This is a genomic window from Burkholderia sp. PU8-34, from assembly GCF_053427725.1.
On sequence record NZ_JBSAXC010000016.1, the window covers coordinates 113,382 to 156,510 of the forward strand.

The window sequence follows — 43,129 nt, forward strand, 5'->3', positions numbered from 1 at the left end:
GATCGTGCGCGAAGCCGGCAAGTCGCTGCCGAATGCGATCGCGGAAATTCGCGAAGCAGTCGACTTCCTGCGCTACTACGCCGCGCAGATCCGCGACGAATTCTCGAACGACACGCACCGTCCGCTGGGCCCGGTCGTCTGCATCAGCCCGTGGAACTTCCCGCTCGCGATCTTCATGGGCCAGGTGGCAGCCGCGCTGGCGGCCGGCAACACGGTGCTCGCGAAGCCGGCCGAACAGACGCCGCTGATCGCGGCTCAAGCCGTGCGCATCCTGCGCGAGGCCGGCGTGCCGGCCGGTGCGGTGCAACTGCTGCCGGGCACCGGCGAGACGGTCGGTGCGGCGCTGGTGGCCGACGCGCGCACCCGCGCGGTGATGTTCACCGGCTCGACCGAAGTCGCGCGCCTGATCAACAAGACGCTGTCGGCACGCCTCGACCCGGACGGCAAGCCGATTCCGCTGATCGCCGAGACGGGCGGCCAGAATGCGATGATCGTCGATTCGTCGGCGCTCGCGGAGCAGGTCGTCGCGGACGTGATGCAGTCGTCGTTCGACTCGGCCGGTCAACGATGTTCGGCGCTGCGCGTTCTGTGTCTGCAGGACGATGTTGCCGACCGCACGCTGACGATGCTGAAGGGTGCGATGCAGGAACTCGCGCTCGGCAACCCCGATCGCCTGTCGACGGACGTCGGCCCGGTGATCGACAGTGAAGCGAAGCAGACGATCGATACGCACGTCGCGACGATGAAGGACAAGGGCAACGCGGTCACGCAGCTGACGGCGCCGGACGCATGCGCGCACGGCACGTTCGTGCCGCCGACGCTGATCGAGATCGGCAGCATCGACGAACTGAAGCGCGAGGTGTTCGGCCCCGTGCTGCACGTCGTGCGGTATCGCCGCAGCGCGCTGGACAAGCTGCTCGAGCAAATCCGCTCGACCGGCTATGGCCTGACGCTCGGCATCCACACGCGGATCGACGAGACGATCGCGCACGTGATCGACCGCGCGCACGTCGGCAACATCTACGTGAACCGCAACGTGATCGGCGCGGTGGTCGGCGTGCAGCCGTTCGGCGGCGAAGGTCTGTCGGGCACGGGCCCGAAGGCTGGCGGCGCGCTGTACCTGCAGCGCCTGCTCGCGACGCGTCCGTCCGGCCTGCCGCGCTCGCTCGCGGACATGCTGGTCGCGGACGACGTGGCCGAAGGCGACAAGCATGACCGTCCGGCGGCCGCGCTGACGGCGCTGCGCGACTGGCTGATCGAGCAGCGCGAGCCCGCGCAGGCGGCACGCTGCGACGGCTACCTCGCGCAGGTGCCGGCGGGCGCGACCGCGGTGCTGACGGGCCCGACGGGCGAGCGAAACACGTATACACTCGGCCCGCGCGGCACGGTGCTGTGCGTCGCGGCGACGCCGAGCGGCGCGCGTGCGCAGTTCGCGGCGGTGCTCGCCACCGGCAACCGTGCACTGTTTGCCGGCGCGGCGGGCGAGGCGCTCGTCGCCGCGCTGCCGGCGGCGCTGAAGGCGCATGCGGGCGTGCGCAAGCAGGCCGATGCGGCGTTCGACGCGGTGCTGTTCGAAGGCGACAGCGACGAGCTGCAGACGCTGGTGAAGGAAGTCGCGCAGCGGCCGGGCCCGATCGTGTCGGTGCAGGGCGTGTCGGCAGGCGCGTTCGAGCACGGCGATGCGGAAGACTACGCGCTCGAGCGTCTGCTGACCGAGCGCTCGGTCAGCGTGAACACCGCGGCGGCGGGCGGCAATGCGAATTTGATGACGATCGGCTGACCATCCCTGCCGTTCGGATCAATAGAAAGGAAGCGGCTAGGCGATCCCGAAGCCGCTCCATTTACCCTGGTACCTAGGAGATGCTATGCAACACACGATGAAAAAGCTGGCAGGCGCGACCTTCGTCGCAGTCATGTCGCTTGCGGGGACGGCCCATGCGGATGACGTGAAGATCGGCTACGCCGGGCCGATGACGGGTGCGCAGGCGCACTACGGCAAGGACATGCAGAACGGCATCGTGCTCGCGATCGAAGACTTCAACGCGACGAAGCCGTCGATCGGCGGCAAGCCGGTCAAGTTCGTGCTCGACACGCAGGACGACCAGGCCGACCCGCGCACGGGCACGACGGTTGCTCAGAAGCTCGTCGACGACGGTATCAAGGGCATGCTCGGCCACTTCAACTCGGGCACGACGATCCCGGCCTCGCGCATTTACGCTAACGCAGGCATTCCGCAGATCGCGATGGCGACCGCGCCGGAATACACGCAGCAGGGCTACAAGACGACCTTCCGCATGATGACGTCCGACACGCAGCAGGGCTCGGTGGCGGGCACGTTCGCGTCGAAGGATCTCGGCATGAAGAAGATCGCGATCGTCGACGACCGCACGGCCTACGGCCAGGGTCTTGCCGACCAGTTCGAGAAGGCCGCGAAGGCCGGCGGCGCGACGATCGTCGACCGCGAGTTCACGAACGACAAGGCGGTGGACTTCAAGGCGATCCTGACCAAGCTGAAGGCGGCGCAGCCGGATCTCGTGTACTACGGCGGCGCGGATTCGCAGGCAGCGCCGATGGTCAAGCAGATGAAGGCGCTCGGCTTCAAGGCACCGCTGATGAGCGGCGAAATGGTGAAGACGCCGACGTTCCTGAAGATCGCGGGTGACGCGGCTGACGGCACGATCGCGTCGCTCGCCGGCCTGCCGCTCGACGAGATGCCCGGCGGCAAGTCGTACGCCGACAAGTACAAGAAGCGCTTCGGCGAAGACGTGCAGACCTACTCGCCGTATTCGTACGACGGCGCGATGGCGCTGTTCAACGCGATGAAGAAGGCGAACTCGACCGATCCGGCGAAGTACCTGCCGATGCTCGCGAAGACCGACATGGCGGGCGTCACGTCGACGCACGTCGCGTACGACGCGAAGGGCGACCTGAAGAACGGCGGCATCACGATGTACAAGGTCGAGAAGGGCGAGTGGAAGCCGCTGAAGAGCATCGGCGGCAAGTAAATACTGCGAGGGCGGGCGGCGGTGATCGTTGCCCGGCCGATCGCTCGAAAGCCACCGGGCTGCGAGGTCCGGTGGCTTTTTCTTTGTCCGGCCTGATGCCGCACGTCGCACGCACCCCGCACGCACCCCGCACGCGTCACGCCTCACGCGCGGCCGCCGCGCCTGCGCAGCAGGAACTTCTGCAGCTTGCCGGTCGGCGTGCGCGGCAACGCGTCCGCGAACACGACTTCGCGCGGCACCTTGTACGCGGCGAGCCGCGCGCCGCAGAACGCGCGCAGTGCGTCTGCATCGCGCGCCGCGCCTGAGCGCACGACGACGTGCGCGACCACCGTCTCGCCCCAGTCCGGATGCGGGACGCCGACGACCGCCGCCTCGATGACGTCCGGATGCGCGCTCAGCACATCCTCGACTTCCTTCGAATAGACGTTCTCGCCGCCGGTGACGATCATGTCCTTCAGACGGTCGACGAGGAACAGGTAGCCATCCTGATCGATGCGCGCAACGTCGCCGGTGCGGTACCAGCCGCCCGGCGCGAACGCGGCACGCGTCGCGGCCGGATCGTCGAGGTAGCCGAGCATCATGCTGTCGGCCTTCAGCCAGATCTCGCCGGTGTCGCCGGGCTGCGCGTCGCCGCCGTCCGTGCGCACGACGCGCAGGTCGACGCCGGGGGCGCCGCTGCGTCCGATCGAGCCCGCCTTCGCGGTCTGCTCGCCCGGATACAGTGCGGTGCCGCTCGGGCCCGTTTCGGTCATTCCGTACACCTGATAGAACGCGTCTCGGTACGCGTGCGCAAGCCGCTCGGCCTGCGCGGCGCCGATCGGCCCGCCGCCGTAGATCCACGCGCGCACGCTCGTCAGGTCGAATGCGGCAAAGCCTTCGATCGTATCGAGCGGCAGCGTGTACGACACCGGTGCCCCGAAATACAGCGTGATGCGCTCGCGTTCGACCGCTTGCAGGAAGCGCAGCGGATGGTATTCGCGCAGCAGCACGACAGTGCCGCCGACGTACAGCGTGCCGCCGAACCAGTTGTTGAGCGGCGACGAATGCCAGATCGGCATCGCCATCAGCGTGCGCTCGTCGTGCGTGATCGACAGCGCGACGGCGGCCTGCATCGCCGCGAGCGTCACCGTGCGATGGCTGTGCACGCAGCCTTTCGGGCGGCCGGTCGTGCCGGACGTGTAGAGGATCTGCGCAACGTCGTCGTCGGCGGGTTCGATGCCGGCGATGCCGTCCAGCGTCGCGAGCATCTTGTCGAAGCACGGCAGCCCGTCGAGCGCGCCTTCGGTCGACAGGCGCCGCGCCGGATACGCAACGCGTTCGAGCACGCCGGCGAGCGAGGCATCGAACAGGATCACCTTGCTGCGGCTGTGCTCGAGCACGTAGTCGACTTCCGGCGCCTGCAGCTTGTGGTTGACCGGCACGAACGCCGCGCCGAGCCGCCATGCGCCGAACAGCGCGTCGACGAACGCGGGCGTGTTGAAGCACATTGCGGCGACGCGGTCGCCGGCCGCCACGCCGAGTGCACTCAGCACGGCCGCCGCGCGGTGCGAACGGTCGCGCGCCTGGGCATACGTGATCGTCGCGCCGTCGTGGCGCAGGAACGGTTTGTCGGGCGTGGCGCGCGCGGCGCGGTCGAGGGCGGCGACGAGGTTCATCTGAGGCTCCGGGGCGAAGGGCGGCGGGCAGCGGGTGAGGCAGCGCCGTCAGGCCGGATACGCGCGCTGCAGCAGCGCGGCGATATCGACGCCGCGCGGATCGAAGCCGCCGGCGATGCGGCCCCACGCCGGCTCGGCGAGCCGCGTCGCGATGAACGCGTCGGCCACCGCGGCGGGCGCGTCGCGGCGCAGCAGGCACGCCTGCGCGGCGAGCACGAGGCGCTGCGCGAACAGGCGGCCGGACGCCTCGAGCGTGTCGGGCGGCGCGGCGAGCATCGCGCGCAGCGTGTCGAGCGCCGCGCGCAGACGCGGCTCCCCGGCGGCCATGTCGTTCAGTTCGCCGAGCAGCGCGGCGGCGGCGTCCGGCTCGCGCGACATCGCGCGCAGCACGTCGATGCACATCACGTTGCCGGAGCCTTCCCAGATCGAATTGACGGGCGCCTCGCGGAACAGCCGCGAGATCGGGCCGTCGTCGACGTAGCCGTTGCCGCCGAACACTTCCATCACTTCGCCGGTGAGCTCGACCGCGCGCTTGCAGACCCAGAATTTCGCGGCGGGCGTGACGATCCGCTTCCACGCTTGTTCGATCGGCGTATCGCCGCGTTCGAACGCGGTCGCGAGCCGCATCGCGAGCGCGAGCGCTGCTTCGCTTTCGAGCGCGAGATCGGCGAGCACCGTGCGCATCAGCGGCTGCTCGGCAAGCGCACGGCCGAATGCGTGGCGCTGCCGCGTGTACGCGATCGCCTGCACGACGCCATGGCGCAGCATCGCCGCGCTGCCGAGCACGCAGTTCAGGCGCGTGTAGGTTGCCATCTCGATGATGGTCGGAATCCCGCGGCCTTCGTCGCCGAGCATGATGCCCCACGCGTCGCCGAGCTCGATCTCGCTGCTCGAGTTGCTGCGGTTGCCGACCTTGTTCTTCAGGCGCTGGATCTCGACCGCGTTCTTCGTGCCGTCGGGCAGCCAGCGCGGCACATAGAAGCACGACGGGCTGCCGGTGTCGGTGCGCGCGACGACGAGATGCGCGTCGCACATCGGCGCCGAGAAGAACCACTTGTGGCCGCGCAGCAGATATTCGCCGCCGCGGCCGCCCGCGCCGACCGGCGTCGCGAGCGTCGTGTTCGCGCGCACGTCGGAGCCGCCCTGTTTCTCGGTCATCCCCATCCCGAACCAGACCGAGCGCTTTTGCGCGATCGGCACGTCGCGCGGGTCGTAGACGTCGCTGTAGAGCTTGTCGCGCAGCAGGTCCCACAGTGCGGGCTCCTTCTGCAGCACGGGGATCGCGGCCTGCGTCATCGTCGCCGGGCACAGCGTGCCGGCTTCGATCTGGCCGTGCAGGTAGAAGCCGGCGGCAGTCGCGGCCCAGCGGCCGGGCCGCGTGTCGCGGAACGCGAGCGACACGAAGCCTTCCTCGCGGTACATGCCGAGCAGCGTGTGCCACGCCGGGTGAAAGTCGACGCGGTCGATGCGCCGGCCGCGCCGGTCGAACGCGTTCAGCTCCGGCGGATGACGGTTCGCGTCTTCGGCGAGCTGCGCGGTGTCGGCGCTGCCGAGCCGCGCGCCGTATGCGTCGAGCTGCGGCACGGCCCAGTCGGCACCGGCGCGCGCCAGCGCGTCGCGCAGCGCGGCGTCGGTCGCAAAGAGGTTATAGTCGACCAGTTCGTCGAACTGGTTCGCGACTGCGTGCGTCGGTCCCGTCATCGATTTGTCTCCAGTGTTGGCCTGAGTTGGCGCTTTGGCGCTTGATGAGGTCCGATGTTTCGCGGTCGGCCTGGGTTGATCAGGTCTCATGCTTCGCGGTCGGCCTGGGTTGGCGCTTCGGCGCTTGATCAGGTCTCATGCTTCGCGGTCGGCCTGAGTTGGCGCTTCAGCGCTTGCTCAGGTCCGATGCTTCGCGGTCCGCCTGGGTTAGTGCTTCAGCACTCAGGCAGGCCCATGCATCGTAGGCGACCGGAGTTGACGCTTCGCCGCTTGCGCCGGCCCCGTGCAAATCTCGTCATGTCCTCATTTTCAGAGTAGCAAATATGCCGCCGCGACATGTTCAGGTTCCGGCGCCGCCCGGCCGCCCGGCGGCGCAACCCCGGCCCGCGTTGCGCCGCCGGCCGCGCCAGCCGCGCGCGCAGGCGACGTCCGACGCGCTGCAACAGGCATTTGTTCAGCTTTGGCTCGAGCGCGGCTACGCGAAGGCGACGATCCGCGAGATCGCGGCCGTCGCGGGCGTGAGCGTCGGCACGTTCTACGAGTATTTCGGCGACAAGCAGAGCCTCGCGGCCCTGTGCATCCACCGTCGCGTGCAGGCGCTGGCCGACCGGCTGCGCGCAGCCGCGCACGCGCTGCGCGGCGCGCCGCGCGCGGAGGTCGCCGCCGCGCTCGTCGATCTGCAGGTCGATGTTGTGCAGGCGGACTCGGCGCTGTGGAGCGGGCTCTTCGCGCTCGAGCGGCAGGTGTCGCCGCTTGCTGCGTACCGGCGGCATTACGACGGTTACGTCGCGTTGTGGCGGGATGCGCTGGCCGGAGCCGCCGATCCGCCGCCGGCGGCGCGGCTCGACGCGCTCGCGCGGATGGCGCATGCGGCTTGCTACGGGTGGATCTCGCAGTCGCTGCTGACGCTCGGGCCCGCGCTCGATGCGCACGCGTTGCGCGGCGAGCTGCAGGCGGTGCTGCGCGCGTATCTGGCGGCGGTGCCGGCGGTATCGGGCGAATAAGGGCGAAAAGATCGAAAAGATCGAAAAGATCGAAAAGATCGAAAAGATCGAAAAGATCGAAAAGATCGAAAAGATCGAAAAGATCGAAAAGATCGAAAAGATCGAAAAGAGCGGGACGAGCGGGACGAGCGGGACGAGCCGGCGCGCACCGGCGCACGATGTGCGTGAATTCGTCCGCCGCATGCCGTGGCCGCCAAACGCCGTGAACTCATGGCTCTATCGGTGACGAGCCATGAGCAGAATGCATGGCTGCCATGACGAAGTTTCGATTGTCCGTCGATATTGGATCGGGCTAAATCCTCCTCAACAGCCGGGCCGCACGATCGCGCCCGCCAATCAGGCATCAAGCAAGGAGGAGTCATGCGAAGCGCCACCGCGCCCCGTTCGAAGCTGCCCGACGTCGGGACCACGATCTTTACCGTGATCGGCCAGCTCGCCGCGCAGCACGATGCGCTGAACCTGTCGCAGGGCGCGCCCAATTTCGCGCCGGATCCGGCGCTCGTCGAAGGCGTGGCGCGTGCGATGCGCGACGGGCATAACCAGTACGCGCCGATGGCCGGCGTCGCGCAGTTGCGCGACCGGCTCGCCGAGAAGACCGAAGCGCTGTACGGCACGCGCTACGACCCGGCGACCGAGGTCACGGTAATCGCGAGCGCAAGCGAAGGACTCTATGCGGCGATCAGCGCGCTCGTGCATCCGGGCGACGAGGTGATCTACTTCGAACCGTCGTTCGACAGCTACGCGCCGATCGTGCGGATGCAGGGCGCGACACCCGTGGCGATCAAGCTGTCGCCCGAGCATTTCCGCGTCGACTGGGACGAGGTCGCCGCCGCGATCACCCCGCGTACGCGGATGATCATCGTCAACACGCCGCACAACCCGACCGCCACCGTGTTCTCCGCCGACGATCTCGCGCGGCTCGCGCAGCTCACGCGCGACACCGACATCGTGGTCCTGTCGGACGAGGTCTACGAGCACGTGGTGTTCGACGGCGCGCAGCACCAGAGCATGGCGCGCAGCCGCGAACTCGCCGAACGCAGCGTGATCGTGTCGTCGTTCGGCAAGTCGTTCCACGTGACCGGCTGGCGTGTCGGCTATTGCCTCGCACCGGCCGAGCTGATGGACGAGATCCGCAAGGTGCACCAGTTCATGGTGTTTTCGGCCGATACGCCGATGCAGATCGCGTTCGCCGACATCCTCGCGCAGCCCGACAGCTATCTCGGCCTGTCGGCGTTCTACCAGGCGAAGCGCGACCTGCTCGCGCGCGAGCTTGCCGATTCGCGCTTCGAGCTGCTGCCGAGCGAGGGCTCGTTCTTCATGCTCGCGCGCTTCCGGCATTTCTCCGACGAGCGCGACAGCGATTTCGTGCTGCGCCTGATCCGCGACGCGCGCGTCGCGACGATTCCGCTGTCGGCGTTCTACGCCGACGGCACCGATGCCGGCGTGATCCGGCTCAGCTTCTCGAAGGACGACGCGACGCTGATCGAAGGCGCGCGCCGCTTGCGCACGGTCTGAGCGGGATGCCGGCGGCCGCCGGCGCACGAAGACCCACGCTTCAGGTTTTGCATGGGACCGAACCAGGCGCGCAAGCGCAAGTTCGATAGACAGGAGATCACGATGAAACTGAAACACCTGAAACTCTGGCTCGCGCTCGCCTGCGCGCTCGGCTCCGGCGCGGCGCTCGCCGACGCGCAGCAGACGCTGCGTTTCGGCCTCGAGGCGCAGTATCCGCCGTTCGAATCGAAGGCGCCGAACGGCGACCTGCAAGGCTTCGACGTCGACGTCGGCAACGCGGTCTGCAAGGCCGCGCAGCTGTCGTGCAAGTGGGTCGAAACGTCGTTCGACGGGCTGATCCCGGCGCTGAAGGGCCGCAAGTTCGACGCGATCAATTCGGCAATGAACGCGACCGAGCAGCGCCGCCAGGCGATCGATTTCACGACGATCATCTATCGCGTGCCCACGCAGCTGATCGCGCACAACGGCAGCGGCCTGCTGCCGACGCCGGAATCGCTGAAGGGCAAGCGCGTCGGCGTGCTGCAGGCGTCGATCCAGGAAACCTACGCGAAGGCGCACTGGGAGCCGGCGGGTGTCGCGATCGTCGCGTACCAGGACCAGAACCAGGCATATGCGGATCTCGTGTCGGGGCGTCTCGACGCAACGCTGGTGCTGGCGCCGGCCGGCCAGCGCGGCTTCCTGACGCGTCCGGACGGCAAGGATTTCGCGTTCGTCGGCCAGCCGGTGCGCGACGACAGGATCCTCGGCAGCGGCATCGCGTTCGGGCTACGCAAGGGCGACGACGCGCTGAAGGCGAAGCTGAACGCGGCGATCGAAAAGCTGAAGGCGGACGGCACGGTGAAGTCGCTCGGCCAGAAGTATTTCGGCAACATCGACATCTCGACGCAGTAACGGCCGGGGGCGCGCCGCGATGACGAACGCTGGCGATGCGCGGGTGCTCGCAGGACGTCATGTACCTCGTCATGCGCGCCGCGCGGCCGTTCTCGTCGCAACCCCAAATTTAAAAAATTCATTCCACGGGAATGCCCGAAATCGCCCGCATGGCCGCGTCGCTCGTCGCTTGTTTGGCTCGGCCAAACGGCGCTCCCCAGGGACAGCTTCCAGTTCTTCTCACCCAGCTCCAAAGCCATATACAGTCGCCGAGCTACCGTCGTATCCTGCCCTTGAAGGGTCGTGTCGGGCGCATCCATTTGCGTGCTCCTTTCGAGAAACGAGTCTTCGAATCCTCGTTTTACTCCTGGGGGCTTACTTCCACGGCTCTTCCATAGTATCTAGCCGTCGACCCAGCTCAGCGCGCCGATCTTCAGGTGCTCGACCACGCTGCGCACCCAGCCGAGTTCGGCATCGAGCAGCACGAGCGCGTGCTCGTTCTGCAGCAGGAACAGCCGCGACACCTGTCTGGCCTGCGCGGCGTTGCGCAGCGCTTCGAGACGCTCGCGCTCGGCCTCGAGCGCGGTGATGCGACGCTCGAGCAGATGGCGGGCATCGTCGGCATCGAGCAGCGGCAGGAACGCGAGCCCGGCGCCGAACGTCGGGAATTCACGGGCCGGCTCGGCGAGCAGCGCATGCAGCCAGGCACCCCCTGCGGCGCGCCCCGCATCGGTCAGCGCGTAAAGCGTGCGTTCCGGAAATGCGCCGTCGCGCTCGGTGTCGTGCACGGCGATCAGGCCGTCGCGCAGCAGCCGGTCGATCGTCTGATACAGGCTCGTGCGCTGCCGCACGTTCACGACTTCGTCGTGGCCGCGCGACTTCAATTGCTGCAGCATCCCGTACGGATGCATCGGGGCTTCGGTGAGCGTCGCGAGGATCGCGAGTGCCAGGGGCGATGGGCGATTCATGAATATGAATAGTCAGCGTATATCTAGTAAATATATGACTAGTTTATGCGTGACTATCTTATTCGACAAGGCTCTCAGCCGAGGTGCGTACGTTTCGCGGCCGGCGCGACCGTCTCCATCGTCGCGAGTCCGTGCACGATCCCGCAATCCTCGACCGAGTGTTCGCCGACGCATTGGCGGCGCAGTTCGGTCAGCTGGTCGCGCAGATGCGTGAGTTCCGCAAGGCGCGCATCGACGTGGCCGATGTGCTCGTCGAGCAGCGAGTTGATCGAATCACAGCGGTCGCCGGGCGTATCGGTGAGCCGCAGCAGCGCGCGGATTTCGTCGTGCGCCATGTCGAGCGCGCGGCAGTTGCGAATGAAGCGCAGCCGTTCGACGTGCGTTTCCGTGTAGTTCCGGTAGTTCGCATCGGTGCGCTCCGCATCGGGCATCAGGCCCTCTTTCTCGTAGAAGCGGATCGTCTCGGGCGTGCAGCGCGCCGCTTTGGCGAGTTCGCCGATCTTCATACCTTTCTCCCGATCAATGCTTGACCTTGTAGTGACTTCAGGGTGTTAACTCTACACCGTCTAGCCATTCAGGAGGTTGCGATGACCGACGCCCAGCGTCCCCACGACGAACGACACCGCACTGACGGTGCCATCGCTGCATGCTGCGCCAATACGCACGACGCATGCGACGTGGCTGCCGCCGACGCGGCGCCGGAGGCCGGCGGGGCCGTGCACGGCGGGCAAGCCGCCGCGCGGGCGACGCAACCGCAAGCCTGCGGTCACGACCACGCACATGAGCATCACGCCGAGGCCGAGCACGACGACGGCCGCGCGCCTCGCCACAGCCATGCGCGCACGGATGGCCACGGTCATGACCATGCTCCCGCTTGCAGCCATGATCACGGCCACGATCATGCGCACGGCCACGGCCACGGCCACGGCCACGGCCATGACCATGACCACGGACATGATCATGGACATGACCACGATCATGCGCACGACCACGACCACGCCGCCGGCGACTGCTGCGCGCCCGCGGCGCTAACGCTCGCGCCACTGCCCGCGTCGCAGGCCACCGCTTCAGGCCACGTGCGTTCAGCGTTCCGGATCATGCAGATGGACTGCCCGACCGAGGAAACGCTGATCCGCAAGAAGCTCGGCGGCATGCGCGAGGTCGCGACGCTCGAATTCAACCTGATGCAGCGGATGCTGACCGTCGAGCACGCACCGGGCGCGCAGGCGGCGATTGCCGGCGCGATCCGCGCGCTCGGCATGACGCCCGAGGCCGCATCGGCCGGCGCACCGGCGACGTCCGCCGAACCCGCGCCGGCGAAACCGTGGTGGCCGCTCGCGCTGGCGGGCGCCGCGGCGCTCGCGTCGGAAGCGGCGAGCTGGCTCGGCCAGCCGTCGTGGCTTGTCGCCGCGCTTGCCCTCGCGGCGGTGCTCGCGTGCGGGATCACCACGTACAAGAAAGGCTGGATCGCGCTGCGCAACGGCAACCTGAACATCAACGCGCTGATGAGCATCGCGGTGACGGGCGCGATGGCGATCGGCCAGTGGCCCGAAGCGGCGATGGTGATGGTGCTGTTCACGATCGCCGAACTGATCGAGGCGAAGTCGCTCGACCGTGCGCGCAACGCGATCCAGGGGCTGATGCGGCTCGCACCCGACACGGCGACCGTCCAGCAGGCCGACGGCGCGTGGCGCACGATCGAGGCTGCCCGCGTGGCACTCGGCGCGGTCGTGCGCGTGAAGCCGGGCGAGCGGATCGGCCTCGACGGCGAAGTCGTTGCGGGCCGCTCGACCGTGAACCAGGCGCCGATCACCGGCGAAAGCCTGCCCGTCGAGAAGACGGCCGGCGACACCGTGTTCGCCGGCACGATCAACGAGTCCGGCTCGTTCGACTACCGGGTCACCGCAGTCGCGGCGAACACGACGCTCGCGCGCATCATCCACGCAGTCGAGGAGGCGCAGGGCGCGAAGGCGCCGACACAGCGCTTCGTCGACCAGTTCGCGCGCGTCTACACGCCGATCGTGTTCGCGATCGCGCTGCTCGTCGCGGCGGTGCCGCCGATCGTGATGGGCGGCGCGTGGCACGAATGGATCTACCGCGCGCTCGTGCTGCTGGTGATCGCGTGCCCGTGCGCGCTCGTGATCTCGACGCCGGTGACGATCGTGTCGGGGCTCGCCGCGGCGGCGCGGCGCGGGATTCTCGTGAAAGGCGGCGTCTATCTGGAAGAAGGCCGCAAGCTTGTGTGGCTCGCGCTCGACAAGACCGGCACGATCACGCACGGCAAGCCGGTGCAGACCGATTTCGTGCTGCGTGCGGCCGATGCCGACGCCGTGCGTGTCCGGCACCTCGCCGCGAGTCTCGCCGCGCGTTCGGATCACCCCGTGTCGCAGGCAATTGCGGCAGCGGCCCGCTCGGCGGACGCCGCACCGTTCGCCGACGTACAGGACTTCGAAGCATTGCTCGGGCGCGGCGTGCGCGGCACGATCGATGGCGCGGGCTACTGGCTCGGCAACCACCGGCTCGTCGAAGAGCTCGAGCGCTGCTCGCCGGAGCTCGAAGCGCAGCTCGACGCGCTCGAGCGGCAGGGCAAGACCGTCGTGATGCTGATCGACGACGTGCGCGTGCTCGGCGTGTTCGCGGTGGCCGACACGATCAAGGACACGAGCCGCGCGGCGATCGCCGAACTGCATGCGCTCGGCATCCGCACTGCGATGCTGACGGGCGACAACCCGCACACCGCGCAGGCGATCGCGCAGCAGGCCGGCATCGACGACGCGCGCGGCAACCAGCTTCCCGAGGACAAGCTGGCGGCAGTCGAGGAGCTGGCTGCCGGCGCGGGCGCGGTCGGGATGGTCGGCGACGGGATCAACGACGCACCGGCGCTCGCGCGCGCCGACATCGGCTTCGCGATGGGCGCGATGGGCACCGACACCGCGATCGAGACGGCCGACGTCGCGCTGATGGACGACGACCTGCGCAAGATTCCCGCGTTCGTGCGGCTGTCGCGCGCGACGCACCGCGTGCTGGTGCAGAACATCGGCTTCGCGCTCGGCGTGAAGCTCGTGTTCCTCGGCCTGACGGTCGCGGGGTTCGGCACGATGTGGATGGCGGTGTTTGCGGACGCGGGCGCGAGCCTGATCGTCGTCGGTAACGGGTTGCGGCTGCTGTCGTCCGCAGGGGTGTTCGGCGGCGCGCCGGCGAAACGCTGAGGAGCGCGCGCTTCTGCGCTCAGTGCGGCGCAGCGCGGCAAGGCCTGCAACCGTTGCCACTCGGCGCTGGCCGCCGACGCGCGCTTCTGTCCGGCGTGCGGCACGCAGGCCGCCTAGCGGCCTGTTCCCGCAATACGGCCGGCAACGCACGTTCCCCTGATCTTGAAAATTCATTCGTGGGGGCAGGCCTTCGGGGCTGACCGCCAGAAGGGCCCGTTATCAGCGTGAACAGGCCCTGGCGGTCACGCTCGCCGGCAACGGGCGCGCGCCCGGCTGGCACCGGTTCATTCCGAGACCGGCGCGCTGAAGCACGGGTCAGCGCAGCGGCAGGTAGATCTCGGTGCGCAGCTCGGCCGGCGCCGCATCCATCGGCGTATTCAGGTACAGCTCGAATGGCGGCGCGTCGGCGGCTTCGCGGCCCGAGTGACGCAGCCAGTCGCCGTACAGCCACTGATAAGCCGCCTTCAGGTCCGCGTACGGCCCCGTGTGCAGCAGCACCGCATATTCGCCGCCCGGCACCGTCACGCGCTCGACGGGCGGTGCCGGTTCCACGTCTGGCGCACCGTCGGCCGGCACGAAGTAGCGGATAGATGGGCCGGCAGGCGCGAGCGAAGCGGATCGCGTCGCGCATCCGGCAAGGCGTTTCTGTTTCTTCTTTGATCGGCAGATCCGGGCAAGATCGACGCCAAGTTAGCACGATGCGCGTTGAAATATCGCGCTGACTTGCGTAGTCGCCAGGCCGAACCGACCCCCATTTAATTTTGAAATAAGGTTCCGACCTCGTCCGTCAGTGTCTAAAGTTAAAGACGGTGAAATCGGAGGAAGTCGTCATTTTTCTGAGTTAAGTTGCACGAGCGGGATAGCGCGTCATTTCGAAGTACGCAGGTAGTTCGTCGATCTTCAATCGCAACGCCACGTTTTCGGGAGAGAAGAAATGGATGCATCCAGCTTCATCACAACGCTGCAGACCACGCTAGGGGGGTACCTGCCGAAGATTGCCGGCGCGATCGGCATCCTGGTGATCGGCTGGCTGATCGCCGTGACGGTGCGGGCCGGCACGCTGCGCCTCCTCGGTGCGCTGAAGGTCGATCAGCGCATCACCGAAAGCACGGGACAAGGCGCGTATGTCGAGCGGATCATCGCCGGCGGCCTGTTCTGGCTCGTGCTGCTCGTTACCGCGGTGGGCATCTTCAACGTGCTCAACCTGTATGCGGTGTCCAATCCGTTCTCGCTGCTCGTCACCCATATCGTCAACTACCTGCCGAACCTGATCGGCGGCGGGGCGCTCACGCTGATCGCGTGGCTGATCGCGTCACTGTTGCGCAGCCTCTCGAACCGCGCGCTGAAAGCGTGCAAGATCGACGACAAGCTGACCGAAAGCGCGGGCATGCAGCCGATGAGCGGCTATCTCGGCGACGTGCTGTTCTGGCTCGTGATCCTGATGTTCCTGCCGGCGATCCTGTCCGCGTTCTCGCTGTCGGGCCTGCTGTCGCCGGTGCAGGGGATGATCGACAAGCTGCTCGCGATCGTGCCGAACGTGTTCGCGGCGGCGGTGATCGGCGTCGTCGGCTGGATCGTCGCGCGCGTGCTGCGCGGGCTCGTCACCAACCTGTTGATCGCTGCGGGCGCGGACAAGCTGACGGAGCGCGTCGACACCCCGACGCCGGTACGCGTGTCGAGCTTCGTCGGCACCGTCGTCTATGTGTTCGTGTTCGTGCCGACGCTGATCTCCGCACTCGACGCGCTGAAGATCGACGCGATTTCGGGCCCCGCGACCAACATGCTGAACCAGTTCCTCGGCGCGGTGCCGGACATCGTCGCGGCGCTCGTGATCGTGCTCGTCACGTTCTATTTCGCGCGCTTCGTCGCCGCGCTCGCGCAGAAGCTGCTGGTCGCGGCGGGCGTCGACGGTCTGCCGAAGGTGCTCGGCGTCGAGCCCGTGTTCACGGGCATGCTGCAGCCGTCCGTGCTGGTGGCGAGGCTGATCGTGTTCTTCGCGATGCTGTTCGCGGCGGTCGAGGCCGCGAACCGGCTCGGCTTCTCGCAGGTGCGCGACGTCGTCACGCTGTTCATCGAATTCGGCGGCCACGTGCTGATGGGCGGCGTGATCCTCGTGATCGGCTTCTGGCTCGCGGGCTTGGCGCGCCGCGTGATCCAGCAGGCGGACAGCGAGCACAGCGTGCTGTTCGCGCGCATCGCGCAGTTCGCGATCCTCGGCCTCGTGTTCGCCATGGGGCTGCGCGCGATGGGTATCGCGAACGAGATCGTCCAGCTCGCGTTCGGCCTCGTGCTCGGCGCGATCGCGGTGGCGGTCGCGCTGTCGTTCGGCCTCGGCGGTCGCGAGGCGGCCGGCAAGCTGCTCGACCGCTGGTTCAACCAGCGCGGCGGCGGGCAGTAACGCGCATGCGCCCGGCCGCCGCGCCGGGCGCGCGCGGTGGGCTCGCGGTGCGCGTGTTATGCGTGCAGCCGCGCCGATTCCCCGCCGATTTTCTGCCGATTTTCTGCCGATTCCCCGTGCGGCAACGCTTCGCGCATTGGCGCACGTCTGCTGCACGTGCCTGTTACACAGGTGCATTACCGTCAGCGAAATGACAGCACGGACCTTTGCCGAATTTCGATAACACCGCAATTAATGACTCACTAGCATCGATTCTCAGTCGTGCAGACCTGCCCAGGCGCAACCGCCCTCGCGGTGCGCCAGACGGGCGGGAGGTTGTGCGCCCTACAGGAGAAACCGATGAAAGCAGAGTCGAATGGCCGGCCCGCCGCCGGCGCCAGGCCGTCCGGCCAGCCCGCGCTGCAGCAGACGCTCGGGACCTGGCAGTTGTGGGGTATCGCGGTCGGCCTTGTGATTTCCGGCGAGTACTTCGGCTGGAGCTACGGCTGGGCGAGTGCGGGCACGCTGGGCTTCGTGATCACCGCGCTGTTCGTCGCGGCGATGTACACGACCTTCATCTTCAGCTTCACCGAGCTGACCACGTCGATTCCGCACGCCGGCGGCCCGTTCGCGTACGCGCGCCGCGCGTTCGGCCCGACGGGCGGCTATCTCGCCGGCGCCGCGACGCTCGTCGAGTTCGTGTTCGCGCCGCCCGCGATCGCGCTCGCGATCGGCGCGTACCTGCACGTGCAGTTTCCGGGGCTCGAACCCAAGCACGCGGCAATGGGCGCGTATCTGGTGTTCATGGCGCTGAACATCGTCGGCGTGCAGATCGCCGCGACCTTCGAGCTCGTCGTCACGCTGCTCGCGATCTTCGAGCTGCTGGTGTTCATGGGCGTCGTGTCGCCGGGCTTCGCGTGGAGCAACTTCGTGAAGGGCGGCTGGGCCGGTGCCGATCATTTCAGCGTCGGCGCGTTCCACGGGATGTTCGCGGCGATTCCGTTCGCGATCTGGTTCTTCCTCGCGATCGAAGGCGTCGCGATGGCGGCCGAGGAAGCGAAGAACCCGAAGCGCTCGATCCCGATCGCGTATGTCGCGGGCATCCTGACCCTCGTCGCGCTCGCGGTCGGCGTGATGGTGTTCGCCGGCGGCGCGGGCGACTGGACCAAGCTCGCGAACATCAACGATCCGCTGCCGCAGGCGATGAAGTACATCGTCGGCGCGAACAGCGGCTGGATGCACATGCTCGTGTGGCTCGGCCTGTTCGGCCTCGTCGCGTCGTTCCACGGGATCATCCTCGGTTATTCGCGCCAGATCTTCGCGCTGGCCCGCGAAGGCTACCTGCCGGAGTGGCTCGGCAAGGTGCACCCGCGCTTCAAGACCCCGCATCGCGCGATCCTCGCGGGCGGCGTGGTCGGCATCGCGGCGATCTATAGCGACGAACTGATCCAGTTCGGCGGCCAGACACTGACCGCCAATATCGTGACGATGTCGGTGTTCGGCGCGATCGTGATGTATATCGTCAGCATGGCCTCGCTGTTCAAGCTGCGCCGCGCGCAGCCGAACCTGGCCCGCCCGTTCCGCGCGCCGCTGTATCCGTTCTTCCCGGCATTCGCGATCGTGGCCGCGATCGTTTGCCTCGGTACGATGGTGTACTTCAACGGGCTCGTTGCGGTGGTGTTCGTCGTGTTCCTCGCGCTCGGCTACGCGTACTTCCTCGCGACCCGCGCGCAGCGCGAGGGCGCGCCGGGCGACGCGCTGCTCGAGGAATGAAGGTGAAGGGCCGCTGACAGGTCATTGACGGTCACTGAGGCGGCATCCGGCGCGCCCGCTGCAGCGGCGCGCCGACGGTTTTGGCAAGGAGACTCGCAGAATGTCCTATACGGAGACGATCGGTCCGCGCACGTACCGCTTCGCGGACCTGAAGACGCTGCTCGCGAAGGCGAGCCCGCTGCGCTCCGGCGACCAGCTCGCCGGCGTCGCGGCGGCGAGCGAGGAGGAGCGCGTCGCCGCGAAGATCGCGCTCGCGGGCGTGCCGCTCAAGGCATTCCTGAACGAAGCGGTGATTCCCTACGAAAGCGACGAGGTCACGCGCCTCATCGTCGACGACCACGATGCGCAGGCCTTCGCGGAGATCTCGCACCTGACGGTGGGCGACTTCCGCAACTGGCTGCTGTCGCCCGCGGCGGACGGCGCCGCACTCGAGCGGATCGCGCCGGGCCTCACGCCGGAAATGGTCGCGGCCGTGTCGAAGCTGATGCGCAACCAGGACCTGATCGCGGCCGCGCGCAAGCGCTGCGTCGTCACGCGCTTTCGCAATACGGTCGGGCTGCCGGGGCGGATGTCGGTGCGGCTGCAGCCGAACCATCCGACCGACGACGTGAAGGGCATCGCCGCATCGATGCTCGACGGGCTGATGTACGGCTGCGGCGACGCGATGATCGGCATCAACCCGGCAACCGACAGCCTCGCGGCGATCGTGAAGCTGCTCGCGATGATCGACGGATTCCGCGAACGCTACCGCGTGCCGACGCAGTCGTGCGTGCTCACGCACGTGACGAACACGATCGCGGCCGTCGAGAAGGGCGCGCCGGTCGATCTCGTGTTCCAGTCGATCGCGGGCACCGAGAAGGCGAACGCCAGCTTCGGGATCTCGCTCGCGCTGCTCGGCGAGGCGCGCGAGGCGGCGCTGTCGCTGAAGCGCGGCACCGTCGGCAACAACCTGATGTACTTCGAGACGGGGCAGGGCAGCGCGCTGTCCGCGAACGCGCACCATGGCGTCGACCAGCAGACCTGCGAGGTGCGCGCGTATGCGGTCGCGCGCAAGTTCGAGCCGTTCCTCGTGAACACGGTGGTCGGGTTCATCGGGCCCGAATACCTGTACGACGGAAAGCAGATCATCCGTGCGGGGCTCGAGGACCACTTCTGCGGCAAGCTGCTCGGTGTGCCGATGGGCTGCGACATCTGCTACACGAACCACGCGGAAGCGGACCAGGACGATATGGACACCTTACTGACGCTGCTCGGCGCGGCGGGCATCAACTTCATCATGGGGATTCCGGGTGCCGACGACGTGATGCTGAACTACCAGAGCACGTCGTTCCACGACCAGCTTTACGTGCGCGAGGTGCTCGGCCTGCGCCGCGCGCCCGAGTTCGAGGAGTGGCTGGAGACGATGGAGATCGCCGATGCGCACGGCGCGTTGCGCGCTGCGTCGGCGCGCGTGCCGCTTCTGGCTGGCGCGAACGACTGGATGGGGTTGTCATCATGAGCGATGCCGTCGAAAAGAATCCGTGGGGCCAGCTGAAGTCGTTCACAAACGCGCGGATCGCGCTCGGCCGTGCGGGCAACAGCCTGCCGACCGCGCCGCTGCTGGCCTTCAACCTGTCGCATGCGCAGGCGCGCGACGCCGTGCATCAGCCGCTCGACGCCGATGCGCTGCGGCGCGAGATCGAGGCGGCCGGCCTGCTGCCGACGCTCGGCGTGCAGAGCGCGGCACCGGACCGCGACCACTATCTGCGCCGGCCCGATCTCGGCCGCAAGCTGTCGGACGACAGCCGCGGGCTGCTCGCGGGCTATGGCGCGGCGCTCGACGACGCGCCCGACGTCGTGTTCGTGGTCGGCGACGGGCTGTCCGCGTTCGCGGCCGCGAAGCAGGCGTTGCCGCTGTTGCAGGCGGTGCGGCCGCGGCTCGAAGCGGACGGCTGGCGGATCGGGCCGGTGGTCGTCGCGCGGCAGGCGCGCGTCGCACTCGGCGACGAGATCGGCGAACTGCTGCGCGCGTCGCTCGTCGCGATGCTGATCGGCGAGCGGCCCGGCCTCAGCTCGCCGGACAGCCTCGGTGTCTATCTGACCTGGGCGCCGAAGGTCGGCTGTCACGATGCGTTGCGCAACTGCATCTCGAACGTGCGGCCCGAAGGGTTGCCGTACGAAGCGGCGGCGCACAAGCTTCACTACCTGATGACGCATGCGCGGCGCTTGAAGCTGACGGGCGTGGGGCTCAAGGACGACAGCGACGCGCTGCTGCCGGAGACCGAGACGGAGCGGATCGGCGCGACCTGAACAGCCGCTCGCACCGGAAATCGACGAACACCCTGAGCTTCGGCGACAACGGCCGGCTTGACGGCGAGACGATCGAGAATTGCCCGGGCGCGATCCGGTAGTCGTCGAGCGCGTCGCGCGCGAGGAAGTCGGGCATGGAGCCGATGCCGAGACCCGCGAGCACCGCGCCGTGCGGCGCAGCGCTTCCATGTTGTTGCAGGTCATCGCGGTGCGCGGCTTCAGCGGCGTGCCGTCGATGCTCGCGCGCTACGCGCATGCGTTCGACCATCTGCAGATCGGGCTGGCCATCGTCACGCTACGGTGCGCGGCGGTCGTATTCGTGTTTCTCGGCGGGCGGCGCCGGATCGGAACCTAAGCGGAACCTAAGCGGAACCTAAGCGGAACCTAAGCGGGAACGAGCGCTGGCAGCGCGGCGTCCGCGCGCCGATGCGCGCCATCGACCGCAACGACGACATAGCGCTGCGCGCCCGGCCACACGTGCGCCCAGCGGCGCGCGTCCTCTTCGATGCTCGCGCGCCCCTGCACGAGCCACGTCGCCTTCTGCGCAAAATCGACGAACAGCAGCGCGATGCCGGGGTTCACGAGCAGGTTGCCGATCGTGTTGAACAGGTTGTTGCCCGCGAAATCGGGCAGCACGAGCGTGCCGGCGTCGGGTATGTCGACGAGCGGCTCGAACGTGCCGTCGCCGCGCGGCTGGCGTCCGCGGTACGAGCAGTCGCTGTCGCCACACGCATTCGCGGTCGCGACGATCAGGAACGCCTGCTCGCGGATGAACGCGATCGCGCGGCGCCGCACCTTTGCGACTGTTGGAATTTCGAACGCCCCGCGTCGCGCGGATCAATCGTGGTGTTCAGGTTTGGAGCAGTCGCCTGTTCCATGCCGGCGCGGCGCACGGCGCGCGGCCGTGCCGGCCGTATCGGCTTCCACTTCGGCTTCGTTTGGCATGCATGTTGCATAAACTGCTCAAGCGCAACCAACCGGCGCTGCATTCCGACAAGCACGATGAACAGGAGACATGTGATGAACCCGTTTGACCTGAAACAACTGGGCCTCGACGTCGAATATCCGTATCGTCAGCAGTACGACAACTACATCGGCGGCAAGTGGGTGCCTCCGGTCAAGGGCGAATACTTCGAGAACGTGTCGCCGATCAACGGCCAGCCGTTCTGCCGCATTCCGCGCTCGAGCGCGGACGACATCGAGGTCGCACTCGACGCGGCGCACGCCGTGCGCCGCAAGTGGGGCAAGACGTCCGTGACCGAGCGGGCGAACCTGCTGCTCGCCGCGGCCGAGCGCATGGAAAAGAACCTGAAGCTGCTCGCCGTCGCTGAAACGATCGACAACGGCAAGCCGCTGCGCGAGACGATGGCGGCCGACCTGCCGCTCGCCGTCGACCACTTCCGCTATTTCGCGGGCTGCATCCGCGCGCAGGAAGGCGGGATCTCCGAGATCGACGACAACACGGTCGCGTACCACTTCCACGAGCCGCTCGGCGTCGTTGGCCAGATCATCCCGTGGAACTTCCCGCTGCTGATGGCCGCATGGAAGCTCGCGCCGGCGCTCGCGGCCGGCTGCTGCATCGTGATGAAGCCCGCCGAGCAGACGCCCGCGTCGGTGCTCGTGCTGATGGAACTGATCGGCGACCTGTTCCCGCCGGGCGTGATCAACATCGTGAACGGCTTCGGCAAGGAAGCGGGCGAAGCGCTCGCGACGAGCAAGCGCATCGCGAAGATCGCGTTCACGGGCTCGACGCCGGTTGGCCGGCACATCCTGCACGCGGCCGCCGACAACCTGATTCCGTCGACGGTCGAGCTCGGCGGCAAGAGCCCGAACATCTTCTTTGCCGACGTGCTCGACCAGGACGACGCGTTCCTCGACAAGGCACTCGAAGGCCTCGCGATGTTCGCGCTGAACCAGGGCGAAGTGTGCACGTGTCCGTCGCGCGTGATGATCCAGGAGTCGATCTACGATCGCTTCATCGAGAAGGCTGTCGCCCGCGTCGAGCGCATCAAGGCCGGCCACCCGCTCGACCCGACGACGATGATCGGCGCGCAGGCATCGCAGCAGCAGCTCGACAAGATCCTGTCGTACATCGACATAGGCCGCGGCGAAGGCGCGCAATGCCTGACGGGCGGCGAGCGCACGGCACCCGCTGCGGATCTCGGCACCGGCTACTACGTGAAGCCGACGATGCTGCTCGGCAACAACAAGATGCGCGTGTTCCAGGAAGAGATCTTCGGGCCGGTCGCGTCGGTGATGACGTTCAAGGACGAGCAGGAAGCGATCGAACTCGCGAACGACACGTACTACGGCCTCGGCGCGGGCGTGTGGACGCGCAACGGCACGCGCGCGTACCGGATGGGCCGCGAGATCGAGGCTGGCCGCGTGTGGACCAACTGCTACCACCTGTATCCCGCGCACGCGGCGTTCGGTGGCTACAAGCAGTCGGGCGTCGGCCGCGAGACGCACAAGGTGGCGCTGTCGAACTATCAGCAGACCAAGTGCCTGCTCGTCAGCTACCAGGCCGAGGCGCTCGGGTTCTTCTGAGCGTGGTTTGCTGCCGTTCGCGTTCGGGCGCGCATGCGCCTGAACGCAGGCCGGGCCGCGCGGGCGAGGGTTGCCCGCCGGCGCGTCGCCGGTGGCTGTTTCACCGGAGCCGGAGCGACAGCAACGCCGCTTCGGCGGTCCGGCCCTGTCGATGGGGGCGGGCGATGCGCGACGCCCGCCGCTGACGACGGGCATGCTGGCTTTGCCATCGGCAATCGCTGCACCGGCCGGCGGTGGCTGGCGGCCAGCGGCGGCCTGCGCCGGCGCGACCTGCAAGGAGCCGACATGGCGGAACCGATTCGACCGACTTCCCGGCATCCGGTCTTTCACGACGGTGAGCTCGACGCGCATCGCCGCTTCGGTGTCGCGGACGAGGCCGAGCGCATGAGCGATGTCGTCACGACGCGCGTGAGCATCGGCGTACGACATTTCATCGAGACGCAACCCTTCATGTTCGTCGGTACCGGATGCGGCGGCCGCGCGAGCGTGACCTGCGACATCGTGCAATCGATGCGCGACGCGAATGGCGAATGGCTGCCGGTTGTCAGGGTGCTCGATACGAAGACGCTGCGGTTCGCGCTGCCCGCGGCCGGCGAGGGCGTCCGGATCGATGCGGCGCACTGCAACGGAAACGGGGTTGGATTGCTGTTCGTCGATTTCCTGCGCGGTATCCGGTATCGGATCAACGGCCGGGCGGTCGTGCACCAAGTGCTGTCCGATGCGGGTGCCTCCGCCGCCGTGCCGTGGCCGGCGGGCTGTCCGATCGTCGAGCTGACCGTCGCGCAGGCGTACGGCAATTGCGGCACGCGCGTCGTGCGGTTGCGGCCCGAAGGCGGTGCGTGACGAGGTATGGGAAATGGTGTGAGAAGTGATGTGTGAAGTGGTGTGCGAGGTCGTGCGTGATGTCATGCGTGATTTCGCCGCGTACCGCACCAGCCCGGTGCAGGCCGCACGCCATCCCGGTCTGCCCGCATTGCGCGTGCGTGCACGCCGTCGTTGAATGACGGGCTTTGCGCCGGATTGCATGCCGGTTGCCCGCAGTTCGGCACGGGACTTGCGTGGGATGTGGGGTTCCAGGCGGGACCAGCGCACGCGGGTCGACAGGAGAAACACGATGAGTGAACGAGAGGTGCACGCCGGCGAACCGACGGCCGAGGACACGCGGCGCAACGCGCACGGCGATGACGCGTCGGCCGGGCAGGCCGTCGTCAGCGTCGCACACGACGCCGACGAGCAGGCGCGCAACCTGATCGGCTGGCGGCAGACTTACGACCAGCTCGCGGCGGGCCGCTTCGTCGGCACGCTGACCGAGCTGCCGCTCGACACGATGAAGCTGTTCCGCGAATCGACGAGCCACCTGCTGCGCCAGGCGTGCGAGGTGCGCGGCGACGCGTACTGGTTCGGCATTCCGCTCGTGCGCGACGGCGCGGCGCGCGTCGACGCGTGCCGGATCGAGGCCGGCGCGCTCGCGTTCCGGCCCGGCAACGTCGAATTCGAATTGCTGACGCCCGCGCAATTCTCGATCTACGGCATCGTTGTGCGCGGCGACATGCTGCGCCGCTATGCGGAACAGGTCGAGCAGTGCGGGCTCGACGAGCGCCTGCCGACCCAAACGGTGATGCAGGTCGGCGAGGCGCGGCTCACGCGGCTGTGCGCGCTGCTCGGGCGCCGGCTCGACGACGCGGCCGCCGCTGCCGCGCCGCTGTCGGACCCGCAGCGCAACGACCTGCAGGCCGAGGTGCTCGCCGCGCTGTTCGACGTTTGCGCGCTGCCCGCCGACGGTGCATCCGGCGCCGGGCTCGCGAAGCGCCGCTGGATCGTCGATCAGGCGCGCGACTACGTGCTCGCGCATCGCACGCGTCCGGTCGGCGTGCCCGAGCTGTGCGAGCAGCTGCACGTGAGCCGCCGGACGCTGCAGTACTGCTTCCAGGACGTGCTCGGGATGGCGCCGGCGACCTATCTGCGCACGCTGCGGCTGAACGGCGCGCGGCGCGACCTGTGCGGCCGCGCGGTCGGGTCCGTGCAGGACGTCGCCGAGGCCTGGGGCTTCTGGCACCTGAGCCAGTTCGCGACCGACTACCGCCGGATGTTCGGCAAGCGGCCATCGGAGACGCTGCGCGACAGCGTGACGATGGTCGCGGTGGGGTGACGCAACGGGGAATGGCGGCAAAGACCGCTCATGCGTAGCCGGGTCGACGGGCGAACGCGTGCCGGGCGCGCAGGGCGAGGCCGTTCGACGCTGACCCGATAACTACGGCCGTGAGCTTGGCGATGGCTCAGGCTGAATGCCGAGCGCCCGGAAATCCGCCGTGTACGACCGGTCACTCCGGCGGCGTGCCTGCGGGATCGCGCCGCACCGCAGGCCACGCCAGTGCGTCCCAGTCGACCGCCCGGTACGCGGCCTCGACCGCCGCCAGGTCGTCCGGCGATTCGCTGCGATGCAATCCGCGCAACGCTTCCGGCACGTCGAGCGCGACCGGCACGCAATGCGGATAGTCGCGCACCCGCAACGCTGGCGCGATCGTCGTGAAGCATGCGAGCGTCGGCACGTCGAAGCCGTCGGCGAGGTGGGCCGCCGCCGTGTCCGACGAGAACAGCAGGCTCGCCCCCTTGATCCATGCGACGAATGCCGCGGTATCGCGCGCGTGTCTGCTGACATCGACGTAAGCGGGATGGGCGACCGGCCCGAACCCGGCGACGGGCAGCCGATAGCGCCGCGCAAGCGCGTCGACGAACCCGGCGCGCAACGCTGGCGGCACGCTGCGCACCCCGGTGCTTGCGCTCGGGCAGAACAGCACGTACGGCCGCCGCCATGCGGGCGGCAGCGCGGGCAGTTGCAGCCGGGCGAGCCAGCGGTTGCGCTTCGCGCACGCAGGTAGCGCCGCCGGATCCACACCGAGCGCGTCGAGGAAGAAATCGATCATCGGCAGCCGCGCGAACGCGGGCCAGTACAGGTGATTGCCGAGATCGATGCACGGCGCGCCGGCGGGCAGCGCTTCGACCCGCCACGGCAGCGTGCGCGATGGCGCGACGACGTCGGCTGCGAGCGCATACAGCGCCTCGACGTAGCGCGGCGTGTGCTCAGGGCGGTACAGCGTGAAGCGCAGGCCAGGATGCGCATCGCGCAGCGCGGCGAGCGCGGTCAGGCCGATCACCGAATCGCCGAGCGCGACGCCCATCCCGTTGATCACGTGGACGTGCATCCGGCCGTCGTAGTCGAGCCGGAACGGCCGGGTCGCGGCATGCAGCAGACCGAGCGCGGGCGCGGCCGGAACATGGCCGAGCGCAGCGCCGGCCGCCGGGCTTGCGCCGTGCTCGACGTCATACGGCGCGACGAGCATGCCGTCGGGGGCAAGCAGCGTGCCGGGCCAGACAAGCGCGTCGTCGCGCGATAGCGCCGCGCCGGCCGGGACGGCACGGGTGTCCATCGTCATGCGCCGCGCGCGCGGCGTCCCTGTTCCCGGATTTGCGCGAGCGTTGCCGCCGGCGTGCTCGCCTCCTGCGGCACGCGGATCTCGATCAGCGCGGGCAGCCCGCAGGTCAGCGCGCGCTCGAGCGCGGGCGCGAAGTCGGCGGTGCGCTCGACCGTCTCGCCATGCGCGCCGAACGCGCGTGCATACGCGGCGAAATCGGGGTTCGTGAGCCCCGTGCCGTGCACGCGCCCAGGGTAGTTGCGCTCCTGATGCATGCGGATCGTGCCGAAATGGCCGTTGTTGACGACGATCACGACGATGTTGAGCCCGTACTGCATCGCGGTGGCGAGCTCGCTGCCGGCCATCATGAAGCAGCCGTCGCCGGCGAGTGCGACGACGGCGCGCGCCGGATACAGCGACTTCGCGGCGAGCGCGGCAGGAATCCCGTAGCCCATCGCGCCGCTCGTCGGCGCGAGCTGCGAGCGGAAATGCCGGTACGCGAAATGCCGGTGCAGCCAGATCGCGTAGTTGCCGGCGCCGTTGGTCAGGATCGCGTCGTGCGGCAGGCGCTCGCGCAGCTGCACCATCACGTCGCCGAGCTGGACGTCGCCCGGCATCGGCAGCGGCGCGTGCCATTCGCGGTAGGCGCGATGCGCGTCGGCCGCGCTGCCGGCCCACGCGGGCGCGGCCGGCGGTTCGAGCGCGGCGATGAGCGCCGCGATTTCCGGCATCCCCGACACGATCGGCAGGTCCGCCGCATAGACCCGGCCCAGCTCGTCCGCGCCCTGGTGGACGTGGATCAGCGTCTGGCGGGTCTTCGGGATGTCGAGCAGCGTGTAGCCGCCGGTGGTCGCTTCACCGAGGCGCGGCCCGAGCGCGAACAGCAGGTCAGCTTCGCGGATGCGCTTCGCGAGCGCGGGATTGATGCCGAGCCCGACGTCGCCCGCGTAGTTCGGGTGCGCGTTGTCGAACGTATCCTGGTAGCGGAACGCGCACGCGACCGGCAACTGCCAGCGTTCGACGAAGGTCCGCAGGTTCGTGCACGCATCGGGCGTCCAGCCGCTGCCGCCGACGACGAGGAACGGCCGCTCCGCGCGGGAGAGCCGCTCGCGCAATTCATCGATCTGCGCGGCGGACGGCGCGGCCGCGACGCGCTTCGCGGGGGGCGCGACCGGCTGCGGCGCGCACGGCTCGGACAGCACGTCTTCCGGCAGCGCGAGCACGACCGGTCCGGGCCGGCCGGAGGTCGCGACGTGGAACGCGTGGCTCAGGTATTCGGGGAGGCGGCGCGGGTCGTCGATCTGCGCGACCCATTTCGCCATCTGGCCGAACATCCGGCGGTAGTCGATTTCCTGGAACGCTTCGCGGTCGAGGTGCTCGCGTGCGCACTGGCCGATGAACAGGATCATCGGCGTCGAATCCTGGAACGCCGTGTGCACGCCGATCGACGCGTGCGTTGCGCCGGGCCCGCGCGTGACGAACGCGATGCCGGGGCGGCCGGTCAGCTTGCCGACCGCCTCCGCCATGTTCGCGGCGGCCGCCTCGTGGCGGCAGACAATCGTCTGGATGCGCGCGGTGTCGTCCGCGAGCGCATCGAGCACGGCGAGGAAGCTCTCGCCCGGCACGCAGAACACGCGTTCGACATGATTGGCGAGCAACGCGTCGACGAGCAGGCGCGCGCCGTTGGCGCCGCGCTGCTCGAGATCCGTGGAATGCGACATGGGATGCCGTCTCCCTGGGTAGCGGGACGTACAGCTTACGCCCGATCGGGTGACGGTGAAAAGTGTCGGAACGCGGGTGAGGAGAGATCAATCGGGCAAGCCGATCGCTGCTGCCGTCTGGCCTGTCACTGTGTCCGCGACTGACGCCGAATGCGAGTTCGCACGCTGTCCGGGGGAGCGAAGCGCTGGCTGAGCGGCTGGACGACGCCTTTCGGGTGGCCGGAAGGACAGCTTGCGCGGGCTCGCCAGTCAGTCAAAAGTACCGCAACGGGTGCCGAATCGAATTTCCGTTCGGATCATCGACAATGCTCTTCCTCAAATAACAGTAAAATGGTCGCTCACTCAATAGTAAAATTCCTTCCCGGTTTATTGATGCGGGGAAGAGTCATCATGGCAGCCGAAACGATCGACCAGAAGACGCTCACCCAGCTTGTCGAGGCGGGTGCCGTGCGCGCCGCGCGTGTGATCGGCCACGGCAACGGCTGGACCGTCGCGGCTCGCTATGGCACTACCGAGCGCTTTCTGTCGGCCAAGCGCGGCGACGTGCGCGTGTTTCGCCGGTTCGAAACGCTGGTCGGCTTTCTGCGCGACCTGGGCATCAGCCAATTCGACGTGGACGCTTCGGATTTCGATCCAGATGCCGCGGGCCGGGCCACCCGGCCTGATCGCGCGGCGGCGCTGAAAGCGGCCCACGAGGCGGCTGCTTACGATCGCTGGTTCCGCGAGCAGGTGCAGCAGGCGCTGGACGATCCGCGCCCGTCCGTTCCCGACGCAGAGGTCAAGGCCGAGTTTGCGTCGCGCCGTGACGCGCTGCGCCAAAGAATCTCGAAGCAGCGGGGTAGCGCTTGACCCTTGCGCTGCACTGGAATCCGAAAGCGCTCGAGGATCGCGCCGCCATCATGGACCACATCGGCCAGGACAACCCCGTGGCCGCGCTGGAGCTTGATGAGCTGCTGGAGGAAAGGGCCGCGGCGCTGCCGGCGCGCGCCGAGCTGTACCGGCATGGGCGCGTGTCCGGCACGCGGGAGCTGGTGATCGCGCGGAACTACGTGCTTGTTTATCGCGTCCAGCAAGCCGAACGCGTCGTCGAGGTTCTGCGTGTGCTGCATGCCAGGCAGCAGTGGCCGTAACAAAAGCTGGAGATGACAATGCATGTCACCCGAGCGCTCAGGAACGGCAACTCCCAAGTCGTGTGCATACCCGAGGATCTGGCCTACGAGCGCAGCGACATCGAACTCGAAATCGAGCGCGTGGGCGATGAGATTCGTATTCGACCGGTACGACGCTCGTTGGCCGGCGCGCTCGAGAAGTTCGCGAAATTCGGGCCGGACCTCATGGCCGAAGGACGCGGCGAGCAGGAGCAGGTTGAGCGCGTGGGTTGCTGATGTCGTACCCGCTCCTGCCCCTTGCCGTCAGCACTCGACGATATTCACCGCCAGCCCGCCGCGCGACGTTTCCTTGTACTTCGTCTTCATGTCGGCGCCGGTTTCGCGCATCGTCTTGATCACCGAATCGAGCGACACGTAGTGCGTGCCGTCGCCGCGCAGCGCCATCCGCGCCGCGTTGACGGCCTTCACCGACGCCATCGCGTTGCGCTCGATGCACGGAATCTGCACCATCCCGCCAACCGGGTCGCAGGTGAGGCCGAGGTTGTGCTCCATGCCGATCTCGGCCGCGTTCTCGACCTGGCGCGGCGTGCCGCCGAGCACCGCGGCGAGCGCGCCCGCCGCCATCGAGCATGCGACCCCGACTTCGCCCTGGCAGCCGACTTCCGCGCCGGAAATCGACGCGTTGAGCTTGTACAGCACGCCGATCGCGGCGGCCGTCAGCAGGAAGTCGATCACCCCTTGCTCGTTCGCACCCGGCGTGAAGCGCGTGTAGTAATGCAGCACCGCCGGGATGATGCCGGCCGCGCCGTTGGTCGGCGCGGTGACGACGCGTCCGCCGGCCGCGTTTTCCTCGTTCACCGCGATCGCATACAGGTTGATCCAGTCGATCATCGACAGCGGATCCTGCAGCGCGCGCTCCGGGCTGCCCGTCAGCGTGCGGTACAGCTGCGGCGCGCGGCGCTTGACCTGGAACGGGCCGGGCAGGTTGCCGTCCGCGTCCGGGTTGCCGATCCCGCAGCCGCGCGACACGCACGACTGCATCACGCTCCAGATCTTCAGCAAGCCGTCGCGGGTTTCTTCCTCGGTGTGCCACGTGCGCTCGTTTTCCCACATCAGCTGCGCGATCGACTTGCCGGTCGACTCGGTCAGCGCAAGCAGTTCCGCCGCGTTGCTGAACGGATGCGTCATCTGCTCGGCCGCGCTCAGCACCTTCGTGTTCGGCGCGCCGGCCGTCACGACGAAGCCGCCGCCGACCGACAGGTAAGTGCGCTCGACGAGCACCGCGCCGCTCGCGTCGGTCGCGCGCAGCTTCATCCCGTTCGGGTGCTCGGGCAGCGCCTGGCGGTAGAACGCGATGTGCTCCTTCAGCACGAACGGGATCGGGTGCTTGCCGAGCAGCGCGAGCGTCTTCGACGTGCGCACGGCGTCGAGGCGCTCGGCGATCGTGCCGGGGTCGACGGTGTCGGGCGCGTCGCCGAGCAAGCCGAGCATCACGCCGCGGTCCGTGCCGTGGCCCTTGCCGGTTGCGCCGAGCGACCCGTACAGCTCGACTTTCACGTTCGCGGTCGCGTCGAGCATTCCGTCGCGCTCGAGGCCCTGGACGAACATCAGCGCGGCGCGCATCGGGCCGACCGTGTGCGAACTGGACGGGCCGATGCCGATCTTGAAGAGGTCAAACACGCTGACTGCCATTTTGTTTCCTGTCTTGCTGTAAGTAGTCTAGCGCGCCTGCAGCGGCAAGCACGCGGCTAGCCATGCGGGCGGCGTCGGGGAAAGCTGCTGCGCGACCGGCGCATAACGCCCGTCGAGCCGCGCAGCCAGATAAAAGAGCTCGGTGGCGTTTTTCGGGTCCCACTGCCCCGTGTAGCCCGGAATCCCGGCCTCGCGGCGCTTCGCGTCGAACGCGACCGGCGAATGCACGAATTCCTCGTGCGTCTTCTCACCGCGCGCATACGGCACGAGCCAGTCGAGCGCGGCGGCGAGCGTCGCGCCGTTCGTGCCCTTTTCACGCAGCCAGTTGCGGTTGAAGCGGCGCGCGGCCAGCGCCGCGGTCGCGAGCGGCTGCAGGTCGTACACCGCATAGTGCAGCGCGTCGCGCTCCTCGAAGTCGAACGTCGTGCCGTCCGGGCCGATGTTGTCGGCGAGATGCTCGACGAACAGGCGCTGCGCGGCGTTCATCATCTTGCGGTCGCCGAGCGTGAACGCGGACAGCGCGATCAGCTTGATCCGGTGGCTCTGCCAGTTGTTGCGCCAGGTGCCCGTGAGCGGGCGCTTCTGCGCGTCGATCTGCGCGACGTAGCCGGCGCCGAGTTTCGCGATGAATGCCGACGCCGCATTGCGCGTCTTCACCGGCAGCGCGCTCGCCGTCATGTCGTACGCGAGGATCAGGCTGTCGAAACGCGTCTCGTCGATCGGGTTGAAGCTCGGCTGGTAGGTCGTGACCCACGCATACAGGAACCGGTCGACGAGCTGCAGGTAGCGCGGCGCGTTCGTCACGCGCCACGCGAGCGCCGCGTCGCGCATCAGCTCCATGTCCTTCAGCGCGTCGGCGCTCTGGTCATAGATGCCTTCATGCGGCAGCGTGCCCTCGGTATGCACGCGGGGCATCGCCTTCGGCTGGGCGCCGATGCGCGCGTCGACGCCGCGGATCAGCGCCTGCACGCCCGGCTCGGCCTGCGTCGTTTCGCTCGACTGCAGCGCGGGCGCCGCGCAGAAATTCATCGCGGCGCGCGCGCTGCCCGCCGCGCCAAGACCGGCAGCGGCGATCGACAGCGACGCGACGAGCGTCGGCACGACCGCGCGGGCGTGCATGCGCCGCGACATGTGCCGTCGCATATGCCGTGATTCGCGGCCCGGAAACATCGAACGCACCATGCGGAACTCCTTCATTGGCTGGATCGCGTGTGATGTTAGCCGGATTGGGGGACGAACGTCAGGCGGATTGGCGGCCAACGTAAAAACCGCACGCAACCGGCAGGTTGCGTGCGGCACAGCATCGGGCCAACCGCGGACGACGCGCGTGTTACGCGTATTCCGACATCGGCACGCACGAGCAGAACAGGTTGCGGTCGCCATACACGTTGTCCGCGCGGCCGACCGGCGGCCAGTACTTGTTCGTGCCGAGCGACGCGACCGGGTACGCGGCTTGCTCGCGCGAGTACGCATGCGGCCATTCGTTCGCGGTGACGACAGCCGCCGTGTGCGGCGCGTGACGCAGCGGGTTGTCCTCGCGGTCGGCGCGGCCTTCCTCGACCGCGCGGATTTCCTCGCGGATCGCGATCATCGCGGCGATGAAGCGGTCGAGTTCCTCCTGCGATTCGGATTCGGTCGGCTCGACCATCAGCGTGCCCGGCACCGGGAAGCTCATCGTCGGCGCGTGGAAACCATAGTCCATCAGGCGCTTCGCGACGTCGTCGACGGTGATGCCGCTCGTGTCCTTGATCGGACGCAGATCGAGAATGCACTCGTGCGCGACCAGCCCGCCCGGGCCCGAATACAGCACCGGGTAGTGCGGTGCGAGGCGCTTCGCGATGTAGTTCGCGTTGAGGATCGCGGTCTCCGTCGCGGCGGTCAGGTTCTTCGCGCCCATCATCGCGATGTACATCCACGAGATCGGCAGGATCGACGCGGAGCCGTACGGCGCCGCCGACACCGCGCCGATACCTTCTTCGCCGCGCGTATAGCCGGTCGAGTGCTGGTTCGGCAGGAACTTCGCGAGGTGCGCGCCGACCGCGACCGGGCCGACGCCCGGGCCGCCGCCGCCGTGCGGGATGCAGAAGGTCTTGTGCAGGTTCAGGTGCGACACGTCGCCGCCGAACTGGCCCGGCGCGGTCAGGCCGACCATCGCGTTCATGTTCGCGCCGTCGACGTACACCTGGCCACCGTGCGCGTGCACGATCTCGCAGATCTGGCGGACGTTCTGCTCGAACACGCCGTGCGTCGACGGGTACGTGATCATGATCGCCGCGAGGTCGTTCGCATGTTCGTCGGCCTTCTTCTTCAGGTCCTCGATGTCGACGTTGCCCTGCGCGTCGCACGCGACGACGACGACCTTCATGCCGGCCATGTGCGCGGACGCCGGGTTCGTGCCGTGCGCGGACGCCGGGATCAGGCAGACGTCGCGGTGGCTTTCGCCGCGCGACGCGTGATACGCGTGGATGATCAAGAGGCCCGCGTACTCGCCCTGCGAGCCCGCATTCGGCTGCAGCGACACGGCCGCGTAGCCGGTTGCCGCGACGAGCATCTGCTCGAGCTGGTCGATCATCTCGCGGTAGCCGACCGTCTGTTCGGCCGGCGCGAACGGGTGGATCTGGCCGAATTCGGGCCACGTGACGGGCAGCATTTCCGATGTCGCGTTCAGCTTCATCGTGCATGAGCCGAGCGGGATCATCGAGCGGTCGAGCGCGAGATCCTTGTCCGACAGGCTGCGCAGGTAGCGCAGCATTTCCGTTTCCGAATGGTGGCGGTTGAACACGTGGTGCGTCAGGTACGCGCTCGTGCGCTCGAGGCCGGCCGGCAGCGCGGCCGTGCCGCCGAGGCCCGCGTCGAGTGCATCGACGTCGGGCGCCGTGCCGCCCGCGGCTTGCGCGAAGATCGCGAGCAGGCTGGCGAGATCGGCGCGGGTCGTCGTCTCGTCGACCGAGATGCCGACCTGCGTGTCGCTCACGCGGCGCAGGTTCACGCGCTGCGCGTTTGCGAGGGCGTGGATCTGCGCGGTGCGTGCGCCGGTGTCGATCGTCAGCGTGTCGAAGAACGTGTCGTTGACAGTCGCGAAGCCGAGCTGCTTCACGCCGGCCGCGAACAGCGCCGCGATGCGGTTCACGCGCAGCGCGATCGTCTTCAGGCCGTGCGGGCCGTGGTAGACCGCGTACATGCTCGCCATGATCGCGAGCAGCGCCTGCGCGGTACACACGTTCGACGTCGCCTTCTCGCGGCGGATGTGCTGTTCGCGCGTCTGCAGCGCGAGACGCAGCGCGGGCTTGCCCTGCGCGTCGACGGTCACGCCGACGAGACGGCCCGGCATCTGGCGCTTGAATTCGTCGCGCACCGCGAGATACGCGGCGTGCGGGCCGCCGAAGCCCATCGGCACGCCGAAACGCTGGGTATTGCCGACCGCGACGTCCGCGCCCCATTCGCCGGGCGGCGTCAGCAGCGTCAGCGCGAGGATGTCGGCCGCGACGACCACGTGGCCGCCGGCGGCGTGGATCGCGTCGGTGAGCGCGCGGTAGTCGCGCACGTCGCCGTTCACGCCCGGGTATTGCAGCAGCACGCCGAACGCGTCCGACTGCGCGGCGTCGGCGGCCGGGCCCGTCTTGACCTCGATGCCGATCGGCAGCGCGCGGGTACGGATCACTTCCAGCGTCTGCGGCAGCACGTCGTCGGCGACGTAGAAGACGTTCGACTTCGGTTTGCCGATGCGCTGCAGCAGCGTCATCGCCTCGGCCGCCGCGGTCGCTTCGTCGAGCAGCGACGCGTTCGCGATCGCGAGGCCCGTCAGGTCGGCGACCATCTGCTGGAAGTTCAGGAGCGCCTCGAGGCGGCCCTGGGAAATTTCAGGCTGGTACGGCGTGTAGGCCGTGTACCACGCCGGGTTTTCAAGCACGTTGCGCAGGATCACCGCCGGGGTGTGCGTGTCGTAGTAACCCTGGCCGATGTACGAGCGGAACACCTGGTTTTTGTCCGCGAGCTCGCGCAGTGCGGCGAGCGCTTCCGCTTCGCTCTTCGGCTGGGCGAACGGGCCGAGCGGCAGCGTTTCCGCGCGGCGGATCGCCGCGGGAATCACGGCGTCGATCAGGGCGGCGCGCGACGCGAAGCCGAGCGTGTCGAGCATCGCCTTCTGGCTGGCGGCGTCAGGGCCGATATGGCGTTCGGCGAACGCGTCGTGCGTTTCGAGCGCAGCGAGCGAGAGGGGCGTGCGGTTCATCAGGCGGTCCGGGTGTTCGAGCTTCATGGTGTTCCAGTGTCGGCCCGAGTTGGCGCGTCAGCGCTTACTCGGGCCCCATGCTTCGCGGTCGACCAGAGTGGGCGCTTGGCGCCTGCTCTGGTCCCACGCGGGGCGCGGCCCGTGCTGCCGGGCCGGCGCGCCGCGCAATGCTTGGGTGGTTGAGTTAGCCGACCAGCTTCTCGTAGGCGGCTGCGTCGAGCAGGCTGTCGGTCGATGCGCCGTCGGCGAGCTTGATCTTGAACAGCCACGCGCTGTACGCGTCGCTGTTGACTTCGTCCGGTGCGTCGACGACTTCCGTGTTGACGGCGACCACTTCGCCCGACACCGGCGAGTAGATGTCGGACGCCGCTTTCACCGACTCGACGACGCCGACGGCGTCGCCTGCCTTCACCTGTTTGCCGACTTGCGGCAGTTCGAGGAAGACGATGTCGCCGAGCGTGCTTTGCGCGTGATCGGTGATGCCGATCGCCAGCGTGCCGTCGGCTTCGGTACGGATCCACTCGTGCTCGTCGGTGTACTTCAGTTCGGCCGGGACGTTGCTCATCGGATGCTCCTGATAGAAAGGGTGTGATTCTTCATTGCGGCGCACCGTGGCGGCGCGCCAGGTATTGTTTTGCCGGGCGCCATGCCGCCCGGCCCTCCAGGTCGTTACGCAGCGAGGACCTTGCCGTTGCGCACGAACGGCAGTTTTACCACGCGCGCGGGGAGTTGTTTGTCGCGAATCTGCACGTGCACGGTGTCGCCGATCTGCACGGCCGTCGGCACGCGCGCGAACGCGATCGATTCCTGCATCGACGGGGAGAACGTGCCGCTCGTGATCTCGCCTTCGCCGTGCGGCGTGACGACCTTCTGGTGCGCGCGCAGCACGCCGCCCGCCTTGCCGTTTTCCTTCTGCAGGATCAGGCCGACGAACGCGGCGCGCGAGCCGTCGCGCTCGAGCACGTCGCGGCCGACGAACGCGCGCGGCGCCGTCAGGTCGACCGTCCATGCGAGGCCTGCGTCGAGCGGGGACACAGTGTCGTCCATGTCCTGGCCGTACAGGTTCATGCCGGCCTCGAGGCGCAGCGTGTCGCGCGCGCCGAGCCCGCACGGGCGCACGCCGTTTTGCTGCAGTGCGTTCCACAGCGCTTCGACGTGAACCGCCGGGACGATCACCTCGAAACCGTCTTCGCCGGTGTAGCCGGTGCGCGCGACGGTGAGGTCGCCGAACGGCGTGCCCGCGACCTGCGCGGCGTTGAACGGCTTCAGCTCGCTCGTTGCGGCGCGCGCGGCGGGAATCGTCGTCCAGGCCTTTTCACGGGCGTTCGGGCCCTGCACGGCGACGATCGCGAAATCGCGGCGCGGCGCGATCGTGATGCCGTAGCCGCCTTCCTCGTTGAGCTGGTTGAACCACGCGATGTCCTTCTCCGCGGTGCCGGCGTTGACGACGACGCGGAAGAAGTCCTCGGTGAAGTAATAGACGATCAGATCGTCGATGACGCCGCCCTGCGGGTTGAGCAGGCACGAGTAGAGCGCCTTGCCGGGCGTCTTGAGCTTGCCGACGTTGTTCGCGATCGCGTGCTCGAAGAACGCGCGCACGCGGCTGCCGGTGAAATCGACGACGCACATGTGCGACACGTCGAACATGCCGGCGTCGGTGCGCACGGCCTGGTGCTCTTCGATTTGCGAGCCGTAGTTGACGGGCATGTCCCAGCCGCCGAAATCGACCATGCGGGCATTGAGCGCGCGGTGCGCGGCGTTGAGCGGGGTGTGTTTGAGTGCGGTCATCGAGGCCTCAGGCAAGCGCTTGCGCGCGGGACAATACGGCGATGTGTCGACCGCCGCGGCCTTGAGCCTGCGGACGATCCTGTACATCCCCTCTGTCCTCGATACCTGAGAGATTGCGTTGCGGGACCAGCCCGGCGAACGCGCGCCCCTTCGGTGGGCAGCCTGCCCGCGCTGACGATGCGCAACGGGCTACTGCCGCTCTCCAGAGTGCGAAGAACGTGGCCTGCGACATGCGCAGGCGGGGTTCTTCGACGCGGCCGGTCCTTTTGCCTGAGAGTTTGCGGGTATGCCCCTTCGGCGGCGCGACCGGCGTTGCTGCAACGCTGTCACGCGCTCTCCCGACGCGTGCGGGCGACTGTACGCGAGCCCGGAAGCCTTGTCAATTTGGGCAAATGAATGTCGCCTGGGGACAAGCGGCGACAGCGCGCCGCCGCGTTTTCGGTGCCGGCGGGCGCCGGCGTCACTCGCCGATCGCGCGCGCCGCGGTGTCGAGTTCCTGGTTCAGCACGCGCTGCTCGTCGGCCGACAGGCCGCCGCCGTGTTGCGCCGACATATCGTTCGATTCCTGGCGGATCACGTCGAGGCGGTGATGGAGCTGCGCGCCATACGGCGGCGGATAGTAGCCACCGTTCACGCGCGCATCGATCCGGCGGTGCAGGTTGTCGATCCGGCCCTGGATCTGCTGCATGCGCTCGTAGCCGACGACTTGCGGATTCACCTGCGGCGCCGGCGCAGGCGCGGGGCGCGGCGCCGGGCGAGGTTGCTGCGGCGGCGTGACGATGCACGCCGCGAGCGAGGAAACCAGGGCGCAGCATGCTGCCGCGCGAATCAACCGTTGCATCACATTCTCCAGGCGGTTTGGTGTCGGATCGACTTTTTTGAGAAACGCGTCAGACAGGAGTACCGCTGACTTTCGTTCCCGCGCGATTTGTAACCGATTGTTCTGAATTGATCGCGCGGGACGGAGCGGCAGCTCGGGGCCGATCGCTTCACACCACCTTGCGCACGAACGGCACGCGCCGGCCTTCGTGCTCGCTTTGCGCGGCGAGCTCGATGATCGTCATCACGTCGACCGCGTCCTGCGGCGTGACGGGGAACGGTGCGCCGTCGCGGATCGACGCGGCGAGCGCGCGATAGAACTCCGCGTACTGGCCGTCGAGCGTCGGCACCGGCCGCTCGGTTTCGACGTCGCCGTCGAGCACGCGCAGCAGGCCGGGCGGGTTGCCGCCGCCGAATTCGACGTGATCGGGCGTCAGGCCCGCCTTCAGCTGGTCTTCCTGCGTGTCGAGCCCGAACTTCTGGTAGCTGCCGCGCGTGCCGTGCAGCATGAAGCGCGCCGGCTCGATTGCCGACAGCGCGCTCGCGTGCAGCGCGACGTCCTTGTCCGGATAGCCGAGCTGCAGATGCACGAAATCGGGCGCCGAACCGTTGTCGCGGCGGACCTTGACCGTCGCGCCGACGGTTTCGGGCAGGCCGAACAGCGCGAGTGCCTGGTCGATCAGGTGCGGGCCGAGGTCGAGCAGCAGGCCGCCGCCGCGCGCGGCTTCCTCGCGCCAGCGGGTGCGCACCTGCGGCCGGAAGCGGTCGAAGTGCGACGCGACGTACGTGATGCGGCCGAGCTCGCCGGAGTCGATCACGCGGCGTACGGTCAGGAAATCGCCGTCCCAGCGGCGGTTGTGGAACGGCGCGAACACGCGGCTGCGTGCGTTCGCGAGCCGCGCGAGCGCGAGCGCCTCGTCGGAGGTGAGCGTCACGGGCTTGTCGACGACGACGTGGCGGCCGGCTTCGAGCACCTGGCGCGCGAGCGGGAAGTGCGTGTCGTTCGGCGTGGCGATCACCACGCATTCGATGTCGTCGAGACTCAGCAGCGCGTCGAGATCGGGCACGACGCGGGCATCCGGATACGCGGCCTTCGCGCGATCCGGCTGGCCGGTGGCGATCGCGGCAACCTGCGTGCGGCCACTCGCCGCGATCACCGGCGCGTGAAACGTCGCGCCGGCGAAACCGAAACCCATCAAACCAATCTTGAGCAATGACGACATGGCACTCCTTGGCAACAAGGGAAACGAAAGGATCAGGCACCTTGGCGGTGCCGACGACCGAATATTTTGGCACGGGGCCGGTGTGGGGATTCACGCATTTTGTCGGACGTATGGCGCGCGACCGACCGTGACCGGCTGTGCCGCGCGCGGCGGCACAGCCGTCGGTATCGCGCGAGAGGGGTTCGCCGGCGATCCAACGGTCACCCGATTGTCGCGCAGCGCGGCCGTCGCAAGGCGGAATTGGCCGAACGGACAAGGGCGCGATCACGCATCCGCCCGCCCGGCCCCGCCCGGCGGGGCTCCGGAAATCGCCGCCGCCGGCGTGTTAACATGCGCGTTCTGCCCGTGCGTCCGCATGCCCGACCTGGCACCCCGCGCGCGGCATCCTCCCGGCGTCCAGCCGTCAACCGCAACACCATCCGCAACCATGTCCGCAGGCCTCAATCCCGCTCAGAACGAAGCGGTGCGCTATCTCGACGGTCCCTGCCTCGTGCTCGCCGGCGCGGGCAGCGGCAAGACGCGCGTGATTACGCAGAAGATCGCGCACCTGATCGAAGCGAAAGGCTTCGAGCCGCGCCACATTGCCGCCGTCACGTTCACGAACAAGGCCGCCGCCGAAATGCGCGAGCGCGTGTCGAAGCTGCTCGAGGGCAAGACGCTCACCACGCCCGGCAAGGAAGGCCGCAAGGTGCCGGTGAACCAGCTCACCGTCTGCACGTTCCACTCGCTCGGCGTGCAGATCCTGCGCCAGGAGGCCGAGCACGTCGGCCTGAAGCCGCAGTTCTCGATCATGGATTCGGACGACTGCTTCGGGATGATCCAGGAGCAGATCGGCACGACCGACAAGGGCCTGATCCGCAAGATCCAGAACATCATCTCGCTGTGGAAGAACGGCCTCGTCACGCCTGAAGAGGCGATGACGATCGCAGCGAACGAGGACGAGCACCAGGCCGCGCTCGTCTACCGCAACTACGTCGCGACGCTGCACGCGTACCAGGCGGTCGACTTCGACGACCTGATCCGCCTGCCGACCGAGCTGTTCGCAAAGAACGAGCAGGTGCGCGATCGCTGGCAGAACAAGCTGCGCTACCTGCTGATCGACGAGTACCAGGACACCAATGCGTGCCAGTACGAGCTGCTGAAGCTGCTCGCGGGCCCGCGCGCGGCATTCACGGCGGTCGGCGACGACGACCAGGCGATCTACGGCTGGCGCGGCGCGACGCTCGAGAACCTCGCGCAGCTCGGCAAGGATTTCCCGAAGCTGCACCTGGTCAAGCTCGAGCAGAATTACCGGTCGACGGTGCGCATCCTCACCGCCGCGAACAACGTGATCGCGAACAACCCGAAGCTGTTCGAGAAGAAGCTGTGGTCCGAGCACGGGATGGGCGATTCGATCACCGTCACGCCGTGCAACGACGAGGAGCACGAGGCCGAATCGGTCGTGTTCCGGCTGTCCGCGCACAAGTTCGAGCGGCGCGCGCAGTTCCGCGACTACGCGATTCTGTATCGCGGCAACTTCCAGGCGCGGATCTTCGAGCAGGTGCTGCGGCGCGAGCGGATCCCGTACGTGCTGTCGGGCGGCCAGTCGTTCTTCGACAAGGCCGAGATCAAGGATCTGTGCGCGTACCTGCGCCTGATCGCGAACGCCGACGACGATCCCGCGTTCATCCGCGCGGTCACGACGCCGCGCCGCGGGATCGGCAACACGACGCTGGAAGCGCTCGGCTCGTTCGCCGGGCAGGCGAAGGTGTCGCTGTTCGAGGCGGTCTACATGGGCGGCATCGAGGCGCGGCTGTCCGCGCGCCAGGTGGAGCCGCTGCGGATGTTCTGCGACTTCATCCAGCGCCTGACCGACCGCGCGGACAAGGAGCCCGCGACCGTCGTGCTCGACGACATGATGGAGGCGATCCACTACGAGGCCTACCTGTACGACGCGTTCGACGAGCGGCAGGCGCAGTCGAAGTGGCAGAACGTGCTCGAATTCCTCGAATGGCTGAAGCGCAAGGGCACGAAGCCCGAGGCGGCGGAGGCGGTCGACGGCGAGGCCCAAGGCTTTCACAACGCGGACGGGCTCGCCGACACCGGCAAGAACCTGCTCGGCCTGATCCAGACCGTCGCGCTGATGTCGATGCTCGAAGGCAAGGACGAGGATCCGGACGCGGTGCGGCTGTCGACCGTCCATGCGTCGAAGGGGCTCGAGTATCCGCACGTGTTCCTGGTCGGCGTCGAGGAGGGGATCATGCCGCACCGCGGCGGCAGTGAGGACGACGGCCCGATCGACAGCGAGCGGATCGAGGAGGAGCGCCGGCTGATGTACGTCGCGATCACGCGTGCCCAGCGCAGCCTGCACCTGAACTGGTGCAAGAAGCGCAAGCGGGCGCGCGAGACGGTCGTGTGCGAGGCGTCCCGCTTTATCCCCGAGATGGGCCTCGACGATGCGCCGCCGCCCACGCCCGAAGAAGCGCCGATGACGCCGAAGGACCGGCTCGCGAGCCTGAAGGCGCTGCTGCAGAAGTGAGGTAGGGGTTGCGCGCGGTGCGGGGGCGGGGCGGGTCAAGTGCCGTCCGACCGGCAGACCGCGCCGTCCCGAGAAAACAAAACCCCCGCGGTGCTTGCGCAGCGCGGGGTTTTTTGTGGCCGGACCGTTGCGTCCGCGTTACTTCGCGGCGTTGACCATATAGTCGACGGCGGCCTTCACGTCGGCATCCGACGCGGTCGATCCGCCCTTCGGCGGCATCGCGCCCTTGCCGTGCAGCGCGTAGTTGTAGACGGTGTCCATCGAGTCCTTCAGCCGCGGCGCCCAGTCGTCCTTGCTGCCGAACTTCGGCGCGCCGAGCACGCCCGCTGCGTGACAGGCCTGGCAGACCTGCGTGTACAGCGCCTTGCCGGCGGATGCGGCGTCAGCGCTCGCCGGCGCGGCGGCGGGCGCTTCACCTGCCTTCGGGATCGCGGCGATCGCGGCCTGCGCGGCGGCGATTTGCGCGCTCGCGGCATCGGCGGCGCCGGACGCGGGGGCGGCGCCTGCGGCCGTGGCGGCTGGTGTGGCATTCGCGGCCGGCGCGGCCGGTTCGGGGAAATTCGCGCCGTCGTTGTTCGCCATGTAGACGATCGCGCGGGCGATCTCGTAGTCGCTGTAGTCGTCGGGGCTCGTGCCGCCGCGCGGGGGCATCGCGCCCTTGCCGGCGAGCGCCGTCTTCAGCAGCGTGTCGAAGCCTTGCGCAAGGCGCGGCGCCCAGTCGTCCTTGTTGCCGAACTTCGGCGCACCCGCGGCGCCGGTGCCGTGGCAGGCCACGCAGACGGCCTTGTAGACTTCCTCGCCGGTCTTGTAGGTGCGCGGCGCGTTGGCGTCCTTCACGTCGACCTGCGCGAGCGGCGCAATGCGCTTCGCGACCTGTTCGTCGGACAGCGCATTGGTGCCGGCGCCCGAGCGGAACGCAACGTTGGCGTAGGTGGCGAACAGGATGATGAAGACTATGGGGATCGCGAACGACGCGACGATGACCGCAATCAGCTGCCGGGGGGTTTTGACGGGAGATTCGTGGGATGCTTCGCTCATGCTTGCCTCGTCTCCGTGAATAGGAATTGTGAGCGGTGCAACGGCAAAATGGCTGTTAAAAGAAGCTCGGACGATTATAGACGGAACGTTTACATCACGGCGAGCGGCGCGGTGGCGCGTGTTTACCCGCACGGAAGGGGCTTCGGCGGCTGATTCGGCGCGCGTGGTGGACGCGTCATGGGAAACCGGGTATCCTTGCCGTCTTGCCAATCGTGGGCGACCAAAGTATCTGGGGTCGTTTCACTGTCACAGGCGCCCGTAGCTCAATGGATAGAGTACTGCCCTCCGAAGGCAGGGGTTGCTGGTTCGATCCCAGCCGGGCGCGCCAAGAATTTCTTTAGATTCAGGTATTTACGGTAGCAACCGCAAACCTGTTTCGATCTCAGCGCACACCCCGCGTCGTATACGAGTCCGATGGTTCCCGGTCAATTTCTGCTTGGTTTGACCTGAGCGAGATTGCTCAGGCACCTTTATTTTACTCTGCCGGACTCGCGAGGCAGTTCCTCCCTCATACCTACCCGGTCAACCGGTGCCGACGGCAGAATGTTCGCGCGGACGAGACCTGATGCGGAGACCAAATGGCGAATCCAAGCTGGACGGACTACGTTGGTGCGCAGCAACCAGATTAAGGCTCCGGACTTGCGGCTGGCGCTTCGGAAAGATT

General features: G+C 68.0%; 35 protein-coding genes, 1 tRNA gene, 2 pseudogenes and 2 riboswitches (1 of these 40 running past the window's edge). Of the genes and pseudogenes, 20 read left to right on the plus strand and 18 right to left on the minus strand.

The genetic code is table 11. From position 1 onward, the window contains the following. Together putA and ACV22Z_RS28905 are read left to right on the plus strand one after the other, a co-directional pair. Window positions 1-1,780, plus strand: partial view of a trifunctional transcriptional regulator/proline dehydrogenase/L-glutamate gamma-semialdehyde dehydrogenase gene (gene putA, locus ACV22Z_RS28900; protein WP_448079668.1) — the end only. Its footprint begins 2,153 nt before the window's first position; only the last 1,780 of its 3,933 coding nucleotides appear in the window; the start codon falls outside the window, past its left edge; the stop codon is at window positions 1,778-1,780. A gap of 85 nt (window positions 1,781-1,865) precedes the next feature. Then, on the plus strand, window positions 1,866-3,005 hold the full coding sequence (locus ACV22Z_RS28905) for a branched-chain amino acid ABC transporter substrate-binding protein (protein WP_448079669.1): 1,140 nt from the start codon (window positions 1,866-1,868) through the stop codon (window positions 3,003-3,005). 143 nt (window positions 3,006-3,148) lie between these two features. On the opposite strand, the gene ACV22Z_RS28910 is transcribed toward ACV22Z_RS28905, so the two are convergent. Both ACV22Z_RS28910 and ACV22Z_RS28915 read right to left on the minus strand, forming a co-directional pair. Beyond that, entirely contained in the window at window positions 3,149-4,660 is a 1,512-nt protein-coding gene (locus tag ACV22Z_RS28910) for a class I adenylate-forming enzyme family protein (protein ID WP_448079670.1), read from the minus strand. Between the two features lie 48 nt (window positions 4,661-4,708). Continuing rightward, window positions 4,709-6,361 carry an acyl-CoA dehydrogenase family protein gene (locus ACV22Z_RS28915; protein ID WP_448079671.1) on the minus strand — a complete coding sequence of 551 codons (1,653 nt, stop codon included), beginning with the start codon at window positions 6,359-6,361 and terminating at the stop codon, window positions 4,709-4,711. A 323-nt stretch (window positions 6,362-6,684) separates the two neighbouring features. On the opposite strand from ACV22Z_RS28915, the gene ACV22Z_RS28920 reads away from it, so the two are divergent. From ACV22Z_RS28920 to ACV22Z_RS28930, 3 genes are all read left to right on the plus strand, one after another. Then, window positions 6,685-7,365: a TetR/AcrR family transcriptional regulator gene (locus tag ACV22Z_RS28920; protein WP_448079672.1), complete on the plus strand. Its 681-nt coding sequence runs from the start codon at window positions 6,685-6,687 to the stop codon at window positions 7,363-7,365. A gap of 360 nt (window positions 7,366-7,725) precedes the next feature. Then, the gene (locus ACV22Z_RS28925; protein WP_448079673.1) at window positions 7,726-8,880 is read left to right on the plus strand and encodes a methionine aminotransferase; all 1,155 of its coding nucleotides are present in this window, start codon (window positions 7,726-7,728) and stop codon (window positions 8,878-8,880) included. A 102-nt stretch (window positions 8,881-8,982) separates the two neighbouring features. Continuing rightward, window positions 8,983-9,771, plus strand: a complete 789-nt coding sequence (locus ACV22Z_RS28930) for an ABC transporter substrate-binding protein (RefSeq protein ID WP_448079674.1) — start codon at window positions 8,983-8,985, stop codon at window positions 9,769-9,771. A gap of 380 nt (window positions 9,772-10,151) precedes the next feature. On the opposite strand, the gene ACV22Z_RS28935 is transcribed toward ACV22Z_RS28930, so the two are convergent. From ACV22Z_RS28935 to ACV22Z_RS28945, 3 genes are all read right to left on the minus strand, one after another. Further along, a complete protein-coding gene (locus tag ACV22Z_RS28935) occupies window positions 10,152-10,718 on the minus strand; it encodes a PadR family transcriptional regulator (protein WP_448079675.1) in 567 nt (188 codons plus the stop codon). Window positions 10,719-10,792: 74 nt separating this feature from the next. After that, window positions 10,793-11,224: a Cd(II)/Pb(II)-responsive transcriptional regulator gene (gene cadR / locus ACV22Z_RS28940; RefSeq protein ID WP_448079676.1), complete on the minus strand. Its 432-nt coding sequence runs from the start codon at window positions 11,222-11,224 to the stop codon at window positions 10,793-10,795. 60 nt (window positions 11,225-11,284) lie between these two features. Further along, the gene (locus ACV22Z_RS28945) at window positions 11,285-11,686 is read right to left on the minus strand and encodes a hypothetical protein (RefSeq protein ID WP_448079677.1); all 402 of its coding nucleotides are present in this window, start codon (window positions 11,684-11,686) and stop codon (window positions 11,285-11,287) included. Between the two features lie 135 nt (window positions 11,687-11,821). On the opposite strand from ACV22Z_RS28945, the gene ACV22Z_RS28950 reads away from it, so the two are divergent. Both ACV22Z_RS28950 and ACV22Z_RS28955 read left to right on the plus strand, forming a co-directional pair. Further along, window positions 11,822-13,927, plus strand: a complete 2,106-nt coding sequence (locus tag ACV22Z_RS28950; RefSeq protein WP_448079678.1) for a heavy metal translocating P-type ATPase — start codon at window positions 11,822-11,824, stop codon at window positions 13,925-13,927. Window positions 13,928-13,932: 5 nt separating this feature from the next. Further along, a pseudogene (locus ACV22Z_RS28955) lies at window positions 13,933-14,044 on the plus strand (double zinc ribbon domain-containing protein); the annotation flags it as partial. A gap of 198 nt (window positions 14,045-14,242) precedes the next feature. On the opposite strand, the gene ACV22Z_RS28960 reads toward ACV22Z_RS28955, so the two are convergent. Continuing rightward, a complete protein-coding gene (locus tag ACV22Z_RS28960; RefSeq protein WP_448079702.1) occupies window positions 14,243-14,596 on the minus strand; it encodes an AraC family transcriptional regulator in 354 nt (117 codons plus the stop codon). A gap of 265 nt (window positions 14,597-14,861) precedes the next feature. Here ACV22Z_RS28960 and ACV22Z_RS28965 point away from each other — a divergent pair, with 265 nt between their 5' ends. From ACV22Z_RS28965 to eutC, 4 genes are all read left to right on the plus strand, one after another. Further along, window positions 14,862-16,325 (plus strand): mechanosensitive ion channel, encoded by a 1,464-nt coding sequence (locus ACV22Z_RS28965; RefSeq protein ID WP_448079679.1) that lies wholly within the window; start codon window positions 14,862-14,864, stop codon window positions 16,323-16,325. 339 nt (window positions 16,326-16,664) lie between these two features. Further along, complete coding sequence (gene eat / locus ACV22Z_RS28970) at window positions 16,665-18,077, plus strand: ethanolamine permease (RefSeq protein ID WP_448079680.1); 1,413 nt, start codon at window positions 16,665-16,667, stop codon at window positions 18,075-18,077. A 100-nt stretch (window positions 18,078-18,177) separates the two neighbouring features. Next, complete coding sequence (locus ACV22Z_RS28975; protein ID WP_448079681.1) at window positions 18,178-19,575, plus strand: ethanolamine ammonia-lyase subunit EutB; 1,398 nt, start codon at window positions 18,178-18,180, stop codon at window positions 19,573-19,575. Then, window positions 19,572-20,366, plus strand: coding sequence for an ethanolamine ammonia-lyase subunit EutC (gene eutC / locus ACV22Z_RS28980; RefSeq protein ID WP_448079682.1), 795 nt, complete (start codon window positions 19,572-19,574; stop codon window positions 20,364-20,366). Before ACV22Z_RS28975 ends, eutC begins: the two co-directional genes overlap by 4 nt. On the opposite strand, the pseudogene ACV22Z_RS28985 reads toward eutC, so the two are convergent. Continuing rightward, window positions 20,305-20,609: pseudogene (locus ACV22Z_RS28985) on the minus strand (LysR substrate-binding domain-containing protein); the annotation flags it as partial. The gene eutC and the pseudogene ACV22Z_RS28985 overlap by 62 nt on opposite strands. Here ACV22Z_RS28985 and ACV22Z_RS28990 point away from each other — a divergent pair. Further along, entirely contained in the window at window positions 20,554-20,721 is a 168-nt protein-coding gene (locus ACV22Z_RS28990) for a hypothetical protein (protein ID WP_448079683.1), read from the plus strand. The pseudogene ACV22Z_RS28985 and the gene ACV22Z_RS28990 overlap by 56 nt on opposite strands. A gap of 29 nt (window positions 20,722-20,750) precedes the next feature. Here ACV22Z_RS28990 and ACV22Z_RS28995 read toward each other — a convergent pair whose 3' ends face one another. Continuing rightward, entirely contained in the window at window positions 20,751-21,179 is a 429-nt protein-coding gene (locus tag ACV22Z_RS28995) for a pyridoxamine 5'-phosphate oxidase family protein (protein WP_448079703.1), read from the minus strand. A 207-nt stretch (window positions 21,180-21,386) separates the two neighbouring features. Here ACV22Z_RS28995 and exaC point away from each other — a divergent pair, with 207 nt between their 5' ends. The 3 genes from exaC (at window position 21,387) to ACV22Z_RS29010 (ending at window position 25,062) form a co-directional block, all read left to right on the plus strand. Further along, the gene (gene exaC, locus ACV22Z_RS29000; protein ID WP_448079684.1) at window positions 21,387-22,913 is read left to right on the plus strand and encodes an acetaldehyde dehydrogenase ExaC; all 1,527 of its coding nucleotides are present in this window, start codon (window positions 21,387-21,389) and stop codon (window positions 22,911-22,913) included. Window positions 22,914-23,198: 285 nt separating this feature from the next. Further along, window positions 23,199-23,756 carry a hypothetical protein gene (locus ACV22Z_RS29005; protein WP_448079704.1) on the plus strand — a complete coding sequence of 186 codons (558 nt, stop codon included), beginning with the start codon at window positions 23,199-23,201 and terminating at the stop codon, window positions 23,754-23,756. 271 nt (window positions 23,757-24,027) lie between these two features. Next, window positions 24,028-25,062 carry a helix-turn-helix domain-containing protein gene (locus ACV22Z_RS29010; protein ID WP_448079685.1) on the plus strand — a complete coding sequence of 345 codons (1,035 nt, stop codon included), beginning with the start codon at window positions 24,028-24,030 and terminating at the stop codon, window positions 25,060-25,062. Window positions 25,063-25,234: 172 nt separating this feature from the next. Here the strand turns inward: ACV22Z_RS29010 and ACV22Z_RS29015 are convergent, their stop codons facing one another. Next, window positions 25,235-26,347 carry a glycosyltransferase family 9 protein gene (locus tag ACV22Z_RS29015; RefSeq protein WP_448079686.1) on the minus strand — a complete coding sequence of 371 codons (1,113 nt, stop codon included), beginning with the start codon at window positions 26,345-26,347 and terminating at the stop codon, window positions 25,235-25,237. Continuing rightward, window positions 26,344-28,047 (minus strand): thiamine pyrophosphate-binding protein, encoded by a 1,704-nt coding sequence (locus ACV22Z_RS29020; protein WP_448079687.1) that lies wholly within the window; start codon window positions 28,045-28,047, stop codon window positions 26,344-26,346. The genes ACV22Z_RS29015 and ACV22Z_RS29020 overlap by 4 nt, the downstream gene beginning before the upstream one ends. Before the next feature lie 390 nt (window positions 28,048-28,437). On the opposite strand from ACV22Z_RS29020, the gene ACV22Z_RS29025 reads away from it, so the two are divergent. The 3 genes from ACV22Z_RS29025 to ACV22Z_RS29035 are packed head-to-tail and all read left to right on the plus strand — an operon-like array spanning window position 28,438 to window position 29,432. Further along, window positions 28,438-28,896 (plus strand): antitoxin PaaA2 family protein, encoded by a 459-nt coding sequence (locus ACV22Z_RS29025; RefSeq protein ID WP_448079688.1) that lies wholly within the window; start codon window positions 28,438-28,440, stop codon window positions 28,894-28,896. Then, complete coding sequence (locus tag ACV22Z_RS29030; protein ID WP_448079689.1) at window positions 28,893-29,177, plus strand: type II toxin-antitoxin system RelE/ParE family toxin; 285 nt, start codon at window positions 28,893-28,895, stop codon at window positions 29,175-29,177. Before ACV22Z_RS29025 ends, ACV22Z_RS29030 begins: the two co-directional genes overlap by 4 nt. An 18-nt stretch (window positions 29,178-29,195) precedes the next feature. Next, entirely contained in the window at window positions 29,196-29,432 is a 237-nt protein-coding gene (locus ACV22Z_RS29035) for an AbrB family transcriptional regulator (RefSeq protein WP_448079690.1), read from the plus strand. A gap of 27 nt (window positions 29,433-29,459) precedes the next feature. Here the strand turns inward: ACV22Z_RS29035 and ACV22Z_RS29040 are convergent, their stop codons facing one another. From ACV22Z_RS29040 to ACV22Z_RS29070, 7 genes are all read right to left on the minus strand, one after another. Further along, entirely contained in the window at window positions 29,460-30,848 is a 1,389-nt protein-coding gene (locus ACV22Z_RS29040) for an L-serine ammonia-lyase (protein WP_448079691.1), read from the minus strand. A gap of 27 nt (window positions 30,849-30,875) precedes the next feature. Beyond that, entirely contained in the window at window positions 30,876-32,030 is a 1,155-nt protein-coding gene (locus tag ACV22Z_RS29045; protein ID WP_448079692.1) for an alginate lyase family protein, read from the minus strand. 148 nt (window positions 32,031-32,178) lie between these two features. Beyond that, the gene (gene gcvP / locus ACV22Z_RS29050; RefSeq protein WP_448079693.1) at window positions 32,179-35,106 is read right to left on the minus strand and encodes an aminomethyl-transferring glycine dehydrogenase; all 2,928 of its coding nucleotides are present in this window, start codon (window positions 35,104-35,106) and stop codon (window positions 32,179-32,181) included. 157 nt (window positions 35,107-35,263) lie between these two features. After that, window positions 35,264-35,644, minus strand: a complete 381-nt coding sequence (gene gcvH, locus ACV22Z_RS29055; protein WP_448079694.1) for a glycine cleavage system protein GcvH — start codon at window positions 35,642-35,644, stop codon at window positions 35,264-35,266. Between the two features lie 104 nt (window positions 35,645-35,748). After that, window positions 35,749-36,867 (minus strand): glycine cleavage system aminomethyltransferase GcvT, encoded by a 1,119-nt coding sequence (gcvT, locus tag ACV22Z_RS29060; RefSeq protein WP_448079695.1) that lies wholly within the window; start codon window positions 36,865-36,867, stop codon window positions 35,749-35,751. Window positions 36,868-36,949: 82 nt separating this feature from the next. Beyond that, window positions 36,950-37,083: riboswitch (glycine riboswitch) on the minus strand. Between the two features lie 31 nt (window positions 37,084-37,114). Then, a riboswitch (glycine riboswitch) is annotated at window positions 37,115-37,218 on the minus strand. 109 nt (window positions 37,219-37,327) lie between these two features. Continuing rightward, a complete protein-coding gene (locus tag ACV22Z_RS29065; protein WP_448079696.1) occupies window positions 37,328-37,708 on the minus strand; it encodes a hypothetical protein in 381 nt (126 codons plus the stop codon). Window positions 37,709-37,856: 148 nt separating this feature from the next. Continuing rightward, window positions 37,857-38,909: an oxidoreductase gene (locus ACV22Z_RS29070; protein WP_448079697.1), complete on the minus strand. Its 1,053-nt coding sequence runs from the start codon at window positions 38,907-38,909 to the stop codon at window positions 37,857-37,859. A gap of 427 nt (window positions 38,910-39,336) precedes the next feature. Between ACV22Z_RS29070 and ACV22Z_RS29075 the strand changes: the two genes are divergently transcribed. Continuing rightward, a complete protein-coding gene (locus ACV22Z_RS29075; RefSeq protein WP_448079698.1) occupies window positions 39,337-41,427 on the plus strand; it encodes a UvrD-helicase domain-containing protein in 2,091 nt (696 codons plus the stop codon). Between the two features lie 138 nt (window positions 41,428-41,565). On the opposite strand, the gene ACV22Z_RS29080 is transcribed toward ACV22Z_RS29075, so the two are convergent. Further along, window positions 41,566-42,465, minus strand: coding sequence for a c-type cytochrome (locus ACV22Z_RS29080; protein WP_448079699.1), 900 nt, complete (start codon window positions 42,463-42,465; stop codon window positions 41,566-41,568). A 252-nt stretch (window positions 42,466-42,717) separates the two neighbouring features. On the opposite strand from ACV22Z_RS29080, the gene ACV22Z_RS29085 reads away from it, so the two are divergent. Further along, window positions 42,718-42,793 (plus strand) — tRNA-Arg (locus ACV22Z_RS29085). Window positions 42,794-43,129: the final 336 nt, after the last annotated feature.

Coding starts and splice junctions, on each gene's coding strand:
- ACV22Z_RS28925 (WP_448079673.1), top strand. CDS start 7,726: ATGCGAAGCGCCACCGCGCCCCGTTCGAAGCTGCCCGACGTCGGGACC.
- ACV22Z_RS28945 (WP_448079677.1), bottom strand. CDS start 11,686: ATGTCCATGATCATGTCCGTGGTCATGGTCATGGCCGTGGCCGTGGCC.
- ACV22Z_RS28915 (WP_448079671.1), bottom strand. CDS start 6,361: ATGACGGGACCGACGCACGCAGTCGCGAACCAGTTCGACGAACTGGTC.
- ACV22Z_RS29070 (WP_448079697.1), bottom strand. CDS start 38,909: ATGTCGTCATTGCTCAAGATTGGTTTGATGGGTTTCGGTTTCGCCGGC.
- eutC (WP_448079682.1), top strand. CDS start 19,572: ATGAGCGATGCCGTCGAAAAGAATCCGTGGGGCCAGCTGAAGTCGTTC.
- ACV22Z_RS28910 (WP_448079670.1), bottom strand. CDS start 4,660: ATGAACCTCGTCGCCGCCCTCGACCGCGCCGCGCGCGCCACGCCCGAC.
- exaC (WP_448079684.1), top strand. CDS start 21,387: ATGAACCCGTTTGACCTGAAACAACTGGGCCTCGACGTCGAATATCCG.
- ACV22Z_RS29045 (WP_448079692.1), bottom strand. CDS start 32,030: ATGGTGCGTTCGATGTTTCCGGGCCGCGAATCACGGCATATGCGACGG.
- ACV22Z_RS28990 (WP_448079683.1), top strand. CDS start 20,554: ATGTTGTTGCAGGTCATCGCGGTGCGCGGCTTCAGCGGCGTGCCGTCG.
- ACV22Z_RS28905 (WP_448079669.1), top strand. CDS start 1,866: ATGCAACACACGATGAAAAAGCTGGCAGGCGCGACCTTCGTCGCAGTC.
- ACV22Z_RS29020 (WP_448079687.1), bottom strand. CDS start 28,047: ATGTCGCATTCCACGGATCTCGAGCAGCGCGGCGCCAACGGCGCGCGC.
- cadR (WP_448079676.1), bottom strand. CDS start 11,224: ATGAAGATCGGCGAACTCGCCAAAGCGGCGCGCTGCACGCCCGAGACG.
- ACV22Z_RS29040 (WP_448079691.1), bottom strand. CDS start 30,848: ATGGCAGTCAGCGTGTTTGACCTCTTCAAGATCGGCATCGGCCCGTCC.
- gcvP (WP_448079693.1), bottom strand. CDS start 35,106: ATGAAGCTCGAACACCCGGACCGCCTGATGAACCGCACGCCCCTCTCG.
- ACV22Z_RS28975 (WP_448079681.1), top strand. CDS start 18,178: ATGTCCTATACGGAGACGATCGGTCCGCGCACGTACCGCTTCGCGGAC.
- gcvH (WP_448079694.1), bottom strand. CDS start 35,644: ATGAGCAACGTCCCGGCCGAACTGAAGTACACCGACGAGCACGAGTGG.
- ACV22Z_RS29010 (WP_448079685.1), top strand. CDS start 24,028: ATGAGTGAACGAGAGGTGCACGCCGGCGAACCGACGGCCGAGGACACG.
- ACV22Z_RS29005 (WP_448079704.1), top strand. CDS start 23,199: ATGGCGGAACCGATTCGACCGACTTCCCGGCATCCGGTCTTTCACGAC.
- ACV22Z_RS28950 (WP_448079678.1), top strand. CDS start 11,822: ATGGACTGCCCGACCGAGGAAACGCTGATCCGCAAGAAGCTCGGCGGC.
- ACV22Z_RS28920 (WP_448079672.1), top strand. CDS start 6,685: ATGCCGCCGCGACATGTTCAGGTTCCGGCGCCGCCCGGCCGCCCGGCG.
- ACV22Z_RS29065 (WP_448079696.1), bottom strand. CDS start 37,708: ATGCAACGGTTGATTCGCGCGGCAGCATGCTGCGCCCTGGTTTCCTCG.
- gcvT (WP_448079695.1), bottom strand. CDS start 36,867: ATGACCGCACTCAAACACACCCCGCTCAACGCCGCGCACCGCGCGCTC.
- ACV22Z_RS29035 (WP_448079690.1), top strand. CDS start 29,196: ATGCATGTCACCCGAGCGCTCAGGAACGGCAACTCCCAAGTCGTGTGC.
- eat (WP_448079680.1), top strand. CDS start 16,665: ATGAAAGCAGAGTCGAATGGCCGGCCCGCCGCCGGCGCCAGGCCGTCC.
- ACV22Z_RS28930 (WP_448079674.1), top strand. CDS start 8,983: ATGAAACTGAAACACCTGAAACTCTGGCTCGCGCTCGCCTGCGCGCTC.
- ACV22Z_RS28935 (WP_448079675.1), bottom strand. CDS start 10,718: ATGAATCGCCCATCGCCCCTGGCACTCGCGATCCTCGCGACGCTCACC.
- ACV22Z_RS29015 (WP_448079686.1), bottom strand. CDS start 26,347: ATGACGATGGACACCCGTGCCGTCCCGGCCGGCGCGGCGCTATCGCGC.
- ACV22Z_RS28965 (WP_448079679.1), top strand. CDS start 14,862: ATGGATGCATCCAGCTTCATCACAACGCTGCAGACCACGCTAGGGGGG.
- ACV22Z_RS29080 (WP_448079699.1), bottom strand. CDS start 42,465: ATGAGCGAAGCATCCCACGAATCTCCCGTCAAAACCCCCCGGCAGCTG.
- ACV22Z_RS29025 (WP_448079688.1), top strand. CDS start 28,438: ATGGCAGCCGAAACGATCGACCAGAAGACGCTCACCCAGCTTGTCGAG.
- ACV22Z_RS29075 (WP_448079698.1), top strand. CDS start 39,337: ATGTCCGCAGGCCTCAATCCCGCTCAGAACGAAGCGGTGCGCTATCTC.